Raw genomic sequence first — 54,779 nt, 5'->3', positions numbered from 1 at the left:
TTCGTCGAGACAGGGGCTGGCGCGCGGGCGGGCTTTACCGACGGGGCCTATCAGGCGGCGGGGATCACGGTCGAGCCGACGGCTTCGGCACTGATCAACGACGTCGACGTGGTGGTCAAGGTGCGCCCGCCAAGCGAGGCCGAGGTCAAGGCGATGCGCCGCGGCCAGACGCTGATCTCGCATTTCTACCCTTCGCAGAACGCCGACCTTCTGGAAAGCGTGCGCGAGCAGGGCCTGACCGCCATTGCCATGGACATGGTGCCGCGGATCAGCCGGGCGCAAAAGATGGACGCCCTGTCTTCGATGGCGAATATCGCGGGCTATCGCGCCGTGATCGAGGCTGCGAACAATTTCGGCCGCTTCTTCACCGGGCAGGTCACGGCGGCGGGCAAGGTCCCGCCGGCCAAGGTGCTGATCGTCGGGGCAGGGGTCGCGGGTCTGGCTGCGATCGGCGCGGCAACCAGCCTTGGCGCGCAGGTCTATGCCTTCGACGTGCGCCCCGAGGTGGCCGAGCAGATCGAGTCGATGGGCGCGGAATTCGTCTATCTCGACTTCAAGGAACAGCAGACCGACGGCGCCGCGACGGGCGGCTATGCCGCGCCCTCCAGCCCCGAGTTCCGGGAAAAGCAGCTTGAGAAGTTCCGCCAGCTTGCGCCCGACATGGACATCGTCATCACCACGGCGCTTATTCCGGGGCGCGATGCGCCCAAGCTGTGGACCAAGGACATGGTCGCGGCGATGAAGCCCGGCTCGGTCATCGTCGACCTTGCGGCCGAACGCGGCGGCAACTGCGAACTGACCGTTCCGGACGAGCGTTTCGTGACCGAAAACGGCGTGGTCATCATCGGCTATACCGATTTCCCGTCGCGCATGGCGGCCCAGGCGTCCGAGCTTTACGGCAACAACATCCGCCACATGCTGGCCGACCTGACCCCCGGCAAGGACGGTCAGCTGGTCCAGAACATGGAGGATGACGTGATCCGGGGCGCGACCGTCGCCCATGACGGCGACGTGACCTGGCCGCCGCCGCCGCCCAAGGTGGCCGCCATCGCGGCGCAGAAGCCCAAGGAAAAGCCCAAGGAGCTGACGCCCGAGGAACGCCGGGCCCAGGAAACTGCTGCCTTCAAGGCGCAGACCCGTTCCCAGGTGACGCTGCTTGGCGCGGGCGCGGTGCTGATGCTGCTGGTCGGCAGCTTTGCCCCCGCCAGCTTCCTGTCGCATTTCATCGTCTTCGTCCTGGCCTGCTTCGTCGGCTTCCAGGTGATCTGGAATGTCAGCCACTCGCTGCACACGCCGCTGATGGCGATCACGAACGCGATTTCGTCGATCATCATCGTGGGCGCGCTTTTGCAGATCGGGTCGGGTTCCTGGCTGATCGTCATCCTGGCCGCGCTGTCGGTGCTGATGGCGGGGGTCAACATCTTCGGCGGCTTCCTGGTCACGCGCCGGATGCTTGCCATGTTCCAGAAGTCGTAAGGAGAGGGTGATGGAGTTCGGAATCACCACCGCCGCCTATGTGGTGGCCGCCGTCCTGTTCATCCTGTCGCTGGGCGGGCTTTCGGGACAGGAAAGCGCCAAGCGCGCGGTCTGGTACGGCATCGCCGCGATGGCACTGGCCGTGGTCGCGACGCTGTTCGGGCCGGGTTACGGCAACTGGGGCATTTCCCTGGTGATGCTGGCGATTGGCGGAGCGATCGGCTGGGTCGTCGCCAAGCGCGTGCAGATGACCGAGATGCCGCAACTGGTCGCAGCGATGCACAGCCTTGTCGGCCTTGCCGCGGTCCTGATCGGCTATAACGCCCAGTTCGAACTGGGCCGCGTCCTGCGCACCCGCGCCGCCGATGCCGCGGCCGAGTTCCACGGCTTTGCCGCCGTGCTGGCGCACAAGAGCCCGGCTGAGATCGCGATGCTGAAGGTCGAGGTCGCGCTTGGCATCTTCATCGGTGCCGTGACCTTCACCGGCTCGATCGTGGCCTTCGGGAAGCTCGCGGGCAAGATCGACGGCAAGCCGAAGAAGCTGCCCGGCGGTCATGTCCTGAACGCAGGCGCGGCGCTGCTGTCGCTGCTGGCGATCGTGCTTTACTGCTCGACCGGCGCACCGGTCCTGTGGCTGCTGCTGATCACGCTGTTTGCCTTCTTCATCGGCTATCACCTGATCATGGGCATCGGCGGCGCGGACATGCCGGTCGTGGTGTCGATGCTGAACAGCTATTCGGGCTGGGCGGCCGCGGCCATCGGCTTCACGCTGGGCAATGACCTGCTGATCGTCGTGGGCGCGCTGGTCGGCTCGTCCGGTGCGATCCTGTCCTACATCATGTGCAAGGCGATGAACCGCAACTTTGTCAGCGTGATCCTGGGCGGCTTCGGCGGCACCACCGGCCCCGCGATGGAGATCGAGGGCGAACAGGTCGCCATCGACGCCGAAAGCGTGGCGGCTGCGCTGAACGACGCGGACGAGATCATCTTTGTCCCCGGCTATGGCATGGCGGTGGCACAGGCGCAGCAGTCGGTGTCGGAACTTACCCGCAAGCTGCGCGCGCGTGGCAAGAACGTCCGCTTCGCGATCCACCCCGTCGCCGGTCGCCTGCCGGGCCACATGAACGTCCTGCTGGCCGAGGCCAAGGTTCCCTATGACATCGTCCTGGAAATGGACGAGATCAACGAGGACTTCCCCTCGACCGACGTGGCCATCGTCATCGGCTCGAACGACATCGTGAACCCGGCCGCGCAAGAGGATCCGAACAGCCCCATTGCCGGGATGCCGGTGCTGGAGGTCTGGAAGGCCAAGCAGGTCTTCGTCAGCAAGCGCGGGCAGGGCACCGGCTATTCCGGTATCGAGAACCCTCTGTTCTACAAAGAGAATACGCGCATGTTCTATGGCGACGCCAAGAAGTCCATCGACCAGCTGCTGCCGATGATCGACTGACGCATGATCCGCTGGAAAGCATTAAGGCGGGCCCTTTTGGGCCCGCCTTGTTATTCCGTCGATGGGTGGTGGTGATCAAAGAGCCTGGAGCATGGATTTGATGACATCGGCGGGCAGCGCAGGATGCAGCGCCAGCTTGCGCGTGCGCTTTCCCCTGCGCGGGATAAGCAGGGCGCAGCGCGTCGCTACGGCCTGCGAACGTTCGATCGAACTTTCGACGATGGCGCCGGCACGCCATTTCGATTTGGGACCGAAACGCAGAACAGACTCGATCAGGCCGGGCACATAGCCCCGCGTATCTTCAGAATCGATAAGACCATCATGGATAACGGGGGGCAAATGCATGTCTTCCAGCGCAGTACTTGGTAACCTGACATCCAGTTAACGCTTTGCCCGCAGGATTCATATCTGACCTTTTGAACAGGTCTTCCATACAGGTTCCGGCCGTCATGCGCGCGCGCTCGACCGGGGCGAGACGCGCGGCAGTTTCCAGTCCCGTTCAGGGTGTAATCAGGATAGGCGTTCCGTTGCGGACCATCGCATAGACGTCCTCGACCTCTTCATCGCGAACGGCGATGCAGCCCGCTGTCCAGTCGTGGCGAACCTGCGACAGGGCGCGGCCTTCAGGGCCTTGGCCGTGGATGAAGATGTCTCCGCCAGCACGCATTCCCAGGCTTTGGGCATAGGCCGTGTCTGCCGGGTTGGGATAGGATACCCCGACCGACAGGTGATAGCGGCTGTCGGGATTGCGCCGGTCGATGAAATACATCCCCTCGGGCGTCTTGCCGTCGCCTTCGAACTGCTTGTGCCCGATCGGTTCGTTGCCCAGCCCGATGTCATAGACCTTCAGCGCGCGGTTGCCGCTCAGCAGGTACATCTTGCGCTCGCTTTTCTGGACAAGCACCTCGGTCACCGGCGGACCGTTGTAGTGCTTGAACTTGCTGGGCGCGCAGGCGGCCAGTCCAAGGACCAGCCCGATCAGGATCACTCTGGAGAACCAGCGTTGCATTTCTGTCCCCGTGGCGTTGTTTTGCTGTATTTTGCCTGTATGGTGCCCACTCGGCAATGAAAAGCGCGATCACGAAATCATGAAGCGCGCGCCATGGATCGGGCGGAGGGCTTTTCCCTTGCGGGGGCACATGCGCCTGCTAATCATGCGGGGCATGAGGGACGATGCCGAACATCCGCTGCGCTATGCGCTGGTCAATGAACTTCACGCCCGGCCGTCGCCGCGGCTGGAGGCCCCCTGCACCGCGGTCTTTGTCGCGATCAAGGAACCGCATGACGCGGCGAACCGCGACCGCGATCGCGACGTCGCCCACCTGGCTGAACTTTGTCGCCGCCACGGCGCGCCAAGCCCCGACCCCAAGGCCGGCCACTATGCCGCGCAACTGGGCCGGCGCAAGCTTCGCTGGGAAAGCCACACCGAATTCGTGACCTATACCGCCTTCGCGCGCGGCCTGCCGATCCGTCCCTTCGACCATTCGGCGGGCGAGATCTTTCCCGAGGACTGGCAGGCCGCAGCTCCGGGCAAGCGGGTGGCGGCGGTCATGATCCAGGTCGATTTCCTGCCGGACGATCCCGCCGAGATCCTGCCGCGTCTGGGTGAATGGTTCGCGGCCGACAGCCTCGCCTCGGTCTGGGTGCTTGAGGAATCGGCGGTCGTCGCGGGGGATTTCCGTATCGATCCGGCGGGCTGGATGCGCTTTGCCGTCTTCGTTAAGCCGGGGACGGGCAGCGGGCGCATCGGGCGCATCGTCCAGCGCCTGCTGGAACTGGAGACCTATCGCTCGATGTCGATGCTGGGTCTTGGCCGCGCGCGCGAACTGTCGGAAAAGCTGAACGCGCTCGACCCGCAGCTGAGCGATATCGTGCAGGGGATGGACGATTCTCGTCCGCCCGAGGCAGTGCTGCAGGATCTGCTGTCGGTTTCGACCCGGCTGGAGACCGCGGCGACGCAGCACAGTTTCCGCTTTGGTGCGACCGCCGCCTATGAGGCGATCGTCATGGACCGCGTGGCTGCCCTGCGCGAGACGCGTTTCCTGGGCGGGCAGATGCTGACCGAATTCATGGCCCGCCGCTATGCCCCCGCCATGCGGACCGTGAAATCGGCCGAGCAGCGGCTTGGTGCCCTGCTGGACCGCACCGAGCGCGCGGGCGAACTTTTGCGCACCCGCGTCGATGTCTGGCGGGGCGCCCAGAACCAGGAAATCATGGAGCGGATGGACCGGCGTGCCGACCTGCAGCTTCGCCTGCAGCACACGGTCGAGGGGCTGTCGGTCGTCGCCATCAGCTATTACGCGGTCGGGTTGCTGGGCTATGCGCTGTATCCGCTGGCCCACGCGCTGGATCTGGACAAGGCCGTGCTGATCGCCGGGCTAACGCCGCTGGCGGTGCTGTCGGTCTGGTTCGGGATGCGGCGGATTCGCGCAAGGCTGCATGACGGGCACTGATCCGGGCTTTACCGCCCGCGCCGGCGGCCCCATAACCCCCGCGCCAATCCTGTGGAGAAGACCCGTGCGACTTTCGCTTTGCCTTCTGGCCATCCTGACGCTTTCCGCCTGCAACGTCCCTCTGATTCCGGTGATCTGATGACCAAGACCCTGACCATGCACGGGCTTGCCCATTGCTCGACCTGCCAGAAGGCCATTGCCGAGCTTGAGGCAGCGGGTTGGACCGTCAGCTTCCGCGATGTCAGCAAGGCCCCCCTGACCGAGGCCGAGTGGCAAGGGATGATCGCCGATTTCGGCGAGAAGCTGGTCAACCGCGCCAGCCTGACCTGGCGCGGCATGTCCGAGGCCGAGCGCGCCGGAACGCCCCTTGCCATGCTGTCAGCGAAGCCCTCGCTGATGAAACGTCCCGCGATCTCGCAGGGTGAGTTGCGGTTGCTGGGCTGGACAGCCAACGTCAAGCGCGCGCTTGGCGTCGCGGCCTGAGGGTCGCAGACCGCGTCCTTTGACCACGGCGGCCATTTTCGCCCTGAAAGCTGGCCCAAGAGACAGGTGGCCGCCCGCTGAAACATCGCCTGCCGCACGGGACGGACGTGATAAAATCCGTCGCGTTCCGTTCAGGGTGGTAATGAATGCGTGGTTTCCTTTTTGTTGTTGGCCCGCTGGCGCTTGGGGTTCTGTCCGCCGCCAACCCCGCCGCGGCCGCGCCCAGCGTCGAGCGCGGCGAATATCTGGTCCAGGGCCCCGCGGGCTGTGGCAATTGCCACACCCCCATCGGGCCGCAGGGGTTCGACACCAGCCATGACCTGTCCGGTCGGCTGGTCGACAAGAATCCGGCCTTCACCGCCATCGCGCCGAACATCACCCCCGCTGGCCGCGTTGCAGGGTGGAGCGATGCCGAGCTGTCCCGCGCCATCCGCGAAGGCATCCGTCCCGATGGCAGCCTGATCGGCCCGCCGATGCCCTTCACCATGTATCGCGGGCTGGGGGACGAGGATCTGGCGTCGATCGTGATGTATCTGCGTACAGTTCCGGCGGTCGAGAACGATCCCGGCAAGTCGGAATACAAGATCCCTCTGCCTCCGGCCTATGGCCCGCCCGTGGCCAGCAACACGCCACCGGCGCGTGGCGTTACCGCGGAGTATGGCGCCTATCTGGCAGGGCCGATTTCCCACTGCATGGAATGCCATACCCCGATGGGGCCCGAAGGCCCGCTGGTCGGCACACGCTTGGGCGCGGGCGGATTCGAATTCGTCGGGCCCTGGGGAGTCTCGGTCGCGGCGAACCTGACAAGCGGACCGGACGGGTTGCAGGATTACAGCGATGACGAGGTGAAGGTGATGATCACCCAGGGGCGCAGGCCCGACGGCAGCCCCATGCATCCGCCGATGCCCTATGGCTATCTGGCGAAGATGACACCCGACGATCTGGATGCGATCCTGCTTTACCTGCGCGGCCTGCCGGCGCTTCCCGATCACGAGTGATGGAAGAAGGGGAGCTTTCCGCCCCCCATCTCCTGCGGAGATTCCCCCGAGGGTATTTTGAAACGGTGAACGCGGCCTAGTTCAACGCCTTGTCGGTGATGTCGTGGGTCCACGCACCCTCGGGCGCTTTCGAGATCACCGGGTCCGAGCCGCCCGACAGCAGCGTGTCGACCGTGCGCTTGTAATCCGCCTCGTCCAGCGCGCCGTTCGATCCAGCGGTCAGCTTCGCGATTTCCGAGGCCATGCGCGTCTGATGTTCAAGCGTCTGGGCGCCGGTTTCGTCGTTTTCCAGCACGATTTCGGCGGCTTCGTCGGGATGCTCTTCGGCATATTTCCAGCCTTTCATGCTGGCGCGGACAAAGCGGACAAGCTTGTCCTGCATCGCCGGATCGGCCAGCTTTTCCTGCAGGACGTAAAGCCCGTCTTCCAGCGTGGCGACGCCCTGATCCTCGTATTTGAAGGTCACCAGATCCTCGGGCTTCAGCCCTGCGTCGATCACCTGCCCATATTCGTTATAGGTCATGGTGCTGATGCAGGCCGCCTGTTTCTGCAGCAGCGGATCGACGTTGAAGCCCTGCTTCAGCACGGTGACGCCGTCCGCGCCGCCATTCGTCGAAAGACCCAGGTGGTTCATCCAGCTGAGGAACGGGTATTCGTTCCCCGAGAACCAGACGCCCAGCGTCTTGCCCTTGAAGTCGGTCTTGGGGTCGACGATGCCGGTTTCCTTCAGGCAGGTCAGCATCATCCCGGATTTCTTGAAGGGTTGCGCGATGTTGACGATGGGAAGGCCCTTTTCGCGCGCGGCCAGTGCCGCCGGCATCCATTCGACGGTCACATCGGCCCCGCCGCCCGCCAGCACCTGAACCGGCGCGATGTCGGGGCCGCCGGCCTTGATGGTGACGTTCAACCCCTCTTCATCGTAGAAGCCCTTGTCCTTGGCGACGTAATAGCCGCCGAACTGGGCCTGCGTCACCCATTTCAATTGCAGCGTCAGATCGTCCGCCGCCGAGGCGCCGCCCGCCATCAGCGCCAGCACGCTTGCCGAGATCAGGCCCGTCGGGATCAGGCCCGCCGACATCAGGAATGCCTTCATCACTTTCTCCACTGTTGGTGGGGCATTGGCCCCGGCTTATTGGCGCTGCGAGGGGTGCCAGAAGGTCACCCGTTTCTCGACCAGCGCGACAATTCCATAGAAGACGGTCCCGGCGAGCGCCGCCACCAGAATCTCGGCCCAGACCAGCGCCATGTTGAGCTGGCCGACGGCGGTCGAGATCCGGAACCCCATGCCCCGCGTCGGGCTGCCGAAGAATTCGGCCACGATGGCGCCAATCAGGGCAAGAGTGGTCGTGATCTTCAGCCCGTTGAACAGGAACGGCATGGCGGCAGGCAGACGCAGCTTGACCAAGGCCTGGGAATAGCGCGCGCCCCAGGTCGCAATCTGGTCACGGGCGAGTGCGTCGGTCGCCTTCAGCCCCGCCACCATGTTGACGAGGATCGGGAAGAAGACCATGACCACGACCACCGCCGCCTTGGACTGCCAGTCAAAGCCGAACCACATGACAAGGATCGGCGCTATTCCGACGATGGGAAGCGCGGCGACGAAGTTCCCGATGGGCAGCAGCCCGCGCTGCAGGAAGGGAGAGCGGTCGATCACGATGGCCACCGCCACCGCCAGCGCCGCCCCGATCAGCCAGCCCGAAAGCGCCCCTTTCAGGATCGTCTGCACGAAATCGCCCCAAAGCAACGGCAGGTTCCCGATGAAGGCCGACCAGATGCGGCTGGGCGGTGGCAGGATGACGGCCGGAATGGCGAAGATCCGGCAGGCCATTTCCCACAGCGCCAGCAGGGTCGCGCCAAAGATCAGCGGGATGGCCGTGCGAGTGATCGGGTTGTCATAATGTGCGAGCCAGACATTCACCGTCCACCCTGCCAGCCAGACCAGGATCAGGGGGGCAAGAGACGGTGCCACCAGCGCCGCCGCCACCAGCGCCCCGACGGCCCATGCCAAGAATTTCAGTGTTCCCAACATCCTTTTGGTCGGCTCGCCCCAGATGTGCGTCATCGTGCCAGCCCCATTCGCCTCAGCGTCACCCGCTCAACCCCGCCGATGATGGCGACCAGCCCGGCGGCCAGCGCCGCAGCGGCGAAAAGCGCGGCCCAGATCTGCACGGTCTGGCCATAATAGCTGCCCGAAAGCAGCCTGGCGCCCAGCCCCGCCGTTGCCCCTGCGGGCAATTCGCCCACGATGGTCCCGACCAGCGCCGCCGCCACCGCGACCTTCAGGCTGGCGAAAAGATAAGGCAGTGCGGAAGGCAGGCGAAGCCGCCAGAAAACTTGTGCTTGGGACGCATTCCAGGATCGCATCAGGTCCATCTGCATGGCGTCCGGTGTTCTCAGCCCCTTTACCATGCCGACCAGTACAGGGAAAAAGGACAGCCAGGCCGAGATCATCGCCTTTGGTACCAGCCCTGTGATCCCGGCGCTGGCAAAGACCACGATCACCATCGGCGCGATCGCAAGGATTGGCACGGTCTGGCTGGCGATGGCCCAAGGCATCACCGACAGGTCGATGACGCGGCTGTGCACGATCCCCACCGCCAGCAGGATCCCGGCCAGCGAGCCGACGGCAAACCCCGCCAATGTCGCCGACAGCGTGATCCACCCATGCCAGACCAGGCTGCGCTTCGAGGTGATCTTTTGCCCCGCGACACCATCCCACAATCCCTTCGCGACCTGATGGGGCGCGGGCAGGATCGGCCGCTCTTGCGTCATGGTGTCCCGCAGCAGGGCGGGCAGTGTCAGGGTGGTCCCGGACCGGTTGGCCTGATCCCGCGCCCAAGGCGCATTCAGGACCACGGCCGCGGCATACCACGCCAGGATGATGGCGGTGATGACCGTCAGGACGGGTAGGGCGCGTTTCATGACAGCCACCGCCGAGGCTGGCTTTCCTTTCGGGACCCACGCCGGGGCCAGCCTGGTAAGGGAGACGGCTCAGTCATAGCTGTGCCCTTCCCGCAGCCCTTCGCGCACCTCTTGCGCGATGCGGATGAATTCCGGGGTGTCGCGGATCTCCAGCGGGCGATCGCGTGGCAGGGGGCTGTCGATCACCCGCGTGATCCGGCCAGGACGCGGCGACATGACCACAATCCGGGTCGACAGATAGACCGCCTCGGGGATTGAATGGGTGACGAAGCCGATGGTCTTTCCGGTCTTGCGCCAAAGCTCCAGCAGAGCCTCGTTCAGGCGGTCGCGCACGATCTCGTCCAAGGCGCCGAAAGGCTCGTCCATCAGCAGGATATCGGCGTCAAAAGCCAACGCGCGCGCGATAGAGGCGCGCTGCTGCATCCCGCCGGACAGTTGCCAGGGGAACTTGCCGCCGAAGCCCGACAGTTCGACCAGATCCAGGACGCGGGCGATCCGTTCGACCCGGTCTGCCCTCGGGAACCCCATGATTTCAAGTGGAAGCGAGATGTTCCCCGAAATCGTCCGCCACGGATACAGTCCCGGCGCCTGGAAGACATAACCATAGGCGCGCGCACGTCGGGCATCGTCGGCGCCCATTCCATTGACGCTGATCTGCCCCGCGCTCGGCGTTTCCAGCGCCGCGATCGTGCGCAGGAAGGTTGTCTTGCCGCAGCCCGAGGGGCCGATGAAGCTGACGAACTCGCCCTTGCCGATGGTCAGGTCCACGTCCTTCAGGGCATGGACCGGACCGTCGGCGGTCTGGAAGGTCAGGCTGACGCCCTGTGCCGCGATCACGGACAAGTCAGACCCCGCTTGCCGGAATGCCCGCGCGCTGGACCGGGCGGGGTGCAGTCAGTTCCTTCCAGGCAGAAAGCGCGCGGTTCACGGCGGGGCGCGGTTCACGCGCGACGAATTCGCCATGCCCCTCGTGGCTGTCGACCTTGCCTTCGGTCACCGCCACCACGCCGCGGGTCAGGGTGAAGCGGGGCAGGCCCTTAACCCGGATCCCTTCGAAAACGTTGTAATCGATCGAGGATTGCTGGGTTCCCGCACTGATCGTCTTTTCCGCCTCGGGATCCCAGACCACAAGATCGGCATCCGAGCCGACCAGAACCGCACCCTTTTTGGGATACATGTTCAGGATCTTCGCGATATTGGTCGAGGTGACGGCGACGAATTCGTTTGGCGTCAGCCGACCGGTGCCGACCCCATGCGTCCACAGGACCGGCATCCGGTCCTCCAGCCCGCCGGTGCCATTCGGGATTTTGGTGAAATCGCCGATGCCGGTGCGCTTCTGGGTCGTGGTAAAGGCGCAGTGATCGGTTGCGACGCAGCTCAGGCTGCCCGATTGCAGCCCGGCCCACAGGCTGTCCTGATGCAGTTTGTTGCGGAATGGCGGAGACATGACGCGCCGTGCGGCATGATCCCAGTCCGGGTTGAAATACTCGCTTTCATCCAGAACCAGATGCTGTATCAGCGGCTCGCCCCAGACCCGCTTGCCGTGGGCGCGAGCGCGGCGGATCGCCTCGTGGCTGTCTTCGCACGAGGTATGGACGACGTAAAGCGGCACACCCGCCATGTCGGCGATCATGATGGCGCGGTTCGTGGCCTCGCCCTCGACCTGCGGCGGGCGGGAATAGGCATGGCCCTCCGGCCCGGTATTGCCCTCGGCCAGCAGGCGTGCGGACAGTTCGGCCACGACATCGCCATTCTCGGCATGGACCAGGGCGACGCCACCCAGATCGCCCACCCGGCGGAAGGACGCGAACATCTCGTCGTCATTCACCATCAGCGAGCCCTTGTAGGCCATGAAATGCTTGAAGCTGGTGATGCCGCGCTTCACCACCTCGTCCATCTCGTCAAAGACCTGCTCGCCCCACCAGGTGACGGCCATGTGATAGCTGTAATCGCAATGCGCGCGGCCGGACTTGTTGTCCCACATTTTCAGTGCGTCCATCAGCCCCTGACCGGGCGAGGGCAGGGCGAAATCCACGACCATGGTCGTCCCACCCGCCAGCGCAGCGCGAGTGCCGCTTTCGAAATCATCGGCCGAATAGGTGCCCATGAAGGGCATTTCCAGATGGGTGTGCGGATCGATTCCGCCCGGCATGACATAGCATCCGCTGGCATCCAGCACCGTGTCGCCGACCAGCCCCTCGCCTATGGCGGCGATGCGCCCCCCTTCGATCAGTACATCCGCCTTGTAGCTCAGATCCGCCGTGACGATGGTGCCGCCCCTGATGACCGTGCTCATCCCTCATCCCTTCATCGTTTCAGAAATACCCCGGGGGTGCGGGGGCAGCGCCCCTGCGGCGTCACGCGACGATCTCCGCCGTCTCCAGCACCGAATGCAGCAGCACGTCCGCACCCGCGCTGGCCCATTCCCGGCTGATATCCTCGGCCTCGTTATGGGACAGGCCGTCGACGCAGGGGCACATGATCATGACCGTGGGGGCAACCTTGTTGACCCAGCACGCGTCGTGCCCCGCGCCCGAGATGATGTCCATATGGCTATAACCCAGCCGCTCGGCCGAAGATCGGACGCGCCGGACCAGGGTTTCGTCGAAGGCCGGTGGATCGAACTGGCCGACGATCTCGGATGCGAATTCGCATCCCAGATCGGCGCAGATCGCCGGGGCCTTCGCGGTGAACTCCTTGACCATCTCCAGCAGGACAGGCAGCAGATGGCTTCGGAAATCGACCGTGAAAACAACCTTTTCCGGAATGATATTGCGGCTGTTTGGATAGACGTCGACATGCCCGATTGCACCGACCGCGTTGGGCTGGTGCTTCATTGCTATCTCGTGGACCAGTTCGGTCAGTTGCGCCAGGCCGCGACCGGCATTCCGGCGCATCCGCATGGGCGTTGACCCGGTGTGCTGGCCCTTTCCGGTCACCGTGCATTCGATCCAGCGCAGGCCCTGTCCGTGGGTGACGACCCCAATCTGGGTCGCTTCGGCCTCAAGGATCGGGCCCTGCTCGATATGGTATTCGAACATGGCGTGGATCTTGCGATCCCCCGGCGTCTCGTCGCCCTTCCAACCGATCCGGGCCAGTTCCTCGCCAAAGGTCTTGCCCTTGGCGTCATGGCGGGCATAGGCGTAATCCTGTTCGATGACCCCGGCGAACACGCCCGAAGCCAGCATGGCCGGAGCGAAACGGGTGCCTTCCTCGTTCGTCCAGTTTGTCACGACGATCGGCCGCCGTGTCCTGATTCCCAGATCCCGGATCGAGCGGATGACCTCGAGCCCCGCCAGAACGCCCAGAACGCCGTCATATTTGCCACCGGTCGGCTGGGTGTCCAGGTGACTGCCGACATAGACGGGGTCAAGTTCCGGCTCGGCCCCTTCGTGGCGGAGGAACATGTTTCCCATCTGATCGACGGTCATTGCCATGCCCGCGTCTTCGCACCAATGCTGGAACAGGCGGCGCCCCTCGGCATCCTCGTCGGTCAGGGCTTGTCGGTTGTTGCCACCGGCGATGCCGGGGCCGATTTTCGCCATCTCCATCAGGCTGTCCCACAACCGGTCGGCATCGACCTTCATGTTGGCTGCGGGCATGACAGCGGTATCCGTTCCGCCAGGAGCAGTCGTCATCGCATTTCCTTCCTGTCTGGCCGCCGTCTCTTGCGGACGGTCGGCGGGATCGGGCGTCACGCGCGGGTTGGTCGGCACGCGCTGGCCCTTCCCGCAAAATATTGACCATTTGGTCAGGATCAGGCTAGCACGGGTCCATGACCAGTCAAGCGCGGCGATATCAGTCCTTTGACGGATGGACCGCCTTTCACGGAAATCCCATGCAGGAACAGCCGCGTCGGCAAAGTCGTATTCAAAGAAAGAACCGAGAGGCGATCCTGACCGCCGCCCTGCGCGAATTTTCGGCACGCGGCTTTTCAGGGACGACCATCGACCAGATCGCCGAGACAGCGGGCCTGTCGAAGCCGAACGTGCTTTACTATTTCCAGTCCAAGGACGCGATCCACACTGCCCTGCTGCGCGGAATGCTGGACCTTTGGCTTGGCCCATTGCGCGATTTGCGGGCAGAGGGGGATCCGGCCGACCAGATCCTTGCCTATGCCCGCCGCAAGCTGGAAATGTCGCGCGACTATCCGCAGGAAAGCCGACTTTTCGCCAATGAGGTGCTGCAGGGGGCCGAGCGTCTGGCCCCGATCCTGGGTGGTGAACTGCGCGAGCTTGTCGATCAGAAATCCGCCCTGATCTCGGGCTGGGTCGCGCAGGGAAAGATCGCGCAGGTCGATCCGCACCACCTGCTGTTCTCGATCTGGGCGCTGACCCAGCATTATGCCGATTTCGAGGTGCAGGTCAGGGCCGTGCTTGGCCCCGACCACGATCCCTATGCCGAGGCGCAGGTCTTTCTGGACCTGCTTTATCGGCGGCTTCTGAAGCCTCAGTTGCGGGAATAGACGTCCTCGTAGCGGACGATGTCATCCTCGCCCAGATAGGCGCCGGTCTGAACCTCGATCAGCACCATCGGCACCTTTCCGGGATTTTCCATCCGGTGGACAGCACCAAGGGGCACATAGATCGACTGGTTTTCGGTCACCAGTGTCACCACGTCGTCGACCGTGACCTTGGCGGTCCCGCTGACGACGATCCAGTGTTCCGAGCGATGGAAATGCGATTGCAGCGACAGGGCCGCGCCGGGATTGACGACGATGCGCTTGACCTGGAAACGGTCGGCCAGCGCCAGCGTCTCGAACCAACCCCAGGGCCGGTGATCGCGCAGAAATGTCTCGGCCTGGCGCGCGCCCTTGGATTTCAGCGCGCTGACGGCTTTGCGGACCTCTTGCGCGCGGTCCATCCCGGCCACCAGCACGGCGTCCGAGGTGGCCACGACCATCACGTCCTCAAGCCCGATGCCGACGACCTCGATCCCTTCGTTCTGCGAGCGAAGCAGCACGTTGCGGCAATCGATCGCGGTCGAGCGTTCGTCGGTAACGGCGCCTTCCGGGGCAGGGGCGCCATCCTGGGCCTCTCGCCAGACTGCATCCCAGCCCCCCAGGTCGGACCAGTGTCCCGAGAAGCGGACGACTGACAGGTTGTCTGCCTTTTCCAGCACGGCATAGTCGATCGACAGGTCCGGCAGGCTGTCCCAGGGAGCGGGAGCCAGTCGCAGGAAGCCAAGATCGTGGCGCGCCTCGTCCAGCGCCGCCTGCACGGGATCCAGAAATTCCGGGGCGTGGGTGCGGAAAGCCTCGATCATCGTGCGGGCGGAAAACAGGAAAATCCCGGCATTCCACAGGAAGTTCCCCTGTGCGATCATGGCCTCGGCCTTGGCAAGGTCGGGCTTTTCCACGAAGCGCCTCAGCGCAACCGGACCTTCGGCGCATTCTTCGGCTTCCATGTAGCCATACCCGGTTTCGGGACGGGTCGGGGTGATGCCGAAGGTGACGATCCGGCCCGAGCGGGCTGCAGGCTCGCCAAGATCGACGGCCCGGCCAAAAGCCTCGGCATCGGGAACGACATGGTCCGAAGGTGCGACCAGCAGCAACCCGTCGGGATCGGTCTGCGCCACGGTCAGCGCCGCGGCCAGGATCGCGGGCGCGGTATTGCGGCCCGAAGGCTCGATCAGGATTCCGGCCGGGTCGATGCCCATGCTGGTCAGCTGCTCGGCCACGATGAAGCGGAAATCGGCATTGGTCATGACGATCGGCGCGGCATAGCGCGGCCCCGACAGCCTGCGCGCCGAGGCCTGGAACAGCGTCTCGTCACCGATCAACGGTGCGAACTGTTTCGGAAAGCTCTTGCGAGACACCGGCCACAGCCGGGTGCCCGATCCGCCTGCCAGAAGAACTGGGGTCATCACCATGCGTCACTCCCTCGGCGCGGGTGCCATTGAATTCAGCGTTGCAAGCCCAGTTATCCATTGGGATTTCGCGGTGCGCAAGCCGCGGAACGCACCAGCGTCAATAGCCGCGCGCCAGGTCCACCCGATGCAGCAGCGGCTCGCCGCGCATGGCGCGGCGCAGGTTCTCGGCCGCGACGGGGGCGGCGGTCTCCGGGCGGGTATCCGCGGCGATATGGGGGGTCACCGTCACGCGGGGATTGGCCCAGAAAGGGTGATCTGCGGGCAGTGGCTCCTGCCGGAAGACATCCAGAATGGCATGGCCCAGGTGCCCGCTGTCCAGCGCATGCAGCAGCGCGTCTTCGTCGATCAGGGTTCCGCGGCCGGCATTGATGATGACGGCCCCCTTGGGCAGCAGGGATAGCCGCGGTGCATCCAGAAGGTTTCGGGTCTCGGCTGTGTCGGGCAGCAGGCTGACAAGGATTTCGGCCCGGTGCAGGGCATCGGGAAGGGCTCGGCCGGGCAGGACTTCGACCCCGTCCACCGGGCGGCCGGATTGCGACCAACCGGTGACGCGGAAGCCCAAGGCGACCAGCGCGGCCGACACGGTGCGGCCCAATTCGCCCATACCCAGCACCGTGACCCCACGGCCGGATGCCAAGGGCGGCACGACCCCGTTCCGCCAGACCCCGTCCTGGGGATAGTTGTCCATTCCCAGATGCGCGCGCATGGCCCAGCCAAGGCAATATTCCACCATGCCCTGGGCAAGCCCCGGATCGACCATGCGGCACAGGGGCTGGGTCAGGGTCGGGTTTGTCACGATCCGTTCGACCCCTGCCCACAGGCTTTGCACGACACGCGCACGGGTGAATGGGGTAAAGTCCAGTGTCGCACCATCCTCGGGATAGCCGGGGGCATAGATCAGCGCGTCGAAGCTGTCCGGGGCGCCGTCGCGGCACAGCTCCATCTCGGGGCAGGCGGCGGTCAGCGCCGGGGCCCATTCATCCCACTGGCGCGCGGGGGCAGCGAACAGAACCCGCATCAGCGCGGCCTGTGGACATGGGCGGATTGCAGGATTCCGAAACCCATCAGCAGGATCATGAGCGAGGTCCCCCCATAGCTGACAAGCGGCAAGGGTGAGCCCTTGGCGGGCAGCATACCCATCACCGTCGCCATGTTGATCGCGAAATACAGGAAAAACGTCCCCGCAATGCCTATGGTCATCAGGCTTGCGAAGCGGTCCTTGTTCGTCAACGCCGAATGCAGGCAGAAGCCCAGGATCAGGACGTAAAGCATCAGCAGCGAAGCCGCGCCGACAAAGCCGAATTCCTCGGCCAGCGAGGTGAAGATGAAGTCGGTATGCTTCTCGGGCAGGAAATTCAGGCGCGATTGGGTGCCCTGCATGAAGCCGCGTCCCGCCCAGCCGCCCGACCCCAGCGCGATCTGCGCCTGCATGATGTTGTAGCCAGCGCCAAGGGGGTCCGATCCGGGGTCAAGGAAGGTATCGATGCGCTTGAACTGGTAGTCGTGCAGCAATTGCCAATCGGTGCCCCGGCTTTCCATCACGGCGGTCACAAGGCCCACGACGATCGCGATGACGGCGCCGAAATACCACAGGCTGACCCCTGCGGCGAACATCACGATGCCACCGCCCGCGATCAGCATGACCGAGGTGCCAAGGTCCGGCTGCATCAGCACCAGTGCCGTCGGCGTCAGGATCAGCACGACCGGAATCAGCACCCAAAGCGGTCGCGACACCCTTTCGACCGGCAACCAGTCGTAATAGGCCGCCAGCGTCATTACGAAGGCGATCTTGGTCAGCTCGGACGGCTGGATGCGGATCGGGCCAAGGATCAGCCAGCGCTGCGCACCCATGCCGACATGGCCCATGACCTCGACCGCGATCAGCAGCAGCACGCAGATGACATAGGATACGACCGCAATCGACCGCCAGAACCAGATCGGCACGAAGGCAAGACCGATCATCAGCACCATGCCGATGGCAAAGCGCTCCATCTGCGGCATGGCCCAGCGGTCGATATCGCCGCCAGAGACCGAATAGAGCATCAGGAACCCGATGCAACTGACTGCGGTGACAAGAAAAACCAGCGGCCAGTTCAGGTACAGGATCTTGCGCCAGCCGGTGGGGACGCGCTCGACCGAATAATCCAGGTAGCTCATTTCAGGCCTTCGCGCGGGTCGTCTTGGGGGTCGCGGGCGGCATCAGGTTCATCTTGGACCAGATCTCCTCGACCTTGGCGCGCTCTCCGTCGGGATAGGCCGAAAGCGGGGGCAGGCCATCTGCCAGCGCGAACAGCAGGATGTCGCGCGCAATCGGGCCCGCGACCGAGCCGCCGCCGCCGCCGTGTTCGACCACGACCGAGACGGCATAGCGTGGCATGTCATAGGGGGCGAAGCACACGAACAGCGCGTGGTCCCGCCGGTTCCACGGCAACTGGTCGTTCGATATGACGCCGCGCGCACGCTCGGCGGCGGTGATGTTCCTGACCTGGCTGGTGCCGGTCTTGCCGGCCATGCGCCATTCCTCGGTCTGGATGCGGGCGCGCCGGGCGGTCCCGCGGGCCGAGTTCATCACCGCGTCCATGCCCCCCTGCACGGTGCGCAGGAATAGGGGATTGATCCCAAGTTCGGGGAATTCCGGCACCTGTTCAACCGCGCCGTCGATGGACCGGACCAGCCGAGGCACCACCGCGCGCCCGGTCGCGACGCGAGCGGTCATCACGGCGAGTTGCAGCGGAGAGGCCAGCACATAGCCCTGTCCGATCGAGGCATTCAGAGAATCGCCGATCTGCCATTCCTGCTTGTAGCGCTCCATCTTCCAGGCGCGGTCGGGGGCGATGCCTTCGGTGATCGCGGACATGGGCAGGTCGTGACGGACCCCGATGCCAAGGCGGCGCGCCATCGCGGCGATGCGGTCGATGCCGACGCGCTGCGCGAGTTCGTAATAATAGACGTCGCAGGAATGTTCGAGGCTGCGGATCGCATCGACGGTGCCATGCCCGCCACGGCTCCAGCAGTGGAAGCGACGCCCGGCGACCTGGACGTAACCGGGGCAAAAGAAGCGCGTTCCGGGATTGATGACGCCCGAATCCAGTCCGGCCAGCAGCGTGACCAGCTTGAAGGTCGAGCCGGGGGGATAGGCGCCCTGCACCGTCTTGTCGGCCAGGGGCCGATGGTCATGCTGCATCAGTTCGCGGTAATCGGACGAACTGATGCCCCGCACGAACTTGTTCGGATCGAAGACCGGAGAGGACGAGATGGCCAGAATGTCGCCATTCGTCACGTCCATGACCACGGCGGCGGCGCTTTCGACGCCCAGCCGCTGCGCCGTGAAGTTCTGAAGCCGGGCGTCCATCGTGGTTTGGACGGTCGCGCCCTGCTGGCCTTCCTGCCGCGACAGTTCGCGCATCTCGCGCCCCGCGCTGTTCACCTCGACACGGCGGTTGCCGGCCTTGCCGCGCAAGGATTCCTCAAGCTTGGCCTCCATTCCGACCTTGCCCAGCTGGAATTCGGGCAGGCGCAGGACAGGATCGGGGTTCTCGATCTTGGACAGGTCGAAATCCGAAACCGGGCCGACATAGCCCAGGACATGGGAAAAATCGCCCGCGCGCGGATAACTGCGCGAAAGGCCAGATTCCGGGGTCACGCCGGGCAGGGCCGGCGCGTTCAGTGCGACCGAGGAGAATTCCTGCCAGGTCAGCCGGTCCGCGACCATGACCGGCGTGACCGCGCTGCGCCGCCGGATCTCGGCAATCAGTTCGGCCGCCTGTTTGTCGGACATCGGGATGATGCGCCGCAGACGGGCCACCACGGTCGAGATGTCGCCCGCATCCTCTCGGGTCAGGGTGACGCGATAGTTCTGCTCGTTCCCGGCGATGATGATGCCGTTGCGGTCCAGGATCAGGCCCCGCGCCGGGGGCAGCAGGCGGATCTTGATCGAGTTGCCGTCCGAAAGCATCCGGTATTGATCGGCATGCTCTAGCTGCATCGAGCGCAGCTTAAGTCCCAGCACGCTGATGACCGAGGCCTGAACCACGCCCAACATCAGCAGCCGGCGCGAGATCGAACGGCTGCTCTCGGCGATTTCCTTCTGGGACTTGCGCATGTCAGCGACGCCTTGTGTCAGTATCGATGGGACTGCGGCGCAGCCCAAGGGGCCAGCGCAGCAATCCGGCGGTCAGCGGATAGGCCCCGATGGTCGCGATGAATTGCAGGATCACCTGTCCCAAGGGGGGCAGGGGCAGGAAGAAGACCGCCAGCACCAGCCGGTATCCCAGCATCATCAGGGCGAGCAGGATGACCACCCGCAGCCATTCAACCATGAACGGCAGCTCGCGCCAACGCTGCTCGCGATTTCTTGCGGCCTCGGTGCCCATGACGACGATCGCGGTCCACAGCCCCAGCGGGCGCAGCAGAAGGAAATCCTCCAGCAGGAACATCAGCGCGATCATTAGGACGGGAACCTGTTCGGGGCGCCGCAGCAACCAGGCCATGGTCAGGCAGATCGCCAGATCTGGCCCCGGCCAGGCGACCCGGCCGGGATTGAGCGGCATCAGCCGCAGGAACAGGATCGCAAGAAACAGCAGAACGAACAGGATCTGACCCGCGAGCCGTCGACGGCGCTGCGGCTCAATCATCCTGGGTCTCCTCGGGGGCGGCTTCCGGCTCGGCGGTGGCGGGGCCCTGGATCGCGGGATCGATGTCCATGGCCGCGGGCATCGGCGGTCCGATGAATTCGGCAGGAGGGGGCGGGATCAGCAGGCCGGTATCGGCCAGCCGCTCGGCCGGATGGCTGCGCAGGACGCGCAGGAATTCAAGGCGCCCGTAATCGGCGGCCAGGCGGACCCGCAGGCGTCCGTCGCTGGCCTGCGCCACCTGCCCGACCAACAGGCCGGGCGGAAAGACCCCGCCATCGCCGGAGCTGATGACCCGGTCGCCGGGGCGCAGGTTCTCGGGGCTTTCGATGAAGTCCAGCGCCGGGAAGGCGGTATTGTCCCCGCTGAGCAGGGCGTGCTGGCCCGATGGCAGGATCGTGACCGGGATGCGGCTGGATGGATCGGTCAGCAGCATGACGCGGCTGGTCGTCTCGCCCACGCCCGAGATGCGGCCCACCAGACCCAACCCGTCCATCGTCGCCCAGCCGTCAAGGATACCGTCGCGCGAACCCACGTTCAGCAACACGGATTGCCGGAACGCTGTCCCGCTGTCGGTCAGCACCACGCCCGAGACCGAGGTCAGGGCCGGGTCGATGCGCACGTTGTTCTGTGCAAGAAGCTTGGCGTTTTCCTGTTCAAGCTGGACGGCGGCCTCTTTCCAGGCCGACATCTTCTGCAGCTCGCGCCGCAATTCCTGGTTCTGCTCGTAAAGCCGGGCATAGGATTCGAAGCCGGCGACCATGCGGCTAAGCCGCGTGACCGGGTTCATGATCCATTCGAAGCTGGGGACGAAGCGGTCGATTACCGCCGAACGCATCCGCTCGGCCCTGGGGCTGTCGATCTGCCAGAACAGGAAGATCGACAGCAGCACCAGAAGCAGCAGCGAGACGAGGATGCGGCGGACCGGAGCCGCGTAGTCTGGGCCCTTGCGCGCCATGGGCCTGACCTGATCAGCTGTCGTAGTCGATCACGTGGCGCAGCTGCTTTTCATATTCCAGCGCCTTGCCCGTACCCAGTGCGACACAGCTCATCGGCTGGTCGGCCAGGCTGATCGACAGGCCAGTCTGCTCGCGCAGCGCCAGATCGAGTTCGCCCAGCATCGCGCCGCCACCGGTCAGCATCACACCGCGGTCGACGATGTCGGCGGCCAGGTCCGGAGGGGTGGCTTCCAGCGCGACCATGACGGCCTCGCAGATCTGCTGCACCGGCTCGGCCAGCGCCTCGGCGACCATGGCTTGGGTGATCTCCATTTCCTTGGGGATCCCGTTCAGCAGGTCGCGGCCGCGCACCATGATGGTTGCGCCCCGGCCGTCGTCGGGCATGCGGGCGGTGCCGATCTGGGTCTTGACCCGTTCGGCGGTGGATTCGCCGATCAGCAGGTTGTGGTTGCGGCGCAGATAGTTGATCAGCGCGTCATCCATGCGGTCGCCGCCGATACGGACCGAACGTGCATAGACCACGTCGCCCAGCGACAGGACCGCGACTTCGGTGGTGCCGCCGCCGATATCGACGACCATGCTGCCGGTCGGCTCGGTGATCGGCATGCCGGCACCGATGGCGGCTGCAATCGGCTCGGCGATCAGGCCGGCCTTGCGGGCGCCCGCGGACAGGACCGACTGGCGGATCGCGCGTTTCTCGACCGGGGTCGCGCCATGCGGGACGCAGACGATGATCTTGGGCTTCGAGAAGGTCGTCCGGCGGAACACCTTCTTGATGAAATGCTTGATCATCTCTTCGGCGCTGTCGAAATCCGCTATGACGCCTTCGCGCATCGGGCGGATCGCCTCGATCGAGCCGGGGGTCCGGCCCAGCATAAGCTTGGCATCCTCGCCCACGGCCAGGACCTGCTTCTTGCCGTCCTTGACGTGATAGGCAACGACCGAAGGCTCGTTCAGGATGATGCCCTTGCCCTTCACATAGACCAGCGTGTTCGCGGTCCCCAGGTCGATTGCGATATCGGTGGAAAACAACCCGCCAAAGGCCATGTGATTATCCCTTCTGCCGTCCCTGCCTTGACGGCGTGATCCCCGTCGTTTGCCGACGGTCATTGTCCGATTGCCCCGATGAGTCGCCTCATCTTGGATTGGCTTCATATAGGCCGCGATTTCCGCCGCGGAAACCCGGTATTTTCGCTTGAGCGCGTGCGGGCCGTTGCGTCGTTTCAAGGCCCCACGGGGCGCGGACTTACCTGAATTTCGCGCCCCAATTCGCTGACACAGCTGGGTTTCGCGCAGGTTGCGACCCAGTTTTGCAGGCAACGAGGGCGGGCGCAAGAAAAAGGGCGGCCCCGCAGGCCGCCCCGTAATTCGTGTTCACGGATTCGTTCAGTGCGAATACATGCTGACCTGCTTGGAGTCGGCGCCTTCGCCGACCATCTCGCGGCGCAGCTTCAGGCGGTTCAGCGCCCCGACATAGGCCTTGACGCTGGCCAGGATCGTGTCGGTGTCGGCGGCCTGGCCGGTGGCGATGCGGCCCTCTTCCTCCATGCGGACGCTGACCGTGGCCTGCGCGTCGGTGCCCTCGGTCACTGCATGGACCTGATAGAGCTGAAGCACGGCATTATGCGGCCAGATCGCCTTCACGGCGTTGAAGCAGGCATCAACCGGGCCGTCGCCCTCGGCATGGACGGTCTTTTCCTCGTCGCCGACCACCATGGTCAGGTCGGCGGACTGGCCGTCGCTGCCGCAGACGACCCGCAGGTGCTTGACCTGCAGATAGTCGCTGTCGGTATTGGCGCTGCTGTCCTGCATCAGCGCGACCAGGTCGTCGTCATAGACTTCCTTCTTGCGGTCAGCCAGCGCCTTGAAGCGGACGAACACGTCCTTCAACTGGTTGTCGCCGACCTCATAGCCCAGATCGCGCAGCTTGGCCCGCAGGGCGGCACGGCCCGAATGCTTGCCCATCGCGATATTCGCCTCGTTCAGGCCGATATCGGCGGGGCGCATGATCTCGAAGGTCTCGACGTTCTTCAGCACACCATCCTGGTGGATGCCGGATTCGTGCAGGAAGGCGTTCTTGCCGACGATGGCCTTGTTGAACTGGACCGGGAAGCCCGACACAGCCGCGACGCGGCGCGAGATGCCCATGATCTTGGTCGTGTCGATGCCGGTGTCAAAAGGCATGATGTCGTGACGCACCTTCAGCGCCATGACGACTTCCTCAAGCGCGGTATTCCCGGCGCGCTCGCCCAAGCCGTTGATCGTGCATTCGACCTGGCGCGCGCCCGCCTCGACCGCGGCGAGGCTGTTTGCCGTCGCCATGCCCAGGTCGTTGTGGCAATGCGTCGCGAAAATGATCTCGTCTGCGCCCGGCACCCGCTCCAGCAGCATCCGGATCAGCGCGGCGGATTCGCGCGGCGCGGTATAGCCTACGGTATCGGGAATGTTGATCGTGGTCGCACCCGCCTTGATCGCGATCTCGACCACCCGGCACAGATAGTCGTGTTCGGTTCGCGTCGCGTCCATCGGCGACCATTGCACGTTGTCGCACAGGTTGCGGGCATGGGTCACGGTCTGATGGATGCGCTCGGCCATCTGGTCCATGTCCAGATTGGGAATTGCGCGATGCAGCGGCGAGGTGCCGATGAAAGTATGGATGCGCGGCTGGCGGGCGTGCTTCACGGCCTCCCAGCAGCGGTCGATATCGGGCAGTTGCGCACGGGCCAGACCGCAGATGACAGAGTTCTTCGACTGCTTGGCGATCTCGCTGACGGCGGCGAAATCGCCTTCCGAGGCGATGGGAAAGCCTGCCTCGATGATGTCGACGCCCATTTCATCGAGCATCTGGGCAATTTCCAGCTTCTCGGCATGGGTCATCGTGGCACCAGGCGACTGCTCGCCATCGCGCAGCGTGGTATCAAAAATCAATACGCGGTTCTTGTCGGTCATGTTCGGGAATCCTTCTTTACGCTTGCTGGTCCGGGCGCAGCCAAACTGAGCGGTGGCCCGGAGACCCGCTCAGCGCAGCGTAAGAAGGAGAAGACCGCGGAGACTCACGGCAAAACGCGCGCCGATCTGCGCGTTCCGGGTGGTGGCGATGTGTCGCATCCGAGTCATGGCGCGGAATATAAGACCGCTCTCACCGGCTTGAAAAGGCAGAAATTGACGCTGCGGTAGAATTTTGAACCCGACCATGAAAAAGGCGGGGCAATCCGCGCGCCCCGCCCCGGTTTCACCGTTTCTCAAATACCCCCGCGACCGCGCCGCCGGAGCTGTCCTCTCAAAGCGCGCGCCAACCGATGTCCCGGCGATAGAACCCGCCCGGCCAGTCGATTGCATCGGCCAGCGCATAGGCGCGTTCGTGGGCCTCGGCCAGCGTCGCGCCGCGACCGGTCGCGGTCAGCACGCGCCCCCCGTTTGCCAGCCATTTGCCGTCCTGCCGCGCGGTTCCGGCATGAAAGACGATGCGGGTCGAATCCTCAGGCAGCCCGTCCAACCCTCCGATTTCAGTGCCTTTCTGATAGGTGCCGGGATAGCCCCGAGCAGCAAGCACCACGGTCAGCGCGTGATCCTCGGCCCAGGTGACGCCGGCCTCGGCCAGGCGTCCTTCGGCACAGGCCAGAATCAGGTCCAGCGCCTGTGCGCCCAGCCGCATCATCAGCACCTGGCATTCGGGATCGCCGAAGCGGACATTGTATTCCACCAGCCGCGCGTGCCCGTCCTCGATCATCAGCCCGGCGTAAAGGATTCCCTGGAACGGCGTGCCGCGGCGGGCCATCTCGGCCACGGTGGGCTGCACGATCTCGGCCATCACGCGATCCTGGATTGCCTGCGTCAGGACCGGGGCAGGGGAATAGGCGCCCATGCCGCCGGTATTCGGGCCGGTATCGCCCTCGCCGACGCGCTTGTGATCCTGCGCCGTGCCGATGGGCAGGCAGTCGGTGCCGTCGCACAGGATGAAGAAGCTTGCCTCTTCCCCCGACATGAACTCCTCGATCACGACCTCGGCCCCGGCATCGCCGAACGTGCCGCCAAAGGCGTCGTCGATGGCGCTCAGGGCCTCATCCTCGGTCATGGCGACCGTGACGCCCTTGCCGGCGGCCAGACCATCTGCCTTGACGACGATCGGCGCGCCCTTGGCACGGATATAGTCGCGCGCGGGCCTGGCCGCGTCAAAGCGCGCCCAGGCGGCCGTCGGCGCATTGCAGGCATCGCAGATTTCCTTGGTGAAGCCCTTCGACGCCTCAAGCCGCGCTGCCGCTGCCGAGGGGCCAAAGACCAGAATCCCGGCACTGCGCAGATCATCTGCGACGCCGGCCGCCAGCGGTGCCTCGGGGCCGACGATCACCAGGTCGATCGCATTCTCCTCGCAAAAGCCGATGACGGCAGCGCCCGACAGGATGTCCAGTTCCGCCAGGCGCGCGACAGCGGCCATGCCGGGATTGCCGGGGGCGACGAACAGTCTGTCGCATTTCGGATTCTGCCGGACCGCCCAGGCCAGCGCATGTTCGCGCCCGCCGCTGCCGAGGATCAGGATATTCATGCGATGGCCCTTCCTTGCGATGTCTCGCGCCTTCTAGGAATTGCCCCGCTCCGGATCAATCCGAAACTGCCCTTGATCCCGGCCCGCAGGCGCGCCAGAACCGGATCATGGAACTGTTCGAAGACGCCCCCGGCAGCAATGCGCATGAATTCACCGTGTCGGAGCTTTCCGGCGCCGTCAAACGCACGCTTGAGGGCGAGTTCGGCCGCGTCCGCGTTCGTGGAGAGATCGGGCGCGTCTCCCGCCCTTCGTCGGGGCACCTGTATTTCGATCTCAAGGATGACCGCTCGGTCATCGCGGCAGTCACCTGGAAAGGGCAGGCCGCGCGCCTCTCGACCCGTCCCGAAGAGGGGATCGAGGTCATTGCGACCGGTCGCCTGACCACCTTTCCCGGCCAGTCGAAATACCAGTTGATCGTCGACGAGATCGAGCCGGCAGGCGCCGGGGCGCTGATGATGATGCTGGAAAAGCGCCGCAAGGCCCTGGCCGCCGAAGGGCTTTTCGACGAGGCAAGAAAGCGTCCGCTGCCGTTTTTGCCGCGCGTGATCGGTGTCGTGACCTCGCCCTCGGGGGCGGTCATCCGCGACATCCTGCACCGGCTGCGCGACCGTTTTCCGACCCGCGTGCTGATCTGGCCGGTGGCCGTTCAGGGCGAAGGCTGCGCCCCGCAGGTCACGGCGGCAATCCAGGGCTTCAACGCACTTGATCCCGCTGGTCCGATCCCGCGGCCGGACCTGATCATCGTCGCGCGGGGCGGCGGCAGCCTGGAAGACCTTTGGGGCTTCAACGAGGAAACGGTCGTGCGCGCTGCCGCGGCCAGCCGTATTCCCCTGATTTCGGCGGTAGGGCACGAAACCGACACTACGCTGATCGACTTCGCTTCGGACCGTCGCGCCCCGACCCCCACCGCCGCGGCCGAAATCGCGGTTCCGGTGCGCGCCGAGCTTGCGGCCCGGCTGGGCGAAAGCGGAATCCGCATGATCCGCGCGGCGCGATCGCGCCATGACCGCCACCGGCAAAGACTGACCGATCTGGGCCGTGCGCTCGGCCGTCCGCAGGCGCTGACCGATCCCGCGCGGCAGCGTTTCGACCTCTTCGCGGAACGGCTGGAACCGGCCCTGCGGGCCTTTGTCCGCAGTCGCAGGGATCGTCTGAACGCGCTTCCCTTGTCGCTTTCGGCATTGCGCAGCGGGTTGCGCGGCCGGCGCGAACGGCTTGAGGATCAGGCCCGCCGCCTGCCGCTTTGCGCCGAACGACAGCAGGCGCGTCAGCGCGAACGGCTGGCGGGGCTTTCGGAACGTCTGGACCGTGCCCGTCAGCGCACATTGGCCCAGGCGCAGCGCGACATCGCGCGCGAAGGCGATCGCATCTCGGCGCTGACCCGAAGGCTGATTGCGGCGGGCGCAAGGCTGCTGCCGCCCCGCCGCGAAAGGCTGGAACGCATCGACCGCCTGCGCCAGACCCTTGGATATAACGAGACCCTTCGCCGGGGCTATGCGATCGTGCGGGGGCCGCAGGGGCTGATCACCAGCGCTGCGCAGGCCATGCAAACGCCGCGTTTCGAGATCGAGTTCGCGAATGACGATCGCATGCAGGCGCGCCCCGATGCGCCCGCACGGCCGCCCCGCAAGGACAGCCCAAAGGATGACAGCGAAGGGCAGGGCAAGGACCAAAAGTCCCTGTTCTGATCTCACATCTCACGGTTTTGGAAATACCCCGGGGGTCCGGGGGCAGCGCCCCCGGCGCGGAATCAGCCGCGCAGCGCCGCCGCGACGCGGGCGCGTTCTTCGATCGCGGACCAGTTTCCGGCTGCCACCTCTGCATCGGGCGAAATCCAGCTGCCACCGACGCAGATGACGTTCGGCAGGGCAAGATAGTCGGGCGCATTCGTCGGCGTAACCCCGCCGGTCGGGCAGAAGCTGACCTGGGGCAGGGGTCCCGCCAGCGATTTCAGCGATTTCGCCCCGCCCGCTGCCTCGGCCGGAAAGAACTTCAGCATGGAGTAGCCATATTCCATCGCGCGCATCACCTCCGAGGCCGTGACGGCACCCGGCAGCAAGGGCAGGCCGATGTCTTCGCAGGCACGGACTAGGCGGTCGGTCGCGCCGGGCGAGACGGCAAAGCTGGCGCCCGCATCCTTGGCGCGCTTCGCGTCGTCCGGGGTCAGGACGGTCCCGGCGCCGACATGCCCGCCCGGCACCTTCGCCATTTCGCGGATCGCGTCCAGCGCGGCAGGGGTGCGCAGGGTAACTTCCAGCACCGGCAGTCCGCCCGCGACCAGCGCGGTCGCAAGCCCTTCGGCCCGCGCGGCGTCGCCGATCACCAGAACCGGGATGACCGGGGCGAGTTCGCAAAGTGCGCGGCTGTTCCGGGACTGGATTTCGGGGGTCATGGGCATTCCTCGACTGTCAGGCAGGGCGGTAAGGTTCGGGCGCAGACTGCGCCTTTCCACGGGCGGGATCAAGATCACGTGTTAGCGTTAGCAACCGGTCGCGAGGGACGATCAGCCCCCGAACGTCCGGCTGCCGCCGCTGCTGGGCTGGGCGGTCCGCGCCGCGCCAAAGCCACCCCGCTGGCGCACTTCGGTCGCGCTCATCGGCGGCTTGCCTAGCGTCGTCGGCGCGCGCTGGAAGGTCTGCGACGGCACCTTGCCCGTGCCGCGGTTGCTGGCAAAGGTCTGGTCGCCCTTGGGCGTGGCATAGCGCCCGTCCGCGGTGCGCACCATCGGCTGGGAAAAGATGCCGCCACCCCGCGACAGCATCGACCCCATCATGTAGCCGACCAGAAGCGGCATGAAGGAAAATCCGCCTCCCGATTGCTGCGCAGCCGGATCGCCACCGCAATTCCCCTCGCCATGCTCCTGTTCGCAAAGCTCTTTCGAGGCATAGCGCGGTGCGGTCTCGGCGAATTCCTTCTGCGCGGCGGCGAAGTTCTTGCGACAGTCGTCCTCGGTGAACCACATGCTGTTTTCCTTGCTGGCAGCGACGCAGCTTTCCAGGTCGGGAAAGGATTGGGCATCGACCTGGTCCTCCTTGCATCCGGCCAGGGCAAGGGTCGCGGTTCCGGCAAGGACCAGGGCGACATGGCGCGAGCGTTTGCGTGAGATCATCTGTCAGCCCTCGATGAAATGCGGTTTGAACCGGGACAGGTTGTGGGTGATGCGCGCCCGGTCTTCGCGCAGGCCGAGCCCGCAGCACTCCTCGCCCACCATCCATGCGCCCAGAACCGGGTGGAAGCCGTCAAATTCCGGCAGTGGCGCCAGCGCCTGCAGGATCATCGGGTGATGAGAGTAGGTGTCATCCGGGGTCGAGGCCGTCTCGCACCCATCCTGGAATATGCTGACTCCCGACCCCTCGCGCGAAAAGATCGGCTTGGTGACATGGCCCGCGCGAAGCTGCGATTGCGCGACGTCCCAGGCTCGGGCAATCCGCGCGGCGGGGGTGCCGCCAGACAAGGCCGCGGCGACCTCGTCCATGAAGAAGGCGGGCAACAGGTTCGGGTGGCCGGGGAACATTTCCCACAGCAGGGGCAAAAGGCCCTTGTTCGAAAGGATCGCCTTCCACGGCGGTTCCAGAAAGCGCGTCCCCGAGGATTGCAATTGCTCCGCGAAGTCGTCGCGCAGCATGTCTTCCCAAGGGTAAAGCTTGAACAAAGTCCCTATGACGCGCGACTCGGCATCCGCGAACTGCCCTTCCTCGGACAGCCCGATCTGCGCGAGATCGGTGAAATGCGCGCCAAGGCCTGCTTCGCGCGCGGCCCATGCCAGCGTCTCGACAGTGGCATAATCTTCGGGGTTCTGCGCATCGGCAGCGAAATGGACCTCTTCGCCCGCAGCGATGATTTCGCCGAAGCGCGCGACTATCGCCTCGTGGATCGAGTTGAACTGGTCGGTGTCCGGACCAAGTACGCCCAAGGCCTGCTGCTGTTCCAGCCAGAGCCATTGGAAGGAGGCCGATTCGTAAAGCGACGTCGGCGTGTCGGCGTTGTATTCCAGCAGCTTCGCCGGCCCCTCGCCATCATAGCAAAGATCGAAACGGCCATAGAGTTCGGGTTCGCCCTGACGCCAGCTTTCCGCGACGAAGTCCCAGTGTTCGGCCGGAATGGCAAGGCGCGTCAGCCATTCGTCATCTGCGATGACGCGGGCCACGGCTTCGCGCGACATCTGGTGCAATTCGTTGCAGGGGGCTTCTAGATCCTCCTCGACCTGGCGAAGCGTCAGCCGATAGGCGCTGGTTTCGTCCCAATAGGGTTCCCCGCCCATGTCGGCGAAGGTGAAGCCCAGCTCGCGGGCCTCGTCGCGCCAGCCGGGGCGCTCGGGCAGATTGCGTTTTTCCATGGTCACTCCTTGCTTCCGACATGGAGGACTGCTGCCAGATGCGCAACCCTGCTGGGCAATTCGTCGTGTCCGGGTGGCTTGCAAGCCATTGCTTGCATTGCGGGCACTTGCCCAGACCATATCTTCGCGCCAAGGTATGGGCATCAAGCCGCTTCTGAACGCGGTGCGACAACAGGGAAAACCTATCATGAAACAGTTTTCGCTTCGCGCGATCCTGCTGGCAACCTCGGTGGCGCTGGCTCCTGCGGCTTTCGCCGAAACCCCGGCAGACACTCTGGTCGTCGCGGCGCAGATCGACGACATCATCAGCCTCGATCCCGCGCAAAGCTTCGAATTCTCGGGCAATGACGTCGACAACAACCTGTACGACCGCATTGTCGATTTCGACCCGACGGACCTGAATGCCGGGTTCAAGCCCAGCCTGGCGCAGTCGTGGGAAGTCACCGATGGTGGCAAGACCATCACCCTGACAATGCGGGACGGGGTCAAGTTCCACTCGGGCAACCCTGTCCGGGCCGAGGATGCCGCCTGGTCGCTGCAGCGTGCGGTCAAGCTGAACAAGTCGCCCGCCTTCATCCTGAACCAGTTCGGCTTCACGCCCGAGAACGTGGACCAGATGGTCACCTTCGACGGCAACAAGCTGATCCTGAAGCTTGACCAGCCCTATGCCCAATCCTTCGTCCTGAACTGCCTGGCCTCGAACGTGGCCGCGGTCGTGGACAAGGAAACCGTCATGTCCCATGTCGAGGGCGATGACCTGGGCAATGCGTGGCTGTCCACGAACGAGGCCGGCTCCGGTCCCTATACCCTGGCCGCCTGGCGCCCGAACGAGGCTGTCCAGTTCGCCGCCTTCGATGACTACTGGCAGGGCGCGCCGGTCATGAAGCGCGTGATCGTCCGTCACGTCCAGGAAAGCAGTGCACAGCGTCTGTTGCTGGAGCAGGGCGACATCGACGTTGCCCGCAACCTGACGCCGACCGACGTGGATGGCATCACCGGCAACGACAAGCTGGCGGTCGGGACCGAACCGCGTGGCCGCATCCTCTACATGGGCCTCAGCCAGAAAGACCCGCTGCTGTCGAAGCCAGAGGTGGTCGAGGCGATCAAGTACCTGGTCGATTACTCGGGGATCGAGGGCAGCTTCCTGAAGGGGCAGTTCAAGATCCACCAGAACATCCTGCCCGAGGGCTATCTTGGCGCATCGGACGAGAATCCCTGGACCTATGATATCGCGAAGGCGAAGAAGATCCTGACCGATGCCGGGATCACCTCGGGCACGGTCAAGACCTCGGTCCGCGACATTCAGGAATACGTGAACATCGCCCAGACCCTGCAGGCATCGATGGCGCAGGTCGGACTGACGCTGGAGATCCAGCAGATGACCGGCGCGCAGGTGCTGGACGCCTATCGTGCGCGTTCTGTCCCGATCTTCATCGGTGAGTGGGGCCCGGATTACGCAGATCCGAACACCAACGCCTCGACCTTCGCCTATAACCCCAACAATGCCGATGACGCGAAGCTGTCGCAGCTTGCCTGGCGCAACAGTTGGGCAGTGCCGGACGACATGAACAAGGCCACGGTTGCCGCCACTCTGGAAGGCGATACCGAGAAGCGGGTCCAGATGTATCAGGACATCCAGAAGGAATACCGCGACATCGCGCCGATCATCCCGCTGTTCCAGCGTATCGAGCAGGCGGGTATGCAGAAGAACGTCAAGCACTGGAACGCGGGCGGCGCCGTCGCCTCGGTCTATTACCGCCAGGTCACGAAGGAATAAACGTTGACCGATACCGACCTTGCGCGGGCTTCGGGGCAGGACAACCTGCCCCAGGGCCCGCGCGGCGCGCCCAAGGGGCGCAGCCGACTGCGCCGCAGGGCCAGAAGCGTGGGGGGCGTGGCGCTGTCGCTGTGCCTGACGCTGCTTGGCCTGCTCATGGTAACCTTCATCATCGGCCGGGTCATGCCGATCGACCCCGTCCTGAAAGTCGTCGGAGAGCGGGCGACCCAGGCCCAGTACGATGCCGCCTATCAGGCGATGGGGCTTGACCTGCCGCTGTGGGAACAGTTCCTGCGCTATATGGGCGAGGTGTTGAGGGGCGATTTCGGACGCTCGATCTCGACCGGGCATGCGGTGATCGACGATTTGCGCCGGGTATTCCCGGCCACGCTGGAACTGGCGATGCTGGGCACGCTGATCGGTGTCTTCGTGGGGGTGCCGCTGGGCGTGATCGCGGCCGCGCGGCGCGGCGGTTGGGTGGACCAGGTGGCACGCGTCGTGGCGCTTGTCGGCTATTCGATGCCGATCTTCTGGCTGGGGCTGATGGGGCTTTTGCTGTTCTACGGCATCCTCGGCTGGATCGGGGGGCCGGGACGGCAGGGGATCATCTTTGACGGCATGGTTCCCGTCACAACCGGCATGATCCTTGTCGACAGCCTGCTGGCCGGGGATTGGGGCGCGTTCACGGATGCCTTCAGCCACATCATCCTGCCCGCCAGCCTGCTGGGATATTTCAGCCTGGCCTATATCAGCCGCATGACGCGCAGCTTCATGCTCGAGCAACTTTCTTCGGAATATGTCACCACCGCGCGGGTCAAGGGCCTCAGCGAGCGGCGCGTGGTCTGGGGTCATGCCTTCCGCAACATTCTGGTGCCGCTGGTCACGGTGATCGCGCTCAGCTTCGGGTCGCTGCTGGAAGGCTCGGTCCTGACCGAGATCGTGTTTAGCTGGCCCGGCATCGGCCAATACATCACCAAGGCGCTGCTTGCGGGCGACATGAATGCGGTCCTGGGCGGGACGGTGCTGATCGGCACCTGCTTCGTCGCGCTGAACCTGCTGTCCGACATTCTCTATCGCGTGCTGGACCCGAGGGCGAAATGACCGAGATGACGACACGCGCCTGGCTTCTGTCCGACGCGCCGCAAACCCGCCGACAGGCGCGGCTGGGAGCAATCTATCAGGGCTGGTTGACCTTTCGGGCGAACAAGCTGGCCATGCTGGGACTGGTGATCCTGGTCCTGCTGGTGCTGATGGCGATCTTCGCACCCTGGCTGTCGCCGCAGGATCCCTTCGCGCAGAACCTGGCAGACCGGCTGAAGCCGCCGTCATCGGCGCATTGGCTGGGGACGGATGCGCTGGGACGGGACATCCTGTCGCGGCTGATCCACGGGTCGCGCATCACGCTGTTCATCGTCGGCACGGTGGCGTTGATCGCGCCGGTGATCGGACTTTTCGTCGGCACGGTCGCAGGCTTTGCCGGAGGCTGGGTCGACCAGGCCTTGATGCGGATCACCGACATCTTCCTGGCGTTCCCGAAGCTGATCCTGGCGCTGGCTTTCGTCGCGGCACTGGGACCGGGGATCGGCAATGCCGTGCTCGCGCTCGCCATTACGTCATGGCCGCCCTATGCGCGCCTTGCCCGGGCCGAGACGCTGACGATCCGCAATGCCGATTACATCGCCGCCGCCCGCCTTCAGGGCGCGGGGCCGCTGCGTCTGCTGATCGGCCATGTCTGGCCGCTTTGTGTTTCGTCCCTGATCGTGCGGGTGGCGCTGGACATGGCGGGGATCATCCTGTCGGCGGCCGGCCTGGGCTTCCTTGGTCTCGGGGCGCAGCCGCCGATGCCGGAATGGGGTGCGATGATCTCGGACGGGCGAACCTATATCCTCGATTTCTGGTGGGTCGCGGCAATGCCCGGCATGGCGATCTTCATCGTCAGCCTGGCTTTCAACCTGCTTGGCGACGGCCTGCGCGACGTGCTGGACCCCAAGGGGGCGAAAGAATGACCGAACCGCTGCTGTCAGTTCGCGACCTGCGCGTCAGTTTCCCGACCCGTTCTGGCCGCTTCGATGCGGTGCGGGGCGTCAGCTTCGATCTTGGCCGCGAAAGGCTGGGGGTCGTGGGTGAATCCGGGTCGGGCAAGTCCATGACCGGGCGCGCCATCCTTGGCCTTGTCCGCCCACCGGGCAAGGTCTCGGCCGAACGGATGACCCTGAATGGCGAGTCGATCCTGAACCTGCCAGAACGCCGGATGCGCGCCCTGCGCGGCGCGCGCATCAGCATGGTGATGCAGGATCCGAAGTTCAGCCTGAACCCGGTGATGACCGTCGGCCAGCAGATCATGGAGGCCTATCGCCTGCATTCCGGCGAAGGCGGCCGCGCCGCCCGCGACAAGGCGCTGGAAATGCTGCGCGCGGTCCAGATCCGCGACCCGGAACGGGTATTCGACGCCTATCCGCACGAGGTTTCGGGCGGCATGGGTCAGCGCATTATGATCGCCATGATGCTGGCCCCCGACCCCGAGATCCTGATCGCGGACGAGCCGACCTCGGCGCTGGACGTTTCGGTCAGGAACGAGGTGCTGCGGATCATGGATCGCCTTGTGACCCAACGGGGCATGGGGCTGATCTTCATCAGCCATGACCTGAACCTGGTCGCGCAGTTCTGCGACCGGGTGCTCATCATGTATGCTGGCCGGGTGGTCGAGGAGCTGGCGGCCCGCGACCTGCATCTGGCGCGCCATCCCTATACCCAAGGCCTTTTGAACAGCCAGCCGCGGCTGGATCACCCGGTCCAGCGCCTTCCGGTTCTTGAACGCCAGGATAGCTGGCGTGACGACCAGGTGGCGACACCCTTGCCCGGAGGTTTGTGACATGCGCTGTCACCGTTTCTCAAATACCCATTCGCAAGGCTGCTGACATGCTTGAGATCGAAAACCTGCACGTCTGGTTCGGCGATCCCCCGGAACGGGTCGATGCGGTCAGATCGGCCTCGCTTCGCGTCGGGCAGGGGGAAAGCTTCGGGATCGTCGGCGAATCCGGTTCCGGCAAGTCGACGATCCTGCGCGCCATCACGGGCTTGATCGGCAGCTGGTCGGGCCGCATCGCCGTTGAGGGAGAAGAGGTCCACGCCCGCCACCGCTCGCGCCGTTTCCACAAGACCGTGCAGATGGTCTTTCAGGATCCCTATGCCAGCCTGCATCCGCGCCACTCGGTTGACCGCGTCCTGTCCGAAACGCTGCAATTGCAGGGCATGGACCAGATCGACGCGCGCATCCCGCGCCTGCTCGATTCTGTCGGGCTGGGTCGGGGGTTCCGCTTCCGCTATCCGCACCAGCTTTCGGGCGGCCAAAGGCAGCGCGTGGCGATCGCGCGCGCCCTTGCGGCCGAACCGCGGCTTCTGCTGCTGGACGAGCCGACCAGCGCGCTGGATGTCAGCGTCCAGGCCGAGATCCTGAACCTCTTGTCAGACCTGCGCCGTGACCGCGGACTGACCTATGTCATGGTCAGTCACGACCTGGGCGTCGTCGCCCATATGTGCGACCGCGTGGCCGTGATGCGGGGTGGCCAGGTTGTCGAGATGCTGGAGGTCGGGGCGCTGCGCTCGGGTCAGGTTGCGACGGATTACGCACGCGAGCTGCTGACCGCGAGCAGCAGCTATGAACGCGAGGCGCCCTAGACCGCGACGCCCGAAAGCCAGCCGACGCCGGCGGTTATCGTCATGGCAAGGATGCCGCCCGCCACAACGCGCAGGACCGCGCGACCGGGGCGGGCACCGCCCGCCCAGGCCCCCAGCGCGCCAAGCAGCGCCAGTGCCAGCAAGACCGCGACAAGGACCGTGGGGATGACGGCGCTGGCTGGCGAAAGGACGGCCGCCAGCAGCGGCAGTGCCGCCGCGATGCTGAAGGTCGCAGCCGAGGCTACGGCCGCCTGCAAGGGATTAGGCGCGGTTGCCTCGCTCAGCCCCAGTTCATCGCGCAGATGGGCACCAAGCGCGTCATGCTCTGTAACTTCGCGCGCGGCCTGCAGGGCGGTTCCGGGCGCCATGCCGCGGGATTCATAGATTGCAGCCAACTCGTGCAGCTCTTGCTCGGGCATGTCGCGCAGAGCGGCACCTTCGCGCGCAATATCGGCGCGTTCGGTATCCGATTGCGAACTGACCGAGACATATTCGCCCAAGGCCATCGACAGCGCACCCGCAACCAGCCCCGCCGAGCCTGCGATCAGGATCGCCTCGCGCCCCGGATTTGCGGCAGCGACGCCCACGATCAGCGCCCCGACCGAGATGATGCCGTCATTCGCACCCAGGATCGCGGCGCGCAGCCAGCCCATGCGGGTGACGTAATGGGGGTCGTCGGGATGCGCGCTTGCCGGTGCAGGGGCGATCGGGCTGGTCGTCAGGCTCATGCGGGTACTCCACAGGGGGCAACGAGGCAGGTGATGGCCCCAGCATATCGCCCGCAACCGCGCGTTGGCCAGAGCGCCGATACCGGTGGGCGATGATATGCCGCAGCCCGGCCGCTTCGTGGCAAAGGTTCGCGCAAGTGCCCCCGCGGGCCCAGGACGTGGGTGGACACATGGGCGGGACCGTATCCGGACCGTCAACCTCGTTGTAATTCGCACGTTCCTGAGTAAGAAAGCGGCATGGAGAACGAAGCCCGAGCCCAATCCTTCGAGCGCGCCTTGCGTCGGGCGGGAGTCAGGATCACGCGCCAGCGTGCCGCCCTGCTGCGCGTCCTTGCCGGCGCAGAGGATCACCCCGACGCGAACCAGCTTTACCTGCGCGCGACCGAGGCGGGGGCCGGGGTTTCCCTTGCGACCGTCTATCGGACCCTGTCCGCGCTTGAGGCGCAGGGCGTCATCCTGAAACTGGAATTCGAGGGCGAGGCCGCGCGCTTCGAGCCTGCCGACGGCAAGCACCACGACCACATCATTGATATCGAGACCGGCGAAGTCACCGAGTTCGTCAGCGAACGTATCGAAAAGCTGCAGGCCGAAATCGCTGCCGAACTGGGCTATGAGATTGTCCGCCACCGGCTGGAGCTGTATGTCCGGCGCAAGACATGACGCTGGCCGTTTTCGACAAGATCATCTCCGACCGGGGATCGCGCTATGCCGTGTCGGGCGGGTCGGCGCGGAGCCGTGAAGACGTGCAAGCGCTGCTGGCCGAATTGAAGCGCAACAAGCGCTTTGCCAAGGCCACGCACAACACTTGGGCCGCCATGCTGGGCGGCGAGGCGGTTCGCGACGATGACGGCGAAAGCGGCGCGGCGCAGATCATCCAGCAGATGTTGGAACGCGCCGGCCTGGACAATCACGTCATCGTCGTGACGCGTTGGTATGGTGGCAAGCATCTGGGCGGCGACCGTTTCCGCCACGTCGTCGATGCCGTCCGCCATTATCTTGCGCAGGCGGATCTTTCAGCTGGGGCTTAGGTTTCGACCGCGTGCGCCTGCAGCAGTTCCATCGGCACGATATCCAGGGTGCGTTGGTGGGTGGACTCCAGCACGACCTTGGGCGCGGCGAATTCCTGCGTTGCCTGCAGGAAGCGCGCCGCGCAAAGGCACCAGCGATCACCCGGCTTCAGACCGGGAAAGCGGTATTCTGGCCGCGGTGTGCTGAGATCGTTGCCGAGATATTTCGAAACCGCCAGGAATTCTGCGGTCACGATGACGCAGACCGTGTGTCGACCGGAATCCTGCGGCCCGGTATTGCAGCATCCGTCGCGGAAGAACCCGGTCAGGGGCGCGGTCGAACAGGTCTCCAGTGGACCGCCAAGGACGTTCAGGGCAGGGTCCATCGTCAATCCTCCATTGATCCGGCAATTCGTCCTGCGGGCGTCGGCAGGTTTGCCGTCCGCAGACGTGTCATCTGAACCGCTCGCCAAGCGCGCGCAGCCTGTCCGACAGCGTTTCCGGCTTTGCGGGTGTCTCGGGCGGCGTGGCGTCCTTCTTGGCGGGGGCGGGCTTTGCCACCGGTGCCCCGGCATTGGGGGGCGCGGCAGGGCGGGTGCCGCTGTTTCGCGCAGGCGACACGCGGGCCGCAACGGCATTCATCACGCGTGCGTCGTCACCCGCCGCCAGCGCCTCGGCGCCGTCCGAGATGCCGCGCATCAGATCGTCCAGCCCGTTTTCCTCGGCCTTGGCGAAGTCGGACAGGACATATCCCGCGACGCGGTCCTTGTGTCCGGGATGGCCGATCCCGATGCGCATCCGGCGATACGCCTCGCCTATATGCTGATGGATCGAGCGCAGGCCGTTATGCCCGGCATGACCGCCGCCCAGCTTCAGCCGCACCTTGCCCGGGGCAAGGTCCAGTTCGTCATGCAGCACGATCACATCGCCGGGCTCGATCTTCAGATAGCGCATCGCCTCGCCCACGGACTGGCCGGAGAGGTTCATGAATGTCGCGGGTTTCAGCAGCATCACCCGTTCCTGACCCAGTCGTCCTTCAGAGACCTCGCCCTGGAATCGCGCGCGCCACGGCCCGAACCCGTGGTCCGAGGCGATGCGGTCCAGCGCCATGAAACCGACATTATGGCGGTTCTTTTCGTATTTCGCGCCGGGATTTCCCAGGCCGACGATCAGTTTCATCACATTCTCCGTCTCTGGGGGCCAGATTATCCGTCACGGCGGGCAGGGGCAAATTCTTACGCTCTCTTGTCCTCAGGGGCGGGCGTTACTAAGACTCTGTCAACTCTTCGTCTCTACGAACGAGCCAAGGCGGATGCATCCCGCTTTGGCGATTCGGGAAACGGGCAGGCCAGGCAGGGAAAAAAGCAGGGAAAGACATGCAAGATCCGGCAGAATTCTACATGAACACGCTCGTTCCCATGGTCGTCGAACAGACCAGCCGTGGCGAACGGGCCTATGACATTTTCTCGCGCCTGCTGAAGGAACGCATCATCTTCATGTCCGGCCCGGTGCATGACGGTGTGGCGACCCTGATCTCGGCGCAGTTGCTGTTCCTTGAGGCGGAAAATCCGAACAAGGACATCAGCATGTATATCAACAGCCCCGGCGGTGTGGTGACCGCTGGCCTGTCGATTTATGACACGATGCAATACATCAAGCCGCGCGTCTCGACGCTGGTGGTGGGTCAGGCGGCCTCGATGGGGTCGCTGCTTCTGTGCGCTGGCCAGCCCGGTCATCGCTTCTCGCTTCCCAACAGCCGCATCATGGTCCACCAGCCCTCGGGCGGGTTCCAGGGTCAGGCGACCGACATCCTGATCCACGCGCGCGAAACCGAAAAGCTGAAGCGCCGCCTGAACGAGATCTATGTGGCGCATACCGGGCGGACGCTGGAAGAAGTCGAAGAGGCGCTGGAGCGTGACCGCTTCATGTCGCCGGAAGAGGCCAAGGAATGGGGCCTGATCGACGAGATTCTGGTGGCCCGCGGCAAGGCCGAGCCGTCGACCTGAGGGCGCATGAACCCATCCGGTTACGGCTTTTTTGGGGATTGTGACGGGCCAAGGCGGCCCGTAACATGTCATAAGATGCGTGGTGCGGCAAAATTCGCGCCAAAGACAGGCGGGCGTCCGGCGGTGGGCCGGGCCCCCGGGGCAATGCGAGGATCGAATTAATGGCTAATCCGACAGGCGGCGACAGCAAGAACACGCTTTATTGCAGCTTCTGCGGCAAGAGCCAGCATGAGGTACGCAAGCTGATCGCCGGTCCGACCGTGTTCATCTGCGACGAATGTGTCGAGCTGTGCATGGACATTATCCGGGAAGAGACCAAGTCCTCGGCGCTGAAGTCGGGTGACGGCGTCCCCAGCCCGCGCGAGATCTGCAATGTTCTCGACGATTATGTCATCGGCCAGGAACATGCCAAGCGCGTGCTTTCGGTTGCGGTGCACAACCACTACAAGCGACTGAACCACAGCTCCAAGACCGATATCGAGCTGTCGAAGTCGAACATCCTGCTGATCGGCCCGACGGGTTGCGGCAAGACGCTGCTGGCGCAGACGCTGGCGCGCATCCTTGACGTGCCCTTCACCATGGCCGATGCGACCACCCTGACCGAAGCGGGCTATGTCGGCGAGGATGTCGAGAACATCATCCTGAAGCTGCTGCAGGCATCGGAATACAATGTCGAGCGGGCGCAGCGCGGCATCGTCTATATCGACGAGGTCGACAAGATCACCCGCAAGTCCGACAATCCCTCTATCACCCGCGACGTTTCGGGCGAGGGGGTGCAGCAGGCTCTGCTGAAGATCATGGAAGGCACCGTTGCCAGCGTTCCCCCGCAAGGTGGCCGCAAGCATCCGCAGCAGGAATTCCTGCAGGTCGACACGACGAATATCCTGTTCATCTGCGGTGGCGCGTTTGCCGGGCTTGACCGGATCATCGCGCAGCGGAACAAGGGCACCGCGATGGGCTTCGGCGCCGCGGTCAAGGAAAATGACGACAAGGGCGTGGGCGAGTTGTTCAAGCAGCTTGAACCGGAAGACCTGCTGAAATTCGGCCTGATCCCCGAATTCGTCGGGCGTCTGCCGGTCATCGCAACGCTGGGCGACCTGGACGAAGGCGCGCTGATCACCATCCTGACCGCGCCGAAGAACGCCCTGGTCAAGCAGTACCAGCGTCTTTTCGATCTTGAGGACGTGAAGCTGACCTTTACCGAGGATGCGCTGGTCGCCATCGCGCGGCGCGCCATCAAGCGCAAGACGGGCGCCCGGGGCCTGCGCTCGATCATGGAGGATATCCTGCTGGATACCATGTTCGAACTGCCCGGCCTCGACAGCGTCGAAGAGGTGGTGGTGAACGAAGAAGCGGTCGACAATCCCAGCGCCACGCCGCTGCTGATCCATGCCGACGCGAAAAAGGAAACCGCGACGGCGGGCTGATCGCTGGCCGTGACGGAAATTGCGGCCCGCGACGGAAAACGTCGCGGGCCGTTGCCGTTTTGGCGGGGCCGCTTCCGTTCACAGGGACGCGCGCGGCGGCGAATTGGGGGCCTGGGGGCTCGCGCTCTCTGGACCTTGGCGGCAAGTTGCGCCATATCTCATCCCAAATCCGACTGACGAAGGTTCACGACCATGTCCTTTCTGCTGCGCGCCCTGACCTGGTGGAACAGCCAGACGATCAACACCCAAGTCTGGACCAGGCTTTACGGTGAAAAGGTCGGCCAAGACGACCAAGGAAACGTCTATTACCAGTCGGGTGGCGGCAAGCGGCGCTGGGTGATCTATAATGGCGAGGCCGAGGCCAGCCGCGTGTCGCCCGATTGGCATGGCTGGCTGCACCACACCTATAAACAGCCGCCGACTACGGCGCCGATGGTCCACAAGCCCTGGGAAAAAGAGCATGTCGCGAACCCGACCGGGACCGACGAGGCCTATCACCCCGCGGGCTCGATCTATCGCGCAGAACCCGCGCGTCGCCGCGACTATGACGCCTGGCAGCCCGAGTAAGCCATGCAAAGCGCCGCCGAACGGGCCGAACTCTGGGTTGGAACGGCGGTCCTGGCCGTCGCGGCGGGCTTTCTGATCTGGGCCGGTTCTGGAAGCGGTTTCGGGCGTGGGCTGGGCGGTGACGGTTACGAACTGCGCGCGGCCTTTCCCAGCGTGGACGGGATCGACGTCGGGACCGATGTCCGCGTCGCAGGTGTCAAGGTCGGCAAAGTGACCGGCATCGACCTGAACCCGCAGACCTATCTGGCCGAAGCGCGGTTGCGCATCCCGGCCGAAATCCAGATGCCCAGCGACAGCGCCGCGCTGATACAGTCCGACGGGCTTCTCGGCGGTGCCTATATCGAGCTTCAGCCCGGCGGCGCGCCGGACAACCTTGCCCCCGGTGACGAGATCGAGGATGTGCAGGGCGCCGTCAGCCTGTTGTCGCTGATGATGAAATTCGTTGATGCGCAGGCGGGGGGAGACCAGAAATGACCCGTCGTATCCTCGCACCCGCGCTGCTTTGCCTGCTGATGGGCGCCGTGCCCGTTGTGGCGCAGGAAGAGGATGGGTCGCTTTCCGAAGAAAGCCTGATGGTCGACCCCGCCTTCAGCGACGATCCGAATGCCGTGGTGGTGATCGAGCCATCGGCCGCCGAACGCGAGGCCGCGATTGCAGGCGCGCGCGGGCCGGATACCGCGCAGGGCAAGGGCGCGAAATTGCGCGGTCTGGACAAGGTCACCGGGCAGACTCACGATTTCGGGTTGGAGAACGGACAGTCGGCCGAGTTCGGACGACTTCAGGTGCGGCTGGGCGAATGCCGTTTTCCGGCGAACAACCCTGCATCCGACGCCTATGCCGAGCTGACCGTGGTCGATACGCGCGCGAACAATACCGTGTTTTCGGGCTGGATGATCGCATCCTCTCCGGCGCTTTCCGCGATGGATGATCCGCGCTACGACGTTTGGGTCATTTCCTGCAACAACGCCTGACGGTCCGGCAGCCCGGCCGCGGTGAAGTCCGCACCAGTGCGGATCGCCTGCGCCAGACGACGTCGGTATTCCCCGCGCAGGATCGCGCGCCCCCCCATCGAGGTCAGGTGCTCCGTCGGATACTGCGTATCCCAAAGCTGAAACCCGGTCCGGCGCAGGTGCGACGACATCCAGATCAGTGCCACTTTTGAGGCGTTCGGCCTGCGTGAGAACATGCTTTCCGCGAAAAAGGCCGCACCCAGCGAAACACCGTAGGTCCCGCCTACCAGTTCGTCGCCGTCATAGATTTCCAGGGAATGCGCATGGCCCAGCTGAAACAGCTCGCGGTAGAGCGCGATCAGGTCGGCATTGATCCATGTCTCTTCGCGGTCGGCACAACCGGCCACTACTCCGTCGAAATCGGAATTGATGCTGGCCCGCCACCCGCATTGGCGCAGGAAGCGGTGCATCGAGCGCGAGATATGGACCCCGCCCACCGGCAGGACGCCGCGCTCGGGCGGGTCGAACCAGTAAAGTTCGGGATCGGCGGCTGAACGGGCCATGGGAAAGACGCCCTGGGCATAGGCCAAAAGCAGTCTTTCCGCCGTCAGTTCCACCATTCCCGATCAGCTGTTCGGATCGGCCAGCTTGGCCAGCCAGCGTTCCAGCCAGTGGATCGAATAGTCACCCCGCTGGATATCCGGGTTTTCAAGCAGCGCCCGGAACAGCGGCACGGTGGTATCGACACCATCGACGATCAACTCGCCCAACGCACGGTCAAGGCGCGCCAGCGCTTCGTGCCGGTCACGACCATGCACGATCAGCTTGCCGATCAGGCTGTCGTAATAGGGCGGGATGCGGTAGCCGTCATAGATCGCGGCATCCATCCGAACGCCCAGGCCGCCCGGCGCGTGGTACTGCGTGATCTTGCCCGGAGAGGGCGTGAAATTCGGCAGTTTTTCCGCATTGATCCGCACTTCGATCGAGTGGCCGCGGATCTCAAGATCTTCCTGGCGGAACTCCATCTCTTCACCGGCGGCGACGCGGATCTGCTGGCGCACCAAATCGACCCCGAAGATGGCCTCGGTGATCGGATGCTCGACCTGCAGGCGGGTGTTCATCTCGATGAAATAGAACTCGCCATCCTCGAACAGGAATTCGATCGTGCCGGCGCCACGATAACCCAGCTTTGACATCGCATCCGCACAGATGCCGCCGATGCGGGCACGCTGTTCTGGCGAAATTGCGGGGCCGGGAGCCTCTTCCAGCACCTTCTGGTGGCGGCGCTGCAGCGAGCAGTCCCGCTCGCCCAGATGCACCGCGCGGCCCTTGCCGTCGCCGAAGACCTGGATCTCGATATGGCGCGGGCGCTGAAGATATTTCTCGATATAGACTTCGTCATTGCCGAAGGCGGCCTTGGCTTCGGTCCGGGCGGTGCGGAAGGCGATTTCCAGCCCATCCTCATTCTCGGCGACCTTCATGCCGCGGCCACCGCCGCCTGCCGTCGCCTTGATGATGACCGGATAGCCGATTTCGGCCGCGACGCGGTAGGCCGAGGCGACGTCCGGGACACCACCTTCCGAGCCGGGGACGACCGGAATGCCAAGCGCCTTGGCGGTGTCCTTGGCGGTGATCTTGTCGCCCATGATGCGGATATGTTCGGCCGAGGGGCCGATGAAGGCGATGCCGTGATCCTCGACCATCTGCACGAAGCCGGCATTTTCCGACAGGAAGCCATAGCCCGGATGGATCGCCTGCGCGCCCGTGATTTCGCAGGCGGCGATGATCGCGGACATCGACAGGTAGCTGTCGACAGAAGGCGGCGGTCCGATGCAGACCGATTCGTCGGCCATGCGGACATGCATGGCATCGGAATCGGCGGTGGAATGGACCGCGACCGAGGCGATGCCCATCTCGCGGCAGGCACGGACCACCCGTAGGGCGATCTCGCCGCGATTGGCGATCAGGATCTTGTCAAACATCCCGGCCTCACTCGACGACCATCAGGGGCGCACCGAATTCGACCGGGCTGCCGTCGTCGACGAGGATGCGCTTGACCGTACCCGAGCGCGGCGAGGGGATGTGGTTCATGGTCTTCATCGCCTCGACGATCACCAGCGTATCGCCTTCCTTGACTTGCTGGCCGACGCTGACGAAGGCCGTGGCGCCCGGTTCCGGCGACAGATAGGCGGTGCCAACCATGGGCGAGGTCACGATGCCCGGAAGGCTGGTCGGATCCTCATTCGCGGCAGGGGCCGCGGGTGCGGCTGCGGCAGGTGCGGCGGCCGCGAGGGGCAGGGCAGCCGCGGGCGCAGCCGCGACAGTCTGGATGATCTGCTTGCCTTGTTTCGACAGGCTGACAGTCAGCCGGTCGTTTTCGCCGTATTCGCGCTTGACGGAAAGTTCGGTCAGCTCGTTGCGGTTGAGCAGTTCGGCCAGGGCCTGGATGAAGGCGACGTCGCCCTTGCCATTGCCTTCGTCCTGACCTGCGTGATTGTGATCGTCGCTCATGCCGTCCTCTGGATTTTGTCGTTGAGTGCCGCGCGTCCGGCGCGGCGGTTGGGGCGCTTATAGCCTGTCATATGACGCGAGGGAAAGGGTTTCCCCGGCGACTAGCGCGCGTCGCCACGTTCTTTCCAGCGGCGGTGGACCCAGAACCATTGATCCATATGGGCGCGCACCTGCGCCTCAAGGTGATCGTTCAGATCCTGCATCATGGTCGCTGGATCGGAATGGGGAATGGGTTCGCCGACTTCGACGCGAAAGCTCAACCCGTCCGGCTGGCGGATTCCGGCGATCGGCAGGATCAGCGCTTCGTAGCGGATGGCAAGCTCGGCCGGGGTCAGGACGGTTTTCGTCGTCAGGCCGAAGAACTTCAGTGGTGCGCCATGGCCGTCGAACTGGTCATAGCCCAGCGACAGCCAACCGCCGCCCTTCAGGAATCGCAGCATGGCGGCAAGGCCCGAGCGTCCGCGCGGGAACATCGGTTCGGCTATGGCGCGCATCGCGGGGATGTAATGGCGGTTGAACGCCTCGTTGTTCATGGGGCGGTAAAGCGCGCCCACCGGCCAGCCCCGACCGGTCAGGGCAGCGCGCATTGCGTCGTAATTGCCGAAATGCGCCACGGCCAGGATCACCGGCCTGCCTGCGGCGGCCGCCTGCTCCAGTGCGGGCAGGCCGGGGCCGCAGAGCGGATCGGCAGAATGGATGCGGCCGATGAACTCGGTCCCCGAATAGATCTCGGCCAGCGAGCGACCGGCATTGTCGGGCACCGCGCGGGTCAGGTGGCGCACCTCGGCCGGGGTCAGGTCCGGCCGTGCCTTGGCAAGGTTCGTCCGGATGCGCTTGCGCCAGCCCGCGACGGGACCAAGCACATGGGCAAAGAACCAGCCCATTGCGGGGATGCGACGCTCATAAGGCAGGATCCGGGCCACGCCCATGATGGCAAGAAAGGTGCCATTCGCGATCCGGTCGGTCAAGGAGACCCTGTCTTCGTCTTTCTCGCTCATCCGGTTCCGTCTATCCTGCCTTCTGCATGGCGCGCGCTTCGCGCAGCCAGACATATATGCCCGCGCCAACGATGATCAACGCACCGGCCAAAGTCCAGCGGTCGGGCAGGGTGCCCCAGAACAGCCAGCCCCACAACCCGGCCCAGATCAACCCGGTATAGCCGAAGGGGGCAATTGCGGCGGCCTCGGCCAGGGCAAAGGCGCGGATCAGCATCGCCTGCGCCACGGTTCCCAGCGAACCGATCAGCAGGAAGGCCCAGATGTCGGTACTGGCAATAGGTTGCCAGACAAAGGGCACGGCGAGCGTGGTGATGACCGTGCCGACCGTCGCCGACCACAGGATCGAGGTTGCGGTCGAATCCTCGCGCGCCACCCGCGTCAGGATCGCGCCCGCCGCATAGGTGAAGGCCGCAACCAGCGGCAACAGCGCTGCCGGCTGGAAGACGCCAAGACCGGGGCGGATGATGATCATTGCGCCGCAAAGCGCCGTGATGATGCCCAATGCGCGGCGGATGCCGATCCGCTCGCCCAGAAAAATCGCGGCGCCAAGCGTGATCAGCACCGGGTTTATGTCCATGATCGCCGTCGCCTCGGCGAGCCCGATCCATTGCAGCGAGGTGAAGAACAGCCCACCCGAGGCAAGCTGGGTGATGCCGCGGAACAGCTGCACGACCGGGCGTTTCGTGACCATCGTCCGGCGAAAGCGCGGCGCGAAGATCACCGCGACGATCAGGAAGTTGATCGAGAAGCGCGCCCAGACGATCTGGCCGGGGTGGTAACGCTCGGCCAGGTGCTTCGCGGTGGCATCCATCATCGTGAAGATGAAGATCGACAGCAGCAGCAGCAGGATGCCCTGCAATTGCGTCGAACGGACCGTGCTGCCCGCGGGGGCAAGGATCGGCGGAATCCCCGGAGGGGGGCTGTCTGGCTGGCTCATCTGGGGACTCCCTTGCCGCGCGTTATGCCGATGCGCGGTGACAAGGTCCATGCCCCGGAATGCAGACGGCCGCGCGAATGGCGCGGCCGTCGTTTTCATGTCGCCATTGCTCAGCCAAGCAGGCGGCGGGCCTCGGCGACGGCGGCTTCGGCGGTGATGCCGAACTCCTTGTAAAGGGTCGGGGCCGGGGCCGATGCGCCAAAGCCGGTCATGCCGATGAAGCCCGAGGTTTCCTCACGACCGCGTTCGCCCAGCAGCAGCCATTCCCAGGGCTGACGGACGGCGGCCTCGATGGCGATGCGCACGGTGTTCGCGGGCAGGACCGAGCTGCGGTAAGCCACGTCCTGATCGCGGAACAGTTCCATCGACGGGACCGAAACCACGCGGGTCGGCACGCCCTGCGCCTCAAGCTGGTCGCGCGCGGCGACCGCGATCTCGACCTCGGAACCGGTGGCCATCAGCACGACTTTCGCCGTGGCGCTGGCCTCGCGCAGGACATAGGCGCCCTTGGCGGTCAGGTTCTCGCCCGCGGTTTCGCGCAGCGTCGGCAGGTTCTGACGCGATAGGGCCAGGATCGAGGGCGAGCTGTCCTCGCTCAGCGCGATTTCCCAAGCCTCGGCGGTCTCGATCAGATCGCAGGGACGGAAGGTCAGCGTATTGGGCGTGGCGCGGCAGATTGCCAGATGCTCGACCGGCTGGTGGGTCGGGCCGTCCTCGCCCAGACCGATGCTGTCATGGGTCATGACATAGACAACCGGCAGTCCCATCAGCGCCGACAGGCGCATTGCGCCGCGGGCGTAGTCGGTGAAGCACATGAACGTCCCGCCATAGGGACGGAAACCGCCATGCAGCCAGATGCCGTTCATCGCGGCGGCCATGCCGTGTTCGCGGATGCCGTAGTGGATATAGCGGCCGGTGCGGTTCTCGGGCGTGAAGATGCCCAGATCCTTGGTCTTGGTGTTGTTCGAGCCGGTCAGGTCGGCCGAACCACCCAGAGTCTCGGGCAATTCCGGGTTCACGACCTCAAGCACCATCTCGCTGGCGCGGCGGGTCGCGATCTTGGGCTTGCTCGACAGCGCCTGTTCCTTCAGCGCGGCGATGGTCGGCGCAAGCCGGTCGCTGCCCTCGCCCGAAATGCGGCGCGCGAATTCCTCGCGGTTCGCACTGGCGTCGACGCGGGCATTCCACGCCTCGCGCGCGGACTTGCCGCGGGCGCCGATCGCGCGCCAATCCGACAGGATATGCTCGGGGATGATGAAGGCGGGGGATTCCCAGCCATAGGCGGCGCGGGCGGCGACGATTTCCTCGGCCCCCAGCGGCGAGCCATGAGCACCCGAGCTGTCCTGCTTCTTCGGCGAGCCATAACCGATGATGGTCTTGCACGAGACCAGCACCGGGCGGTCGTCGGCACCGCTTGCGGCGTCGGTCAGCGCGCGGTCGATGTCGGCGGCGTCATGGCCGTCGCAAGCCAGCACGCGCCAGCCCGAGGCCTCGAACCGCTTCATCTGATCGGTATTGTCCGACAGCGAGACGCGGCCGTCGATGGTGATGTCGTTGTTGTCCCACAGGACGATCAGGTTCTTCAGCTTCTGGTGGCCGGCCAGCGCAATGGCTTCCTGGCTGATACCCTCCATCAGGCAGCCGTCGCCGGCGATGACCCAGGTCTTGTGGTTGCACAGATCGGCGCCGAACTGGGCGCGCATCGCCTCTTCGGCGATGGCCATGCCGACCGAGGTGGCGATGCCCTGGCCCAGCGGACCGGTCGTCGTCTCGACACCCTCGACATGGCCGTATTCCGGATGGCCAGCCGTGATCGCGCCCCATTGGCGGAAGTTGCGGATCTGGTCCATCGACATCTGCTCATACCCGGTCAGGTGCAGCAGCGAATAGATCAGCATCGAGCCGTGGCCGGCCGACAGCACGAAGCGGTCGCGATCGAACCAGTTCGGGGCGGATGCGTCGAATTTCAGGTGATTGCGGAACAGGACCGTGGCCACATCGGCCATGCCCATCGGCATGCCGGGATGGCCCGAATTCGCGGCCTCGACTGCGTCCATCGACAGGGCGCGGATGGCGGAGGCAAGGCGCCAGTGGTCGGGATTGGCCTTGCGGCGTTCGGCGATGTCCATTGTGGATTTCCGTGCTGGTGGATGCGCAGCTTCTGATATTCAGGCGGACGCCCTGTTGCAACCCGCGACCGCGGCCTTGCCCGACTGCCCGAACGGCATTTTTCGTCCCGGACCGCAGGATCGGCGACCGTGTCGGGGTCTTTCGCCCGACTGCTGCGAAGGGTGCTGGATCGCGAGGCGCGGCGCAAGGCGATTTCCACCCCTTTGCCTCGGCCTGCCCGCGAACCGGGCCGCACCTGCTGCCGGGGCAACTTTCGGTATAAATTCGTTGCGTTGAATCAAACCCCTGCGCTTAAATTTCAGGACACAATGATAATGACCTGACACGGAGGACTTCATGGGACAGACCGCACCCGCTGCTCGCGATCCGGTGGACGAGATCCTGCCGCCGGCCCGCATGACCATGCTGGGGCTGCAACACGTGCTTGTCATGTATGCGGGGGCCGTGGCGGTGCCCCTGATCGTGGGACGCGCGCTGAAACTTGCGCCCGAGGATGTCGCCTTCCTGATTTCGGCGGATCTGTTCTGTTGCGGCATTGCGACCATCATCCAGTCGTTGGGCGCGACCCGCTATTTCGGGATCCAGCTTCCGGTGATGATGGGGGTCACGTTCGCCTCGGTCGGACCGATGGTGGCAATGGCCAATGCCAACCCCGGCCCCGACGGTGCGCGGATGATCTTTGGCGCCATCATCGGGGCGGGGATCATCGCCATGGTGATCGCGCCCTTTGTCGGGCGGATGCTGAAATTCTTTCCGCCGATCGTCACCGGCACGATCATCCTTGTGATCGGCGTGTCGCTGATGCGGATCGGGATCAACTGGATCTTCGGCAATCCGGTCGGCCCGACCGCGCCGAAGATCGTGGACCCCGTCGCTTTGGGCTGGCTGAACCAGCTGAAAGAGATGCAGGCGACCGGCGTGGTCCCTGCGCTGCCCCAGAACTTTGCCCCGGCGGCCAGCGTGCAGAACCCGCTTTACGCGAGCCCCGTCAATATCGTGATCTCGGCGGTGGTGCTGGTCGCGATCCTGATGATCGCGCGGTTCGGCAAGGGCTTCATCGCGAATATCGCGGTGCTGCTGGGCATGGTGATCGGCGCGATCCTGACCATCCTGCTGGGTCAGATGAGCTTTGCCAAGGTGGCCGATGCCGCCTGGTTCGGGGTGGTCGCGCCCTTCCATTTTGGAACTCCGATCTTCGACCCGGTGCTGATCGTGACCATGGTGCTGGTGATGATCGTGGTCATGATCGAATCCACGGGCATGTTCTTGGCCTTGGGCGAGATGACCGGCCGCAAGATCACGCAGGAACGGCTGACCGCGGGTCTGCGCACCGACGGGTTGGGGACACTGCTTGGAGGGATCTTCAACACCTTCCCCTATACCTCGTTCAGCCAGAACGTCGGTCTGGTCGGCGTGACCGGGATCAAGAGCCGCTATATCTGCGTGGTGGGCGGCGTGATCCTGATCCTGTTCGGACTGGTTCCCAAGATGGGCGCGGCGGTCGAGTCGCTGCCGACCTCGGTTCTGGGCGGGGCGGGGCTGGTGATGTTCGGCATGGTCGCGGCGACGGGCATCCGCATCCTGTCCACCGTGGATTTCGCCAGCAATCGCAACAACCTGTTCATCGTCGCCGTTTCGCTGGGCTTCGGAATGATTCCGCTGATCGCGCCGGACTTCAAGCAATGGATGCCGCATGCGATTCACCCGCTGATCGAATCCGGCATCCTGTTGGCGACCATCGCGGCGGTGGTGCTGAACGCTTTCTTCAACGGTACCCGTGGTGGCAGCGCCGACGATGCCCGCCGCGCGGCAAGCCTTGTCGATCACTGACCGCCGCGACCCTCGTCACCGGACGGGGGCGGCGCGACAAGAGGCCGGATCCGCAACCGCGTGATCCGGTTCTCGCGCCGCGCGACGACCTCGAACCGATAGCCGTGGAAGGAAAACACCTGCCCCGGCGTGGGGATCGACTGGGCGGCATGGATGACCAGACCGGCGACGGTATTCGCCTCTTCATCGGGCAGGGACCAGTCCAGCGCGCGGTTCAGGTCGCGGATGGTGGTTGCCCCGTCGACGCTGTAATCGCCCGCGTCATTCGGGGTCAGGGATTGGGCGATGTCGGTATCATGTTCGTCGGTGATCTCGCCCACGATCTCTTCAAGGATATCCTCCAGCGTGATCAACCCGCGCAGGTCGCCATATTCGTCCACCACCAGCGCGAAATGGGTGCGCCGCGCCAGAAACTCGCGCATCTGCTCATCCAGCGGGGTCGTGTCGGGCACGAAATAGGGGGGCATTGCCACGCTGAGGATATCGAAGCCTTCCAGCGCGTCGCTGCCGCCTTCGCCCACGGCGCGGCTGACCCCGCGCAGCAGGTCCTTGGCATGGATCACGGCAATGACGTTTTCCCGCTCTCCGCGAAAGATGGGCAGGCGGGTATGGGGGCTTTTCAGCACCCGGTCCAGCACCGCCTGCGTCGGCAGGTCCGCGTCGATCATCTCGATGCGGGAGCGGTGCAGCATGATCTCTTCCACGGCGCGATCGCCCAGATCCAGCGCGCCCCGCAGCAGGTCGCGTTCCTCCTTGAGGACGGTGCCGCTGGAATGGCCAAGGTCGAGCGCGTCGACGATTTCCCGTTGAACCGAGAACAGCCGCGCCTCTGGATCGGGGGCATGCCGGAACAGGGCAAGAAAGCCGCCGACGGCCAGCCGCGCGATGGCGACCACGGGCGCAAGCGGTGTCGTGAAGGCGCGCACCGCGCGCGCGACGCGGCATGCAGTTTCCTCGGGGTCGCGGGCCGCAAGCGCGCGGGGCAGGATCTCGGCCAGGACCAGCACCAGAATGACGGTGATCAGCACGGCCACCGCCTCTCCACCCAAGCCGTAAAGATGCAGGAACAGGCCGGTCGCAAGGCTTGCGGTCAGGACGTTCGCGATGATCCGGCCCACATGCAGCGCGCCGATCAGACGCTCACTGTCTTCGGTCAGTTCCAGCGCCACCGCAGCGCTGTCATCGCCACGCTCGGCGCGGTTGCGAAGGCGCGCGCGGCTGGACGCGATCAGCGCGGCCTCGGACCCGGACAGGAAGGCCGAGACTGCCAACAGCAGGACGATCGGCGCGACCGTCAGCCAGGTCGCCAGATCATGTGCAGACGCGGTCCCGGCCGCCAGCCCGGGCGTGGTCATTCCCTGGGCTTTCCGGGCGGTGTCTGCGCCAGCGGGTGATGGTTCAGCACCAGATCGCGCATCCGGCTGTCAAGGACATGGGTATAGATCTCGGTCGTGCCCAAGTCGGAATGACCCAGCAGCATCTGGATCGCGCGCAGATCCGCGCCGCCTTCAAGCAGGTGGGTCGCAAAGGCGTGGCGCATGACATGGGGTGAAACACGGGCGGGATCAATACTGGCGGCCAGCGCAAGCTGATTCATCAGCCCGTTCACCGCCTGCCGCGTCATGTGCCCTTCTGCGCTGGGGGCCGGAAACAGCCAGCGCGATCCGCGTCCCGCCACAAGCCGCCCCAAGGGCGATTGCGCAGGAGCATTATCGCGCAGGATCAGCCATGCAGCCAGCGCCGCGCGCGATGGCCCGTTCAGCGGCACCATCCGTTCGACCCCGCCCTTGCCGCGGATCAACAGCACGGCGGGATTGCCCCGACAGGCGGTGACCGGCAGCGAGACAAGCTCGCTGACCCGCATCCCGGTGGCATAGATCAGTTCGACCAGAACCAGGTTGCGGGCCTGTTCGATCTGGTTGCGGCCCAGCTGGGGCAGGGCGTCCATCATCGCCTGGACCTCGTCCCGGTCCAGCGTCTTGGGCAGGCGCTTGGCCCGGCCGGGCCCGGCGATGCGTCCGGCAGGATCATCGTCGCGCCAGCCTTCCTCAAGCGCGAAACGGGTCAGCTGGCGCACAGCGGACAGCCGACGCGCACGCGTGGCCCGGGACAGGCCCTGCGCATCGCAATGGCCCAGATAGTCCTCGATCCCCTCGCGGGGCACGGTCAGGACGGTCAGTTCGCGCGCCCCAAGCCAGTCGCTGAAATCCCGCAGGTCGCGGCCATAAGCCAGCAGCGTGTTCCGCGCGGCCCCGGATTCCGCGGCCAGCGCGTCCAGAAATGCGGCGATCCGGCGGCGGTCGTCAGCCTGGCCCCGGACTGGTCCGGTCTTGCCGTCGAATGGTCCGTCGGTCTTGGGCATGGCTCTCTCAGGGATTGGCCGGATAGGCACCGGGTGAGGCCCCGATGACCGGGGCAAGGATCAGTTCGATGGCGGCCTGGCGGGCAATCTCGCCCTGGTTCAGCGCCCGAAGCACGGCAAGGCCCTGCGCTGCGCGGGCAAGATCGCCGTCGATCCCCGCATCCGCATCGGCAATCGCGGTCAGCATTGCCTCGCCCTTGCGGTTCTGCGCGAACTGGTCGCTGGTCGCCTGCGGCAGTGGACGGTCCGCGACGAAGGCGGTCAGCAATTGCTCGGCCCGGTCAGAGCCGGGGCCGGCAGGGGGCACGGCGGCGGCAAGGCCGCTTGCAAAATCCAGGAGCCACAGGTCGAAGGGTTGTGCATCGGCGGGCGTCTGCTTGACCATCCGCCAATCCCCGGCCTGAAGCGCTAGCCACAGGGCGACCTGCCCCGCACGGCCAGTCAGCGGCAGCGCCGCGACATCGCCTCCCACCATGTCTGCGAATGCCGGACCCAGTCCGGCTGCGATCATCGCGTCGAAAGCCGGCGGCAGGGTCTGCTCGACCTGGGCCATCTGGCCGCTGGCCAAAGCCACGTCCAGCGCCTGCACGGCAGCCGCCCGGTCCCAGACCCCGCCCGAGGCCGCGGGCTTCTGCTCGCCATAGATCCCGCGCAGTTGGGAAGCGGGGATGGCGCCGCCGCGGGCCAGTCGCTCGGCCGCGTCCAGTCGCGCCTTCCAGCCGCCATTCTCGTCCAGGTCGGCCAGCGCGAAAGCCAGCGGCAGATTGGCCGAGGGGAGGGGCTGGCCGATCGCCTCGTGCAGGCGCAGATCCAGCGGCGTCACCACGGTCGGAGGCGGCAGGATGTCGCTTTCGTCCGAATAGGAATCGTCAAGGTAATGACCCAGCAGGGTCGCCATCTGCGGGTCGATCATGCCGTTCAGATCGGCACCGTGAAAGACCAGGGCCGCCGCGGCCCAGTCGCCGCCTAGTGCAAGGCAGAAGATCCGCGCCGGAAAACTGGGCGCGACGCCGGGGGTGCGGTCCATGATCTGGCAGGCCTGCGCCTCGTCCCCGGCCAGAAGCGCGATGTCGAACAGGCGGCGGAAACGCTCGGGATCGGCGGGGCCGGCGGCCTGAAGCAATTCCTTGGCCGCGCCTGTCGCACCCATGTCCAGCAGCTTGTCGACACGGGCCAGGAAAAGCTGGCCATCCGCGCCGGGCTGGGCCTTGGGCGGAATGAACTGGGTCGCCAGGACCCGGCGTTCCAACCGGCGCAAAGCTGGCAGGCGCGGATCCGAGGACAGGACCATCCGCGCCAGCGTCGCACTGTCGGAATCCCCCCACAGGCTGGCGGGCAGGCCCGCCGCGCGGGGGGATACGGTGCCCTTGCTGTCGGCATTTCCCTCACCCAGACGGGTGACGCCGACGGGCTCGACGGCGCCACTGGGCGCGATTTCCTTGCGGCTGCGCGACTTCAACTCGGGCGGGCGGCCATCGCCCGGTCTCCAGGCCGAAACGGCATCGGGCTGCCGGATGCTGCCCGACAGCCAGTCGCTGGCCGAAAGCGGAGGGCGCGCATTGCCGGAACCCGGCAGCAGTGCAAGACCCGCCAGGAAGACCGTCAGCGCCCATGTGGCGCGGGAGCCCGGATTAATCGAGATCATTTTGCTCCGTCGTGGCGGCACCGGTTTCCTGCGCTTCGGGCGCGGGCTGTTCCGCAGCCGGAGCCTCGGACACGGTTCCGACAATCGGAGTAGAGGCCGTGGCA

General features: G+C 65.1%; 53 protein-coding genes (2 of these 53 running past the window's edge). 20 read left to right on the top strand and 33 right to left on the bottom strand.

What is annotated here, in order from left to right:
• Together ACO2Q4_RS10355 and ACO2Q4_RS10350 are read left to right on the top strand one after the other, a co-directional pair.
• Positions 1 to 1,476, top strand: partial view of a Re/Si-specific NAD(P)(+) transhydrogenase subunit alpha gene (locus tag ACO2Q4_RS10355; RefSeq protein WP_423319104.1) — the 3' portion only. It extends 99 nt beyond the left edge of the window; only the last 1,476 of its 1,575 coding nucleotides appear in the window; its start codon lies beyond the left edge, outside the window; it ends in the stop codon at positions 1,474 to 1,476.
• 10 nt (positions 1,477 to 1,486) lie between these two features.
• A complete protein-coding gene (locus ACO2Q4_RS10350) occupies positions 1,487 to 2,926 on the top strand; it encodes an NAD(P)(+) transhydrogenase (Re/Si-specific) subunit beta (protein ID WP_395132527.1) in 1,440 nt (479 codons plus the stop codon).
• Between the two features lie 75 nt (positions 2,927 to 3,001).
• Here ACO2Q4_RS10350 and ACO2Q4_RS10345 read toward each other — a convergent pair whose 3' ends face one another.
• Together ACO2Q4_RS10345 and ACO2Q4_RS10340 are read right to left on the bottom strand one after the other, a co-directional pair.
• Positions 3,002 to 3,271 carry a hypothetical protein gene (locus ACO2Q4_RS10345; RefSeq protein WP_311758361.1) on the bottom strand — a complete coding sequence of 90 codons (270 nt, stop codon included), beginning with the start codon at positions 3,269 to 3,271 and terminating at the stop codon, positions 3,002 to 3,004.
• 154 nt (positions 3,272 to 3,425) lie between these two features.
• Positions 3,426 to 3,935, bottom strand: a complete 510-nt coding sequence (locus tag ACO2Q4_RS10340) for a L,D-transpeptidase family protein (RefSeq protein WP_423319101.1) — start codon at positions 3,933 to 3,935, stop codon at positions 3,426 to 3,428.
• Between the two features lie 130 nt (positions 3,936 to 4,065).
• Here ACO2Q4_RS10340 and ACO2Q4_RS10335 point away from each other — a divergent pair, with 130 nt between their 5' ends.
• The 3 genes from ACO2Q4_RS10335 (at position 4,066) to ACO2Q4_RS10325 (ending at position 6,860) form a co-directional block, all read left to right on the top strand.
• Positions 4,066 to 5,379, top strand: coding sequence for a DUF3422 family protein (locus tag ACO2Q4_RS10335; protein WP_395132529.1), 1,314 nt, complete (start codon positions 4,066 to 4,068; stop codon positions 5,377 to 5,379).
• Positions 5,380 to 5,517: 138 nt separating this feature from the next.
• The gene (locus ACO2Q4_RS10330) at positions 5,518 to 5,862 is read left to right on the top strand and encodes an arsenate reductase family protein (protein ID WP_311758364.1); all 345 of its coding nucleotides are present in this window, start codon (positions 5,518 to 5,520) and stop codon (positions 5,860 to 5,862) included.
• A 146-nt stretch (positions 5,863 to 6,008) separates the two neighbouring features.
• Positions 6,009 to 6,860, top strand: coding sequence for a cytochrome C (locus tag ACO2Q4_RS10325; protein WP_423319099.1), 852 nt, complete (start codon positions 6,009 to 6,011; stop codon positions 6,858 to 6,860).
• Positions 6,861 to 6,936: 76 nt separating this feature from the next.
• On the opposite strand, the gene ACO2Q4_RS10320 is transcribed toward ACO2Q4_RS10325, so the two are convergent.
• From ACO2Q4_RS10320 to ACO2Q4_RS10295, 6 genes are all read right to left on the bottom strand, one after another.
• Positions 6,937 to 7,884, bottom strand: a complete 948-nt coding sequence (locus ACO2Q4_RS10320; protein WP_311758460.1) for an ABC transporter substrate-binding protein — start codon at positions 7,882 to 7,884, stop codon at positions 6,937 to 6,939.
• A gap of 105 nt (positions 7,885 to 7,989) precedes the next feature.
• Entirely contained in the window at positions 7,990 to 8,922 is a 933-nt protein-coding gene (locus ACO2Q4_RS10315) for an ABC transporter permease (RefSeq protein WP_423319097.1), read from the bottom strand.
• Complete coding sequence (locus tag ACO2Q4_RS10310; protein ID WP_423319095.1) at positions 8,919 to 9,782, bottom strand: ABC transporter permease; 864 nt, start codon at positions 9,780 to 9,782, stop codon at positions 8,919 to 8,921. Before ACO2Q4_RS10310 ends, ACO2Q4_RS10315 begins: the two co-directional genes overlap by 4 nt.
• Before the next feature lie 69 nt (positions 9,783 to 9,851).
• Positions 9,852 to 10,619: an ABC transporter ATP-binding protein gene (locus ACO2Q4_RS10305; RefSeq protein WP_423319282.1), complete on the bottom strand. Its 768-nt coding sequence runs from the start codon at positions 10,617 to 10,619 to the stop codon at positions 9,852 to 9,854.
• A gap of 7 nt (positions 10,620 to 10,626) precedes the next feature.
• A complete protein-coding gene (gene hydA, locus ACO2Q4_RS10300; protein ID WP_423319093.1) occupies positions 10,627 to 12,078 on the bottom strand; it encodes a dihydropyrimidinase in 1,452 nt (483 codons plus the stop codon).
• Positions 12,079 to 12,139: 61 nt separating this feature from the next.
• Complete coding sequence (locus ACO2Q4_RS10295) at positions 12,140 to 13,384, bottom strand: Zn-dependent hydrolase (RefSeq protein ID WP_423319281.1); 1,245 nt, start codon at positions 13,382 to 13,384, stop codon at positions 12,140 to 12,142.
• A 236-nt stretch (positions 13,385 to 13,620) separates the two neighbouring features.
• Between ACO2Q4_RS10295 and ACO2Q4_RS10290 the strand changes: the two genes are divergently transcribed.
• On the top strand, positions 13,621 to 14,247 hold the full coding sequence (locus ACO2Q4_RS10290) for a TetR family transcriptional regulator C-terminal domain-containing protein (RefSeq protein WP_423319091.1): 627 nt from the start codon (positions 13,621 to 13,623) through the stop codon (positions 14,245 to 14,247).
• Here ACO2Q4_RS10290 and ACO2Q4_RS10285 read toward each other — a convergent pair.
• From ACO2Q4_RS10285 to purD, 9 genes are all read right to left on the bottom strand, one after another.
• Complete coding sequence (locus ACO2Q4_RS10285) at positions 14,232 to 15,653, bottom strand: mannose-1-phosphate guanylyltransferase/mannose-6-phosphate isomerase (protein ID WP_423319090.1); 1,422 nt, start codon at positions 15,651 to 15,653, stop codon at positions 14,232 to 14,234. The genes ACO2Q4_RS10290 and ACO2Q4_RS10285 overlap by 16 nt on opposite strands.
• Before the next feature lie 97 nt (positions 15,654 to 15,750).
• Positions 15,751 to 16,671: a 2-hydroxyacid dehydrogenase gene (locus tag ACO2Q4_RS10280; protein ID WP_423319088.1), complete on the bottom strand. Its 921-nt coding sequence runs from the start codon at positions 16,669 to 16,671 to the stop codon at positions 15,751 to 15,753.
• The gene (gene rodA, locus ACO2Q4_RS10275; RefSeq protein WP_311758374.1) at positions 16,671 to 17,810 is read right to left on the bottom strand and encodes a rod shape-determining protein RodA; all 1,140 of its coding nucleotides are present in this window, start codon (positions 17,808 to 17,810) and stop codon (positions 16,671 to 16,673) included. The genes ACO2Q4_RS10280 and rodA overlap by 1 nt, the downstream gene beginning before the upstream one ends.
• 1 nt (position 17,811) lies before the next feature.
• Positions 17,812 to 19,755: a penicillin-binding protein 2 gene (gene mrdA, locus ACO2Q4_RS10270; RefSeq protein ID WP_311758375.1), complete on the bottom strand. Its 1,944-nt coding sequence runs from the start codon at positions 19,753 to 19,755 to the stop codon at positions 17,812 to 17,814.
• Between the two features lies 1 nt (position 19,756).
• Positions 19,757 to 20,287 (bottom strand): rod shape-determining protein MreD, encoded by a 531-nt coding sequence (locus ACO2Q4_RS10265; RefSeq protein WP_311758376.1) that lies wholly within the window; start codon positions 20,285 to 20,287, stop codon positions 19,757 to 19,759.
• Positions 20,280 to 21,242 carry a rod shape-determining protein MreC gene (mreC, locus tag ACO2Q4_RS10260; protein ID WP_423319085.1) on the bottom strand — a complete coding sequence of 321 codons (963 nt, stop codon included), beginning with the start codon at positions 21,240 to 21,242 and terminating at the stop codon, positions 20,280 to 20,282. Before mreC ends, ACO2Q4_RS10265 begins: the two co-directional genes overlap by 8 nt.
• Positions 21,243 to 21,255: 13 nt before the next feature.
• On the bottom strand, positions 21,256 to 22,290 hold the full coding sequence (locus tag ACO2Q4_RS10255) for a rod shape-determining protein (protein ID WP_311758378.1): 1,035 nt from the start codon (positions 22,288 to 22,290) through the stop codon (positions 21,256 to 21,258).
• A gap of 339 nt (positions 22,291 to 22,629) precedes the next feature.
• Positions 22,630 to 24,192 (bottom strand): 2-isopropylmalate synthase, encoded by a 1,563-nt coding sequence (locus tag ACO2Q4_RS10250; RefSeq protein WP_423319083.1) that lies wholly within the window; start codon positions 24,190 to 24,192, stop codon positions 22,630 to 22,632.
• A 331-nt stretch (positions 24,193 to 24,523) separates the two neighbouring features.
• A complete protein-coding gene (gene purD, locus ACO2Q4_RS10245; protein ID WP_423319081.1) occupies positions 24,524 to 25,786 on the bottom strand; it encodes a phosphoribosylamine--glycine ligase in 1,263 nt (420 codons plus the stop codon).
• 104 nt (positions 25,787 to 25,890) lie between these two features.
• Here purD and xseA point away from each other — a divergent pair, with 104 nt between their 5' ends.
• Entirely contained in the window at positions 25,891 to 27,474 is a 1,584-nt protein-coding gene (xseA, locus tag ACO2Q4_RS10240) for an exodeoxyribonuclease VII large subunit (protein WP_423319279.1), read from the top strand.
• A gap of 62 nt (positions 27,475 to 27,536) precedes the next feature.
• Here xseA and ACO2Q4_RS10235 read toward each other — a convergent pair whose 3' ends face one another.
• The 3 genes from ACO2Q4_RS10235 to ACO2Q4_RS10225 form a co-directional block, all read right to left on the bottom strand.
• Positions 27,537 to 28,178 carry a bifunctional 4-hydroxy-2-oxoglutarate aldolase/2-dehydro-3-deoxy-phosphogluconate aldolase gene (locus ACO2Q4_RS10235; protein ID WP_395132540.1) on the bottom strand — a complete coding sequence of 214 codons (642 nt, stop codon included), beginning with the start codon at positions 28,176 to 28,178 and terminating at the stop codon, positions 27,537 to 27,539.
• 111 nt (positions 28,179 to 28,289) lie between these two features.
• On the bottom strand, positions 28,290 to 28,895 hold the full coding sequence (locus tag ACO2Q4_RS10230) for a DUF1190 domain-containing protein (protein ID WP_423319079.1): 606 nt from the start codon (positions 28,893 to 28,895) through the stop codon (positions 28,290 to 28,292).
• 3 nt (positions 28,896 to 28,898) lie between these two features.
• Entirely contained in the window at positions 28,899 to 30,122 is a 1,224-nt protein-coding gene (locus ACO2Q4_RS10225) for a glutathionylspermidine synthase family protein (RefSeq protein ID WP_423319077.1), read from the bottom strand.
• A gap of 187 nt (positions 30,123 to 30,309) precedes the next feature.
• Here ACO2Q4_RS10225 and ACO2Q4_RS10220 point away from each other — a divergent pair, with 187 nt between their 5' ends.
• The 5 genes from ACO2Q4_RS10220 to ACO2Q4_RS10200 all read left to right on the top strand — a co-directional run bounded on the left by ACO2Q4_RS10220 (position 30,310) and on the right by ACO2Q4_RS10200 (position 35,577).
• Entirely contained in the window at positions 30,310 to 31,899 is a 1,590-nt protein-coding gene (locus ACO2Q4_RS10220; RefSeq protein ID WP_311758384.1) for an ABC transporter substrate-binding protein, read from the top strand.
• 108 nt (positions 31,900 to 32,007) lie between these two features.
• Positions 32,008 to 33,000 (top strand): ABC transporter permease, encoded by a 993-nt coding sequence (locus ACO2Q4_RS10215; protein ID WP_390908008.1) that lies wholly within the window; start codon positions 32,008 to 32,010, stop codon positions 32,998 to 33,000.
• Positions 32,997 to 33,905, top strand: a complete 909-nt coding sequence (gene nikC, locus ACO2Q4_RS10210) for a nickel transporter permease (protein ID WP_395132545.1) — start codon at positions 32,997 to 32,999, stop codon at positions 33,903 to 33,905. The genes ACO2Q4_RS10215 and nikC overlap by 4 nt, the downstream gene beginning before the upstream one ends.
• Entirely contained in the window at positions 33,902 to 34,771 is an 870-nt protein-coding gene (locus tag ACO2Q4_RS10205; protein ID WP_423319074.1) for an ABC transporter ATP-binding protein, read from the top strand. Before nikC ends, ACO2Q4_RS10205 begins: the two co-directional genes overlap by 4 nt.
• Before the next feature lie 47 nt (positions 34,772 to 34,818).
• Complete coding sequence (locus ACO2Q4_RS10200) at positions 34,819 to 35,577, top strand: ABC transporter ATP-binding protein (protein ID WP_423319072.1); 759 nt, start codon at positions 34,819 to 34,821, stop codon at positions 35,575 to 35,577.
• On the opposite strand, the gene ACO2Q4_RS10195 is transcribed toward ACO2Q4_RS10200, so the two are convergent.
• Positions 35,574 to 36,305, bottom strand: coding sequence for a VIT1/CCC1 transporter family protein (locus ACO2Q4_RS10195; protein ID WP_311758388.1), 732 nt, complete (start codon positions 36,303 to 36,305; stop codon positions 35,574 to 35,576). The two genes, ACO2Q4_RS10200 and ACO2Q4_RS10195, sit on opposite strands and share 4 nt — an antisense overlap.
• 237 nt (positions 36,306 to 36,542) lie before the next feature.
• Between ACO2Q4_RS10195 and ACO2Q4_RS10190 the strand changes: the two genes are divergently transcribed.
• Both ACO2Q4_RS10190 and ACO2Q4_RS10185 read left to right on the top strand, forming a co-directional pair.
• Positions 36,543 to 36,965, top strand: a complete 423-nt coding sequence (locus ACO2Q4_RS10190) for a Fur family transcriptional regulator (protein ID WP_311758389.1) — start codon at positions 36,543 to 36,545, stop codon at positions 36,963 to 36,965.
• On the top strand, positions 36,962 to 37,333 hold the full coding sequence (locus ACO2Q4_RS10185) for a YigZ family protein (protein WP_423319070.1): 372 nt from the start codon (positions 36,962 to 36,964) through the stop codon (positions 37,331 to 37,333). The genes ACO2Q4_RS10190 and ACO2Q4_RS10185 overlap by 4 nt, the downstream gene beginning before the upstream one ends.
• Here ACO2Q4_RS10185 and ACO2Q4_RS10180 read toward each other — a convergent pair.
• Together ACO2Q4_RS10180 and pth are read right to left on the bottom strand one after the other, a co-directional pair.
• Positions 37,330 to 37,698, bottom strand: a complete 369-nt coding sequence (locus ACO2Q4_RS10180; RefSeq protein ID WP_395132554.1) for a DUF2237 family protein — start codon at positions 37,696 to 37,698, stop codon at positions 37,330 to 37,332. The genes ACO2Q4_RS10185 and ACO2Q4_RS10180 overlap by 4 nt on opposite strands.
• A gap of 67 nt (positions 37,699 to 37,765) precedes the next feature.
• Positions 37,766 to 38,491 (bottom strand): aminoacyl-tRNA hydrolase, encoded by a 726-nt coding sequence (gene pth, locus ACO2Q4_RS10175; RefSeq protein ID WP_423319068.1) that lies wholly within the window; start codon positions 38,489 to 38,491, stop codon positions 37,766 to 37,768.
• A gap of 197 nt (positions 38,492 to 38,688) precedes the next feature.
• Here pth and ACO2Q4_RS10170 point away from each other — a divergent pair, with 197 nt between their 5' ends.
• The 5 genes from ACO2Q4_RS10170 (at position 38,689) to ACO2Q4_RS10150 (ending at position 42,283) form a co-directional block, all read left to right on the top strand.
• On the top strand, positions 38,689 to 39,318 hold the full coding sequence (locus ACO2Q4_RS10170) for an ATP-dependent Clp protease proteolytic subunit (RefSeq protein WP_311758393.1): 630 nt from the start codon (positions 38,689 to 38,691) through the stop codon (positions 39,316 to 39,318).
• 161 nt (positions 39,319 to 39,479) lie between these two features.
• Positions 39,480 to 40,745, top strand: a complete 1,266-nt coding sequence (clpX, locus tag ACO2Q4_RS10165) for an ATP-dependent Clp protease ATP-binding subunit ClpX (RefSeq protein WP_423319067.1) — start codon at positions 39,480 to 39,482, stop codon at positions 40,743 to 40,745.
• Between the two features lie 192 nt (positions 40,746 to 40,937).
• The gene (locus ACO2Q4_RS10160) at positions 40,938 to 41,312 is read left to right on the top strand and encodes an NADH:ubiquinone oxidoreductase subunit NDUFA12 (protein ID WP_311758395.1); all 375 of its coding nucleotides are present in this window, start codon (positions 40,938 to 40,940) and stop codon (positions 41,310 to 41,312) included.
• Between the two features lie 3 nt (positions 41,313 to 41,315).
• Positions 41,316 to 41,786: an outer membrane lipid asymmetry maintenance protein MlaD gene (gene mlaD / locus ACO2Q4_RS10155; RefSeq protein WP_395132560.1), complete on the top strand. Its 471-nt coding sequence runs from the start codon at positions 41,316 to 41,318 to the stop codon at positions 41,784 to 41,786.
• Entirely contained in the window at positions 41,783 to 42,283 is a 501-nt protein-coding gene (locus ACO2Q4_RS10150; RefSeq protein WP_423319064.1) for a DUF2155 domain-containing protein, read from the top strand. The genes mlaD and ACO2Q4_RS10150 overlap by 4 nt, the downstream gene beginning before the upstream one ends.
• Here ACO2Q4_RS10150 and aat read toward each other — a convergent pair.
• The 6 genes from aat to tkt all read right to left on the bottom strand — a co-directional run bounded on the left by aat (position 42,247) and on the right by tkt (position 48,837).
• Complete coding sequence (gene aat, locus ACO2Q4_RS10145; RefSeq protein ID WP_423319062.1) at positions 42,247 to 42,882, bottom strand: leucyl/phenylalanyl-tRNA--protein transferase; 636 nt, start codon at positions 42,880 to 42,882, stop codon at positions 42,247 to 42,249. The two genes, ACO2Q4_RS10150 and aat, sit on opposite strands and share 37 nt — an antisense overlap.
• A gap of 6 nt (positions 42,883 to 42,888) precedes the next feature.
• Positions 42,889 to 44,244, bottom strand: coding sequence for an acetyl-CoA carboxylase biotin carboxylase subunit (gene accC / locus ACO2Q4_RS10140; protein WP_311758399.1), 1,356 nt, complete (start codon positions 44,242 to 44,244; stop codon positions 42,889 to 42,891).
• 7 nt (positions 44,245 to 44,251) lie between these two features.
• Positions 44,252 to 44,773: an acetyl-CoA carboxylase biotin carboxyl carrier protein gene (gene accB, locus ACO2Q4_RS10135; protein ID WP_311758400.1), complete on the bottom strand. Its 522-nt coding sequence runs from the start codon at positions 44,771 to 44,773 to the stop codon at positions 44,252 to 44,254.
• A 101-nt stretch (positions 44,774 to 44,874) separates the two neighbouring features.
• The gene (locus ACO2Q4_RS10130; RefSeq protein ID WP_395132567.1) at positions 44,875 to 45,771 is read right to left on the bottom strand and encodes a lysophospholipid acyltransferase family protein; all 897 of its coding nucleotides are present in this window, start codon (positions 45,769 to 45,771) and stop codon (positions 44,875 to 44,877) included.
• Positions 45,772 to 45,781: 10 nt separating this feature from the next.
• On the bottom strand, positions 45,782 to 46,708 hold the full coding sequence (locus ACO2Q4_RS10125; RefSeq protein ID WP_311758402.1) for a DMT family transporter: 927 nt from the start codon (positions 46,706 to 46,708) through the stop codon (positions 45,782 to 45,784).
• Between the two features lie 110 nt (positions 46,709 to 46,818).
• Positions 46,819 to 48,837 (bottom strand): transketolase, encoded by a 2,019-nt coding sequence (gene tkt, locus ACO2Q4_RS10120; protein ID WP_423319059.1) that lies wholly within the window; start codon positions 48,835 to 48,837, stop codon positions 46,819 to 46,821.
• Positions 48,838 to 49,174: 337 nt separating this feature from the next.
• On the opposite strand from tkt, the gene ACO2Q4_RS10115 reads away from it, so the two are divergent.
• The gene (locus ACO2Q4_RS10115) at positions 49,175 to 50,668 is read left to right on the top strand and encodes a nucleobase:cation symporter-2 family protein (RefSeq protein ID WP_395132571.1); all 1,494 of its coding nucleotides are present in this window, start codon (positions 49,175 to 49,177) and stop codon (positions 50,666 to 50,668) included.
• On the opposite strand, the gene ACO2Q4_RS10110 is transcribed toward ACO2Q4_RS10115, so the two are convergent.
• The 4 genes in view from ACO2Q4_RS10110 to ACO2Q4_RS10095 are tightly spaced (at most 7 nt apart) and all read right to left on the bottom strand, a layout consistent with a single transcriptional unit that may run on beyond the window.
• Positions 50,662 to 52,023 carry an HlyC/CorC family transporter gene (locus tag ACO2Q4_RS10110; protein WP_423319057.1) on the bottom strand — a complete coding sequence of 454 codons (1,362 nt, stop codon included), beginning with the start codon at positions 52,021 to 52,023 and terminating at the stop codon, positions 50,662 to 50,664. The two genes, ACO2Q4_RS10115 and ACO2Q4_RS10110, sit on opposite strands and share 7 nt — an antisense overlap.
• On the bottom strand, positions 52,020 to 53,030 hold the full coding sequence (locus ACO2Q4_RS10105) for a site-specific tyrosine recombinase XerD (protein ID WP_423319055.1): 1,011 nt from the start codon (positions 53,028 to 53,030) through the stop codon (positions 52,020 to 52,022). Before ACO2Q4_RS10105 ends, ACO2Q4_RS10110 begins: the two co-directional genes overlap by 4 nt.
• 7 nt (positions 53,031 to 53,037) lie before the next feature.
• On the bottom strand, positions 53,038 to 54,675 hold the full coding sequence (locus ACO2Q4_RS10100) for a hypothetical protein (protein WP_423319053.1): 1,638 nt from the start codon (positions 54,673 to 54,675) through the stop codon (positions 53,038 to 53,040).
• Positions 54,662 to 54,779, bottom strand: the final stretch of a protein-coding gene (locus ACO2Q4_RS10095; protein WP_311758408.1) for a hypothetical protein. The gene runs 131 nt beyond the window's last position; 118 of the gene's 249 nt are visible here — the last part of the coding sequence; its start codon lies off the right edge, out of view; its stop codon occupies positions 54,662 to 54,664. Before ACO2Q4_RS10095 ends, ACO2Q4_RS10100 begins: the two co-directional genes overlap by 14 nt.

The organism is Paracoccus sp. KR1-242 (genome assembly GCF_049446195.1).
GTDB classification, from domain to species: domain Bacteria; phylum Pseudomonadota; class Alphaproteobacteria; order Rhodobacterales; family Rhodobacteraceae; genus Paracoccus; species Paracoccus broussonetiae.
The sequence above is the reverse complement of the archived record's forward strand: the minus strand, read 5'-3'. Positions and strand labels throughout refer to the sequence as shown.

What these genes read in the sequence shown, in the direction of transcription:
- ACO2Q4_RS10350 (WP_395132527.1), top strand. Translation starts at nt 1,487, where the DNA reads ATGGAGTTCGGAATCACCACCGCCGCCTATGTGGTGGCCGCCGTCCTG.
- ACO2Q4_RS10345 (WP_311758361.1), bottom strand. Translation starts at nt 3,271, where the DNA reads ATGCATTTGCCCCCCGTTATCCATGATGGTCTTATCGATTCTGAAGAT.
- ACO2Q4_RS10340 (WP_423319101.1), bottom strand. Translation starts at nt 3,935, where the DNA reads ATGCAACGCTGGTTCTCCAGAGTGATCCTGATCGGGCTGGTCCTTGGA.
- ACO2Q4_RS10335 (WP_395132529.1), top strand. Translation starts at nt 4,066, where the DNA reads ATGCGCCTGCTAATCATGCGGGGCATGAGGGACGATGCCGAACATCCG.
- ACO2Q4_RS10330 (WP_311758364.1), top strand. Translation starts at nt 5,518, where the DNA reads ATGACCAAGACCCTGACCATGCACGGGCTTGCCCATTGCTCGACCTGC.
- ACO2Q4_RS10325 (WP_423319099.1), top strand. Translation starts at nt 6,009, where the DNA reads ATGCGTGGTTTCCTTTTTGTTGTTGGCCCGCTGGCGCTTGGGGTTCTG.
- ACO2Q4_RS10320 (WP_311758460.1), bottom strand. Translation starts at nt 7,884, where the DNA reads ATGGCGGGCGGCGCCTCGGCGGCGGACGATCTGACGCTGCAATTGAAA.
- ACO2Q4_RS10315 (WP_423319097.1), bottom strand. Translation starts at nt 8,922, where the DNA reads ATGACGCACATCTGGGGCGAGCCGACCAAAAGGATGTTGGGAACACTG.
- ACO2Q4_RS10310 (WP_423319095.1), bottom strand. Translation starts at nt 9,782, where the DNA reads ATGAAACGCGCCCTACCCGTCCTGACGGTCATCACCGCCATCATCCTG.
- hydA (WP_423319093.1), bottom strand. Translation starts at nt 12,078, where the DNA reads ATGAGCACGGTCATCAGGGGCGGCACCATCGTCACGGCGGATCTGAGC.
- ACO2Q4_RS10295 (WP_423319281.1), bottom strand. Translation starts at nt 13,384, where the DNA reads ATGCCCGCAGCCAACATGAAGGTCGATGCCGACCGGTTGTGGGACAGC.
- ACO2Q4_RS10290 (WP_423319091.1), top strand. Translation starts at nt 13,621, where the DNA reads ATGCAGGAACAGCCGCGTCGGCAAAGTCGTATTCAAAGAAAGAACCGA.
- ACO2Q4_RS10285 (WP_423319090.1), bottom strand. Translation starts at nt 15,653, where the DNA reads ATGGTGATGACCCCAGTTCTTCTGGCAGGCGGATCGGGCACCCGGCTG.
- ACO2Q4_RS10280 (WP_423319088.1), bottom strand. Translation starts at nt 16,671, where the DNA reads ATGCGGGTTCTGTTCGCTGCCCCCGCGCGCCAGTGGGATGAATGGGCC.
- rodA (WP_311758374.1), bottom strand. Translation starts at nt 17,810, where the DNA reads ATGAGCTACCTGGATTATTCGGTCGAGCGCGTCCCCACCGGCTGGCGC.
- mrdA (WP_311758375.1), bottom strand. Translation starts at nt 19,755, where the DNA reads ATGCGCAAGTCCCAGAAGGAAATCGCCGAGAGCAGCCGTTCGATCTCG.
- ACO2Q4_RS10265 (WP_311758376.1), bottom strand. Translation starts at nt 20,287, where the DNA reads ATGATTGAGCCGCAGCGCCGTCGACGGCTCGCGGGTCAGATCCTGTTC.
- mreC (WP_423319085.1), bottom strand. Translation starts at nt 21,242, where the DNA reads ATGGCGCGCAAGGGCCCAGACTACGCGGCTCCGGTCCGCCGCATCCTC.
- ACO2Q4_RS10255 (WP_311758378.1), bottom strand. Translation starts at nt 22,290, where the DNA reads ATGGCCTTTGGCGGGTTGTTTTCCACCGATATCGCAATCGACCTGGGG.
- ACO2Q4_RS10250 (WP_423319083.1), bottom strand. Translation starts at nt 24,192, where the DNA reads ATGACCGACAAGAACCGCGTATTGATTTTTGATACCACGCTGCGCGAT.
- purD (WP_423319081.1), bottom strand. Translation starts at nt 25,786, where the DNA reads ATGAATATCCTGATCCTCGGCAGCGGCGGGCGCGAACATGCGCTGGCC.
- ACO2Q4_RS10235 (WP_395132540.1), bottom strand. Translation starts at nt 28,178, where the DNA reads ATGACCCCCGAAATCCAGTCCCGGAACAGCCGCGCACTTTGCGAACTC.
- ACO2Q4_RS10230 (WP_423319079.1), bottom strand. Translation starts at nt 28,895, where the DNA reads ATGATCTCACGCAAACGCTCGCGCCATGTCGCCCTGGTCCTTGCCGGA.
- ACO2Q4_RS10225 (WP_423319077.1), bottom strand. Translation starts at nt 30,122, where the DNA reads ATGGAAAAACGCAATCTGCCCGAGCGCCCCGGCTGGCGCGACGAGGCC.
- ACO2Q4_RS10220 (WP_311758384.1), top strand. Translation starts at nt 30,310, where the DNA reads ATGAAACAGTTTTCGCTTCGCGCGATCCTGCTGGCAACCTCGGTGGCG.
- nikC (WP_395132545.1), top strand. Translation starts at nt 32,997, where the DNA reads ATGACCGAGATGACGACACGCGCCTGGCTTCTGTCCGACGCGCCGCAA.
- ACO2Q4_RS10205 (WP_423319074.1), top strand. Translation starts at nt 33,902, where the DNA reads ATGACCGAACCGCTGCTGTCAGTTCGCGACCTGCGCGTCAGTTTCCCG.
- ACO2Q4_RS10200 (WP_423319072.1), top strand. Translation starts at nt 34,819, where the DNA reads ATGCTTGAGATCGAAAACCTGCACGTCTGGTTCGGCGATCCCCCGGAA.
- ACO2Q4_RS10195 (WP_311758388.1), bottom strand. Translation starts at nt 36,305, where the DNA reads ATGAGCCTGACGACCAGCCCGATCGCCCCTGCACCGGCAAGCGCGCAT.
- ACO2Q4_RS10190 (WP_311758389.1), top strand. Translation starts at nt 36,543, where the DNA reads ATGGAGAACGAAGCCCGAGCCCAATCCTTCGAGCGCGCCTTGCGTCGG.
- ACO2Q4_RS10185 (WP_423319070.1), top strand. Translation starts at nt 36,962, where the DNA reads ATGACGCTGGCCGTTTTCGACAAGATCATCTCCGACCGGGGATCGCGC.
- ACO2Q4_RS10180 (WP_395132554.1), bottom strand. Translation starts at nt 37,698, where the DNA reads ATGGACCCTGCCCTGAACGTCCTTGGCGGTCCACTGGAGACCTGTTCG.
- pth (WP_423319068.1), bottom strand. Translation starts at nt 38,491, where the DNA reads ATGAAACTGATCGTCGGCCTGGGAAATCCCGGCGCGAAATACGAAAAG.
- ACO2Q4_RS10170 (WP_311758393.1), top strand. Translation starts at nt 38,689, where the DNA reads ATGCAAGATCCGGCAGAATTCTACATGAACACGCTCGTTCCCATGGTC.
- clpX (WP_423319067.1), top strand. Translation starts at nt 39,480, where the DNA reads ATGGCTAATCCGACAGGCGGCGACAGCAAGAACACGCTTTATTGCAGC.
- ACO2Q4_RS10160 (WP_311758395.1), top strand. Translation starts at nt 40,938, where the DNA reads ATGTCCTTTCTGCTGCGCGCCCTGACCTGGTGGAACAGCCAGACGATC.
- mlaD (WP_395132560.1), top strand. Translation starts at nt 41,316, where the DNA reads ATGCAAAGCGCCGCCGAACGGGCCGAACTCTGGGTTGGAACGGCGGTC.
- ACO2Q4_RS10150 (WP_423319064.1), top strand. Translation starts at nt 41,783, where the DNA reads ATGACCCGTCGTATCCTCGCACCCGCGCTGCTTTGCCTGCTGATGGGC.
- aat (WP_423319062.1), bottom strand. Translation starts at nt 42,882, where the DNA reads ATGGTGGAACTGACGGCGGAAAGACTGCTTTTGGCCTATGCCCAGGGC.
- accC (WP_311758399.1), bottom strand. Translation starts at nt 44,244, where the DNA reads ATGTTTGACAAGATCCTGATCGCCAATCGCGGCGAGATCGCCCTACGG.
- accB (WP_311758400.1), bottom strand. Translation starts at nt 44,773, where the DNA reads ATGAGCGACGATCACAATCACGCAGGTCAGGACGAAGGCAATGGCAAG.
- ACO2Q4_RS10130 (WP_395132567.1), bottom strand. Translation starts at nt 45,771, where the DNA reads ATGAGCGAGAAAGACGAAGACAGGGTCTCCTTGACCGACCGGATCGCG.
- ACO2Q4_RS10125 (WP_311758402.1), bottom strand. Translation starts at nt 46,708, where the DNA reads ATGAGCCAGCCAGACAGCCCCCCTCCGGGGATTCCGCCGATCCTTGCC.
- tkt (WP_423319059.1), bottom strand. Translation starts at nt 48,837, where the DNA reads ATGGACATCGCCGAACGCCGCAAGGCCAATCCCGACCACTGGCGCCTT.
- ACO2Q4_RS10115 (WP_395132571.1), top strand. Translation starts at nt 49,175, where the DNA reads ATGGGACAGACCGCACCCGCTGCTCGCGATCCGGTGGACGAGATCCTG.
- ACO2Q4_RS10110 (WP_423319057.1), bottom strand. Translation starts at nt 52,023, where the DNA reads ATGACCACGCCCGGGCTGGCGGCCGGGACCGCGTCTGCACATGATCTG.
- ACO2Q4_RS10105 (WP_423319055.1), bottom strand. Translation starts at nt 53,030, where the DNA reads ATGCCCAAGACCGACGGACCATTCGACGGCAAGACCGGACCAGTCCGG.
- ACO2Q4_RS10100 (WP_423319053.1), bottom strand. Translation starts at nt 54,675, where the DNA reads ATGATCTCGATTAATCCGGGCTCCCGCGCCACATGGGCGCTGACGGTC.